Source organism: Leptospira biflexa serovar Patoc strain 'Patoc 1 (Paris)' (assembly GCF_000017685.1).
GTDB lineage: Bacteria > Spirochaetota > Leptospiria > Leptospirales > Leptospiraceae > Leptospira_A > Leptospira_A biflexa.
In genome coordinates, this window is the sequence record NC_010602.1 from 575,004 (window position 1) to 632,674 (window position 57,671).

The 57,671-nt window shown below is 37.4% G+C and carries 55 protein-coding genes (2 of these 55 cut by a window edge); 25 read left to right on the forward strand and 30 right to left on the reverse strand.

From position 1 onward, the window contains the following. The 7 genes from LEPBI_RS02815 to ppk1 all read right to left on the reverse strand — a co-directional run. Window positions 1-535, reverse strand: the 5' portion of a protein-coding gene (locus LEPBI_RS02815; RefSeq protein ID WP_012387598.1) for a hypothetical protein. The gene continues 215 nt to the left of window position 1, outside the view; 535 of the gene's 750 nt are visible here — the first part of the coding sequence; it begins with the start codon at window positions 533-535; its stop codon lies beyond the left edge, outside the window. Window position 536: 1 nt separating this feature from the next. Next, window positions 537-1,544: an efflux RND transporter periplasmic adaptor subunit gene (locus LEPBI_RS02820; protein WP_012387599.1), complete on the reverse strand. Its 1,008-nt coding sequence runs from the start codon at window positions 1,542-1,544 to the stop codon at window positions 537-539. Between the two features lies 1 nt (window position 1,545). Next, window positions 1,546-2,964: a TolC family protein gene (locus LEPBI_RS02825; RefSeq protein ID WP_012387600.1), complete on the reverse strand. Its 1,419-nt coding sequence runs from the start codon at window positions 2,962-2,964 to the stop codon at window positions 1,546-1,548. Window positions 2,965-3,066: 102 nt separating this feature from the next. Further along, window positions 3,067-3,453 carry a hypothetical protein gene (locus tag LEPBI_RS02830; RefSeq protein ID WP_012387601.1) on the reverse strand — a complete coding sequence of 129 codons (387 nt, stop codon included), beginning with the start codon at window positions 3,451-3,453 and terminating at the stop codon, window positions 3,067-3,069. Between the two features lie 259 nt (window positions 3,454-3,712). Beyond that, complete coding sequence (locus tag LEPBI_RS02835; protein ID WP_226992866.1) at window positions 3,713-4,039, reverse strand: hypothetical protein; 327 nt, start codon at window positions 4,037-4,039, stop codon at window positions 3,713-3,715. A 124-nt stretch (window positions 4,040-4,163) separates the two neighbouring features. Next, window positions 4,164-5,576: an FAD-binding oxidoreductase gene (locus LEPBI_RS02840; protein ID WP_012387603.1), complete on the reverse strand. Its 1,413-nt coding sequence runs from the start codon at window positions 5,574-5,576 to the stop codon at window positions 4,164-4,166. Between the two features lie 10 nt (window positions 5,577-5,586). Continuing rightward, entirely contained in the window at window positions 5,587-7,731 is a 2,145-nt protein-coding gene (gene ppk1 / locus LEPBI_RS02845) for a polyphosphate kinase 1 (RefSeq protein ID WP_012387604.1), read from the reverse strand. A gap of 25 nt (window positions 7,732-7,756) precedes the next feature. Between ppk1 and fliD the strand changes: the two genes are divergently transcribed. Continuing rightward, window positions 7,757-9,679, forward strand: a complete 1,923-nt coding sequence (gene fliD, locus LEPBI_RS02850; protein WP_012387605.1) for a flagellar filament capping protein FliD — start codon at window positions 7,757-7,759, stop codon at window positions 9,677-9,679. Continuing rightward, the gene (locus LEPBI_RS02855; RefSeq protein ID WP_012387606.1) at window positions 9,676-10,638 is read left to right on the forward strand and encodes a hypothetical protein; all 963 of its coding nucleotides are present in this window, start codon (window positions 9,676-9,678) and stop codon (window positions 10,636-10,638) included. The genes fliD and LEPBI_RS02855 overlap by 4 nt, the downstream gene beginning before the upstream one ends. Here the strand turns inward: LEPBI_RS02855 and LEPBI_RS02860 are convergent. Then, on the reverse strand, window positions 10,635-10,850 hold the full coding sequence (locus LEPBI_RS02860; protein ID WP_012387607.1) for a hypothetical protein: 216 nt from the start codon (window positions 10,848-10,850) through the stop codon (window positions 10,635-10,637). The genes LEPBI_RS02855 and LEPBI_RS02860 overlap by 4 nt on opposite strands. A 94-nt stretch (window positions 10,851-10,944) precedes the next feature. On the opposite strand from LEPBI_RS02860, the gene LEPBI_RS02865 reads away from it, so the two are divergent. Beyond that, a complete protein-coding gene (locus tag LEPBI_RS02865) occupies window positions 10,945-11,802 on the forward strand; it encodes an HAD family hydrolase (protein WP_012387608.1) in 858 nt (285 codons plus the stop codon). On the opposite strand, the gene LEPBI_RS02870 is transcribed toward LEPBI_RS02865, so the two are convergent. After that, window positions 11,776-12,627: a class I SAM-dependent methyltransferase gene (locus LEPBI_RS02870; protein ID WP_012387609.1), complete on the reverse strand. Its 852-nt coding sequence runs from the start codon at window positions 12,625-12,627 to the stop codon at window positions 11,776-11,778. The genes LEPBI_RS02865 and LEPBI_RS02870 overlap by 27 nt on opposite strands. Before the next feature lie 110 nt (window positions 12,628-12,737). Between LEPBI_RS02870 and dapF the strand changes: the two genes are divergently transcribed. Further along, window positions 12,738-13,580: a diaminopimelate epimerase gene (gene dapF, locus LEPBI_RS02875; protein ID WP_012476131.1), complete on the forward strand. Its 843-nt coding sequence runs from the start codon at window positions 12,738-12,740 to the stop codon at window positions 13,578-13,580. Window positions 13,581-13,611: 31 nt separating this feature from the next. On the opposite strand, the gene LEPBI_RS02880 is transcribed toward dapF, so the two are convergent. Further along, window positions 13,612-14,334, reverse strand: coding sequence for a lysophospholipid acyltransferase family protein (locus tag LEPBI_RS02880; RefSeq protein ID WP_012387611.1), 723 nt, complete (start codon window positions 14,332-14,334; stop codon window positions 13,612-13,614). Between the two features lies 1 nt (window position 14,335). Continuing rightward, the gene (locus LEPBI_RS02885) at window positions 14,336-14,626 is read right to left on the reverse strand and encodes a hypothetical protein (protein WP_012476132.1); all 291 of its coding nucleotides are present in this window, start codon (window positions 14,624-14,626) and stop codon (window positions 14,336-14,338) included. 261 nt (window positions 14,627-14,887) lie between these two features. Here LEPBI_RS02885 and LEPBI_RS02895 point away from each other — a divergent pair, with 261 nt between their 5' ends. Continuing rightward, on the forward strand, window positions 14,888-15,373 hold the full coding sequence (locus LEPBI_RS02895) for a DUF4468 domain-containing protein (protein WP_012476133.1): 486 nt from the start codon (window positions 14,888-14,890) through the stop codon (window positions 15,371-15,373). Between the two features lie 10 nt (window positions 15,374-15,383). Here LEPBI_RS02895 and LEPBI_RS02900 read toward each other — a convergent pair whose 3' ends face one another. The 5 genes from LEPBI_RS02900 to LEPBI_RS02920 form a co-directional block, all read right to left on the reverse strand. Continuing rightward, window positions 15,384-15,686, reverse strand: a complete 303-nt coding sequence (locus tag LEPBI_RS02900) for a hypothetical protein (RefSeq protein WP_226992868.1) — start codon at window positions 15,684-15,686, stop codon at window positions 15,384-15,386. A gap of 34 nt (window positions 15,687-15,720) precedes the next feature. Then, window positions 15,721-17,292 carry an adenylate/guanylate cyclase domain-containing protein gene (locus LEPBI_RS02905; RefSeq protein WP_041769613.1) on the reverse strand — a complete coding sequence of 524 codons (1,572 nt, stop codon included), beginning with the start codon at window positions 17,290-17,292 and terminating at the stop codon, window positions 15,721-15,723. A 16-nt stretch (window positions 17,293-17,308) separates the two neighbouring features. Next, window positions 17,309-18,694 (reverse strand): MFS transporter, encoded by a 1,386-nt coding sequence (locus tag LEPBI_RS02910; protein WP_012387616.1) that lies wholly within the window; start codon window positions 18,692-18,694, stop codon window positions 17,309-17,311. Between the two features lie 101 nt (window positions 18,695-18,795). Continuing rightward, the gene (locus tag LEPBI_RS02915; RefSeq protein ID WP_041769615.1) at window positions 18,796-20,589 is read right to left on the reverse strand and encodes a SpoIIE family protein phosphatase; all 1,794 of its coding nucleotides are present in this window, start codon (window positions 20,587-20,589) and stop codon (window positions 18,796-18,798) included. A gap of 49 nt (window positions 20,590-20,638) precedes the next feature. Further along, window positions 20,639-22,930, reverse strand: a complete 2,292-nt coding sequence (locus tag LEPBI_RS02920) for a SpoIIE family protein phosphatase (RefSeq protein WP_012387618.1) — start codon at window positions 22,928-22,930, stop codon at window positions 20,639-20,641. Between the two features lie 155 nt (window positions 22,931-23,085). Here LEPBI_RS02920 and LEPBI_RS02925 point away from each other — a divergent pair, with 155 nt between their 5' ends. Together LEPBI_RS02925 and LEPBI_RS02930 are read left to right on the forward strand one after the other, a co-directional pair. Continuing rightward, on the forward strand, window positions 23,086-24,777 hold the full coding sequence (locus tag LEPBI_RS02925) for a methyl-accepting chemotaxis protein (RefSeq protein WP_012387619.1): 1,692 nt from the start codon (window positions 23,086-23,088) through the stop codon (window positions 24,775-24,777). Window positions 24,778-24,809: 32 nt separating this feature from the next. Beyond that, window positions 24,810-25,241 carry an OsmC family protein gene (locus LEPBI_RS02930; protein ID WP_012476134.1) on the forward strand — a complete coding sequence of 144 codons (432 nt, stop codon included), beginning with the start codon at window positions 24,810-24,812 and terminating at the stop codon, window positions 25,239-25,241. Window positions 25,242-25,376: 135 nt separating this feature from the next. Here the strand turns inward: LEPBI_RS02930 and LEPBI_RS02935 are convergent, their stop codons facing one another. Genes LEPBI_RS02935 through LEPBI_RS02945 form a run of 3 tightly spaced genes read right to left on the reverse strand, consistent with a single transcriptional unit; the run spans window position 25,377 to window position 28,411 of the window. Beyond that, entirely contained in the window at window positions 25,377-25,817 is a 441-nt protein-coding gene (locus LEPBI_RS02935) for a hypothetical protein (RefSeq protein ID WP_012387621.1), read from the reverse strand. A 4-nt stretch (window positions 25,818-25,821) separates the two neighbouring features. Further along, window positions 25,822-27,087: an acetyl-CoA acetyltransferase gene (locus tag LEPBI_RS02940; RefSeq protein ID WP_012387622.1), complete on the reverse strand. Its 1,266-nt coding sequence runs from the start codon at window positions 27,085-27,087 to the stop codon at window positions 25,822-25,824. A gap of 13 nt (window positions 27,088-27,100) precedes the next feature. Next, the gene (locus tag LEPBI_RS02945; RefSeq protein WP_012387623.1) at window positions 27,101-28,411 is read right to left on the reverse strand and encodes a 3-hydroxyacyl-CoA dehydrogenase NAD-binding domain-containing protein; all 1,311 of its coding nucleotides are present in this window, start codon (window positions 28,409-28,411) and stop codon (window positions 27,101-27,103) included. 609 nt (window positions 28,412-29,020) lie between these two features. On the opposite strand from LEPBI_RS02945, the gene LEPBI_RS02955 reads away from it, so the two are divergent. Both LEPBI_RS02955 and LEPBI_RS02960 read left to right on the forward strand, forming a co-directional pair. Next, window positions 29,021-29,632, forward strand: a complete 612-nt coding sequence (locus LEPBI_RS02955) for a hypothetical protein (RefSeq protein WP_012387624.1) — start codon at window positions 29,021-29,023, stop codon at window positions 29,630-29,632. Beyond that, window positions 29,629-30,129: a hypothetical protein gene (locus tag LEPBI_RS02960; RefSeq protein ID WP_012387625.1), complete on the forward strand. Its 501-nt coding sequence runs from the start codon at window positions 29,629-29,631 to the stop codon at window positions 30,127-30,129. The genes LEPBI_RS02955 and LEPBI_RS02960 overlap by 4 nt, the downstream gene beginning before the upstream one ends. A gap of 196 nt (window positions 30,130-30,325) precedes the next feature. Here the strand turns inward: LEPBI_RS02960 and LEPBI_RS02965 are convergent, their stop codons facing one another. The 4 genes from LEPBI_RS02965 to LEPBI_RS02980 are packed head-to-tail and all read right to left on the reverse strand — an operon-like array spanning window position 30,326 to window position 35,209. After that, window positions 30,326-30,814, reverse strand: coding sequence for a DUF2721 domain-containing protein (locus tag LEPBI_RS02965; RefSeq protein WP_012387626.1), 489 nt, complete (start codon window positions 30,812-30,814; stop codon window positions 30,326-30,328). A gap of 30 nt (window positions 30,815-30,844) precedes the next feature. Further along, window positions 30,845-31,795, reverse strand: a complete 951-nt coding sequence (locus LEPBI_RS02970) for a tRNA dihydrouridine synthase (protein WP_012387627.1) — start codon at window positions 31,793-31,795, stop codon at window positions 30,845-30,847. 7 nt (window positions 31,796-31,802) lie between these two features. Next, on the reverse strand, window positions 31,803-33,566 hold the full coding sequence (locus tag LEPBI_RS02975; RefSeq protein ID WP_012387628.1) for a thiamine pyrophosphate-binding protein: 1,764 nt from the start codon (window positions 33,564-33,566) through the stop codon (window positions 31,803-31,805). Between the two features lie 29 nt (window positions 33,567-33,595). After that, window positions 33,596-35,209 (reverse strand): FAD-binding dehydrogenase, encoded by a 1,614-nt coding sequence (locus tag LEPBI_RS02980; protein WP_012387629.1) that lies wholly within the window; start codon window positions 35,207-35,209, stop codon window positions 33,596-33,598. Between the two features lie 406 nt (window positions 35,210-35,615). Between LEPBI_RS02980 and LEPBI_RS02985 the strand changes: the two genes are divergently transcribed. Genes LEPBI_RS02985 through LEPBI_RS02995 form a run of 3 tightly spaced genes read left to right on the forward strand, consistent with a single transcriptional unit; the run spans window position 35,616 to window position 39,474 of the window. Beyond that, window positions 35,616-36,473, forward strand: a complete 858-nt coding sequence (locus tag LEPBI_RS02985; RefSeq protein ID WP_012387630.1) for a hypothetical protein — start codon at window positions 35,616-35,618, stop codon at window positions 36,471-36,473. 1 nt (window position 36,474) lies between these two features. Further along, complete coding sequence (locus tag LEPBI_RS02990; RefSeq protein ID WP_012387631.1) at window positions 36,475-38,919, forward strand: LA_1737 family protein; 2,445 nt, start codon at window positions 36,475-36,477, stop codon at window positions 38,917-38,919. A gap of 6 nt (window positions 38,920-38,925) precedes the next feature. Further along, window positions 38,926-39,474: an NADPH-dependent FMN reductase gene (locus LEPBI_RS02995; protein ID WP_012387632.1), complete on the forward strand. Its 549-nt coding sequence runs from the start codon at window positions 38,926-38,928 to the stop codon at window positions 39,472-39,474. 133 nt (window positions 39,475-39,607) lie between these two features. Here LEPBI_RS02995 and LEPBI_RS19430 read toward each other — a convergent pair whose 3' ends face one another. Continuing rightward, complete coding sequence (locus LEPBI_RS19430) at window positions 39,608-39,844, reverse strand: DUF4215 domain-containing protein (RefSeq protein ID WP_081431652.1); 237 nt, start codon at window positions 39,842-39,844, stop codon at window positions 39,608-39,610. Window positions 39,845-40,067: 223 nt separating this feature from the next. On the opposite strand from LEPBI_RS19430, the gene LEPBI_RS03005 reads away from it, so the two are divergent. From LEPBI_RS03005 to LEPBI_RS03060, 12 genes are all read left to right on the forward strand, one after another. Further along, window positions 40,068-41,105: a DUF1554 domain-containing protein gene (locus tag LEPBI_RS03005; protein ID WP_012387633.1), complete on the forward strand. Its 1,038-nt coding sequence runs from the start codon at window positions 40,068-40,070 to the stop codon at window positions 41,103-41,105. A 54-nt stretch (window positions 41,106-41,159) separates the two neighbouring features. Continuing rightward, window positions 41,160-42,806, forward strand: coding sequence for a hypothetical protein (locus LEPBI_RS03010; protein ID WP_012476135.1), 1,647 nt, complete (start codon window positions 41,160-41,162; stop codon window positions 42,804-42,806). A 3-nt stretch (window positions 42,807-42,809) separates the two neighbouring features. Beyond that, window positions 42,810-43,871 (forward strand): multiheme c-type cytochrome, encoded by a 1,062-nt coding sequence (locus LEPBI_RS03015; RefSeq protein ID WP_012387635.1) that lies wholly within the window; start codon window positions 42,810-42,812, stop codon window positions 43,869-43,871. A gap of 66 nt (window positions 43,872-43,937) precedes the next feature. Further along, window positions 43,938-44,525: an NAD(P)H-dependent oxidoreductase gene (locus LEPBI_RS03020; protein ID WP_012387636.1), complete on the forward strand. Its 588-nt coding sequence runs from the start codon at window positions 43,938-43,940 to the stop codon at window positions 44,523-44,525. A gap of 1 nt (window position 44,526) precedes the next feature. Beyond that, on the forward strand, window positions 44,527-45,423 hold the full coding sequence (locus LEPBI_RS03025) for an alpha/beta fold hydrolase (RefSeq protein WP_012387637.1): 897 nt from the start codon (window positions 44,527-44,529) through the stop codon (window positions 45,421-45,423). 1 nt (window position 45,424) lies between these two features. Then, window positions 45,425-45,973: a PadR family transcriptional regulator gene (locus tag LEPBI_RS03030; protein ID WP_012387638.1), complete on the forward strand. Its 549-nt coding sequence runs from the start codon at window positions 45,425-45,427 to the stop codon at window positions 45,971-45,973. 65 nt (window positions 45,974-46,038) lie between these two features. After that, entirely contained in the window at window positions 46,039-48,189 is a 2,151-nt protein-coding gene (locus tag LEPBI_RS03035) for an ABC transporter substrate-binding protein (RefSeq protein ID WP_012387639.1), read from the forward strand. A 52-nt stretch (window positions 48,190-48,241) separates the two neighbouring features. Next, window positions 48,242-49,348, forward strand: a complete 1,107-nt coding sequence (locus LEPBI_RS03040; protein ID WP_012476136.1) for a DNA alkylation repair protein — start codon at window positions 48,242-48,244, stop codon at window positions 49,346-49,348. An 8-nt stretch (window positions 49,349-49,356) separates the two neighbouring features. Next, the gene (locus LEPBI_RS03045) at window positions 49,357-49,968 is read left to right on the forward strand and encodes a hypothetical protein (RefSeq protein ID WP_012387641.1); all 612 of its coding nucleotides are present in this window, start codon (window positions 49,357-49,359) and stop codon (window positions 49,966-49,968) included. Then, window positions 49,958-50,485, forward strand: a complete 528-nt coding sequence (locus LEPBI_RS03050) for a hypothetical protein (protein ID WP_012387642.1) — start codon at window positions 49,958-49,960, stop codon at window positions 50,483-50,485. The genes LEPBI_RS03045 and LEPBI_RS03050 overlap by 11 nt, the downstream gene beginning before the upstream one ends. Beyond that, the gene (locus tag LEPBI_RS03055) at window positions 50,482-51,405 is read left to right on the forward strand and encodes a CE1 family esterase (protein ID WP_012387643.1); all 924 of its coding nucleotides are present in this window, start codon (window positions 50,482-50,484) and stop codon (window positions 51,403-51,405) included. Before LEPBI_RS03050 ends, LEPBI_RS03055 begins: the two co-directional genes overlap by 4 nt. After that, complete coding sequence (locus LEPBI_RS03060) at window positions 51,402-52,109, forward strand: SDR family oxidoreductase (protein ID WP_012387644.1); 708 nt, start codon at window positions 51,402-51,404, stop codon at window positions 52,107-52,109. The genes LEPBI_RS03055 and LEPBI_RS03060 overlap by 4 nt, the downstream gene beginning before the upstream one ends. Before the next feature lies 1 nt (window position 52,110). On the opposite strand, the gene LEPBI_RS03065 is transcribed toward LEPBI_RS03060, so the two are convergent. The 5 genes from LEPBI_RS03065 to LEPBI_RS03085 are packed head-to-tail and all read right to left on the reverse strand — an operon-like array spanning window position 52,111 to window position 57,116. Further along, window positions 52,111-52,632, reverse strand: coding sequence for a Crp/Fnr family transcriptional regulator (locus LEPBI_RS03065; RefSeq protein WP_012387645.1), 522 nt, complete (start codon window positions 52,630-52,632; stop codon window positions 52,111-52,113). Beyond that, entirely contained in the window at window positions 52,622-53,056 is a 435-nt protein-coding gene (locus LEPBI_RS03070) for a Crp/Fnr family transcriptional regulator (protein ID WP_012387646.1), read from the reverse strand. Before LEPBI_RS03070 ends, LEPBI_RS03065 begins: the two co-directional genes overlap by 11 nt. Then, entirely contained in the window at window positions 53,056-54,996 is a 1,941-nt protein-coding gene (locus tag LEPBI_RS03075) for an ankyrin repeat domain-containing protein (RefSeq protein WP_012387647.1), read from the reverse strand. Before LEPBI_RS03075 ends, LEPBI_RS03070 begins: the two co-directional genes overlap by 1 nt. Continuing rightward, a complete protein-coding gene (locus LEPBI_RS03080; RefSeq protein WP_012387648.1) occupies window positions 54,993-56,546 on the reverse strand; it encodes a peptidoglycan DD-metalloendopeptidase family protein in 1,554 nt (517 codons plus the stop codon). The genes LEPBI_RS03075 and LEPBI_RS03080 overlap by 4 nt, the downstream gene beginning before the upstream one ends. A 51-nt stretch (window positions 56,547-56,597) precedes the next feature. Next, entirely contained in the window at window positions 56,598-57,116 is a 519-nt protein-coding gene (locus tag LEPBI_RS03085; RefSeq protein ID WP_012387649.1) for a helix-turn-helix transcriptional regulator, read from the reverse strand. 65 nt (window positions 57,117-57,181) lie between these two features. Here LEPBI_RS03085 and LEPBI_RS03090 point away from each other — a divergent pair, with 65 nt between their 5' ends. Next, window positions 57,182-57,574 (forward strand): hypothetical protein, encoded by a 393-nt coding sequence (locus LEPBI_RS03090; RefSeq protein WP_012387650.1) that lies wholly within the window; start codon window positions 57,182-57,184, stop codon window positions 57,572-57,574. 12 nt (window positions 57,575-57,586) lie between these two features. On the opposite strand, the gene LEPBI_RS03095 is transcribed toward LEPBI_RS03090, so the two are convergent. After that, a protein-coding gene (locus tag LEPBI_RS03095; protein ID WP_012387651.1) for an adenylate/guanylate cyclase domain-containing protein crosses the window boundary here: on the reverse strand, window positions 57,587-57,671 show its 3' portion. Its footprint extends 2,003 nt past the window's final position; the window shows 85 of its 2,088 coding nt (coding positions 2,004-2,088); its start codon lies off the right edge, out of view — the gene reads right to left on this strand; it ends in the stop codon at window positions 57,587-57,589.

Here is a 57,671-nt window from a genome sequence, read left to right on the forward strand (position 1 = left end):
AATTGATATAAGAACGAATCAAAAGATCTTCCTGGCTTGGATCCCTTCGATTGTATCCTGGAATGTTTAAACCTGTTGGGTAGGATGACTGTCCACCTCGTCCAACTTCGGGCGCAAAGGGACTCACTTCAAAATATCCACCTACAAGCGAGATACTGTGAGCGATGACAGGTGTTTTCCAGAATGTATATCCTAAATCAATTTGGCCACCTTTCCAGTGCGGCCCCCAAACTCCACCTGACCCACGTAATACGATATCTTTCCAGTAATAACCTAAATTAAAATTGATACTTGCAGGAGAACCAATCGTTGCACCATAGATCCAAAAATTGGTAGATTTTGGTAATTTTTTTTCATCTAAACTGTTTTGGTTTAATGTTTCATCAGCACCAAAAGCAGATTCCGTTGGCTTAGATGGCGTCCAATCCGGTTTGATTTCATTCCCGTTTTTATCTTTAGGAAAAGGAGAAGTTTGAGAGTATAAACTTGATCCCGTAATGAAAAGAATTAAAATGCTTAAGATCAAATTTTTCATTTTAGAAACCAAAACTTAATCCTTTTAACAAAATGGAACCTTGGATTGCTACTTTTTCGCCAGGTGCTAGACCTTCAATGATGTTCACACGTTCTTTTGTTGAAATACCAAGAACCACTTCTCGCCTTTTGAATGTTAATGGCTTTTCTTCGACAAATACATAGTTTTTCCCTTCGACTGTGACAATTGCCGTATAAGGTAAAACAACACTATCACCACCTGTTTGTTCTGGAAATTTTACAACTCCAAACATCCCTGGTTTCAAACGATACTTATCATTCACAACGATAATACGCATCTTTGCTGTTCTTGTGAGTGGATCTACGTTATCACCAATTGCTTCAGCAGTTCCTGTAAATTCTTCATCTGGAAAAGAAGCAAAAACTACTTTTACTTTTTTACCTTTTTTTAATGTAGAAATTTGAGATTCGGGAACATCCGTGATGATCCAAGCTTTCAAACTTCCTGCTGTGCTCAGTTCGCTTGGGTTTAATCCTTGTGCTCGAAGTTTACCCTCAAATTCTGCAAGTTCTGCTGCATCATTACCTGAATCAGTTTCTGATTCTACTAAATCTTTTTCTGTTGCAACACGATGAACAAACATATCTTTGATACGACTTAAGTTTTTATTGGAACGATGGAGTTTGTTTTTAGCGTGAATGTAACCCACATATAAGTCGTTTAACTCTGCTGATTCAAAGAGTATGATCCTTGATCCGTTGCTTACAGATGGTGAAGTAGATGCAATTAGCCTTGCAGGAGCTTCTAAACTGACAAACTCTCCTCCGCCGCCAATCACAGTGGACCTAACGATCTCAAGCCCTGGACTATTGGGTTTAAAAACGATTCGTAAACCTTCGTCAAATACTTCCGCTTTTTCTGGATGTTTGTGAATAGGTTTTGTAGATTTTGAAAACACCAAAAACAAAATCGCGGCTACGATTAATACAACTCCAGAGAGTAGTAGGATTCTTGCTTTTTGGTTTAATGATTTTAAGGTAATGAACATTTTATTCCTCGGATTTTGGAGTAGTTTGGTTTTCGGATTTAGGGATAAAGATTCCCTTACCAACGGCATAATTTACATTTTCAATGGCTTCCATTCGATCCGTTTGGAGTTTTAACATTTCCACTACACTGGAGCGATAGGTTTCAAAGAAGTCGGCAAACTCTAAGATGGTGATGTATTTCTTTTCATAACTCATAATCATATCTAAAGATAAACTACTATAATCTTTAATATATGCATCTATGAATCGTTTGTATAAAGCATCTTTGATACGTGCGGATTGGTAAGCAACTGCTACCTCATTTTCTACTTCCAAGATATTATTCTTTAATTCTTGTTTTCGAACCAAAATTGCTTTTTCAGCTGCTTGGATATTCCCTTGGTTACGATCAAATAAAGGGACCGTTAATTGAGCAGTGACACCCCAATAATTTTGAAACGCAGTTCCACCCCTGTTGTATACAGGACCAAATGATAAATCAGGAATCGCATTAGCATATTGTAGTTCTAGATTCGCTTCTTCATAACGTAATGTTTGTAAGGCTTTTTTTAAGTCAGGTCTGTTTTCACGTGCTATTTCGACGAGTTCTTCCAGTTTCACATTATTTGGAACAATCGAGTCCAATTGTTTTTCATTGATTTTGGGAGCAAATTCAACACGTGCATCTCGATAGGCATCATCGTTTAACAAAATTTTAAGTTCGGCTTCTTTTTCATATACCTTGATAGCCAAATCTTCTCTTTCTTTTTTTAGGAAGAAGAGAAGGGCTTTTAAGCGAAGGTGTTCTGCCTGTAGTAATGCCCTTCTTTTATAAGCAAGTTCAGACGATTCTACAGTTTTTTCAATAGATGCAATACTTTGGTCATAAAATACAACAGCCTTTTTATAAAAGTAGATTGTATAAAATGTTCTTCGGAGTTTTGTGATGAGAGCTCTCGTTAAATCATAAAATTCTTGTTCGGAGATTTTTGCATTTAGTTCGGCTACTTTGACTCGTTTATCGATTTTTCCGCCTAACAAAAAGACTTGTTGTACTTGGATTACAGATTGACCGGACCTTGTCGTATCAAAATACCTCTGCGTCGGTTCCGCAAAAATACTCTGGTCGATGGCGATGTTTGGGTTTGCGTATAACCCTGCTTGTAAGATACCAGCTTTTTTAACATCAATTTGGAATCGTGAAGCGATGAGAAGTAAGTTGTTCTTCCATAATAATGTTTCGGCGGTTTCCAAATCGATGTCTTTAGAAAACTTTTGGTCATCTGGATACAAACTGGATCCGAGAGATGTCCTTGGATTTTCATCCGTTAATTGTCTCCTCAGTGCCTCACTTGCTTGGGCCATTTTTGTTTCTTCCGATAGAATCGAAGTCACAAAGAGAAGTGATAGGTAGATACCCATTTTATAATAAACGTTCATAAGTTACCAAATTTTAAAAAACATAAGGGTGCATCGAATATGGGTATACCTCTACCTTGTTAGGTGAGCTTATACTTCCGGATTCTAGATGCCGAAAAAGGTTTAAACGAGAGAAATTGGAGGTGGAATGTTGAGTAAAAGGGAGGAGAGAAGGTTGGGACGATTGATCCCGATAGAAAGTAAATCGATATACGTAACGATTAATTCTTCTGAAATCTCATGACTTTTATAGTCAGTGAAGAAATCTAAAAAATCAGCTCGAGAACGACCTAAGGTAGCATTGTCGTCAATGGATGTGATCTGTGGGAGATCAATGGCCGCGTCATCTGTCGTCTCAAGGGCTTCAAGAGATTTAGAAAACGATTTTTTGATTTGGTGGAGGTTTGCTTCGAAATATTCTGAAACTGCTTCCGATGTGTTGTCAAAAGGGAATCCTATGGTTGCTACCAGTAGTAGTGCAATCAGTTTGTTTGACCAGGTCCCCGTCATATTATCCACAAATTTCCATTTCCTTCTGTACTCAATCTTTAAATCACGATTTATTATTCGTATATACTAACAAAATATACAATTTGTACAAATTCTAGGATGTAAGACGAGGGGAAGTGCAAAAAAAAGACTGCCCAGAGAGAGAAAACACTCTGGTACAGTCTGGAAAGTTTTGGCAAATGAGAAACAATTCTATTGGAAATAAATATAAAAACATCCTGTGCCCCTAACGGGACACAGGTAAAGCGGTAGAGAGGAGTTATACGGGTGGAGGTAGATTTAAATATTGGTGGGAAAGCAGGTGAGAATTCCACTGAGTGGCATCCTTCAAACTAGAAGTGAGGGAAGAAACCCAAACCTCTGTGACTCCTTTTCCATTCCAAGTGACGATGTCTTCTAAATCTTTTGTGCCAGTCCCTTCTTCTGAAGTGGATTTTTGAGAAGAAAGCAAATGAGAACCAGAAAGTTGCGATTTGCCCGACACTCGATTGGATTTGGCCCCTCGAGTGCGGATGAGAACATTTTCTTCCGAAAGGAAAGCACTGCCCAGAGAGAATGTGAGGAGTGTGACTCCCGCGATTTTCATGATCTTTCTGAACATAGTTACAGTTTAGACGGTCTCTGATTAAAATCTAGCATTTTTTTGGCCATTGCCTATATTTTAAGCAGATCGACCAAAAAATTTAGAAGGACCAACGGATTGTCTTGAATCAAAGCACTTTGCCGGGATTGAGAATCCCCTTGGGGTCAAAGGCCAGTTTGATGGCTCGCATCGTGTCCAATTCCGAGGCGGAACGAGAGAATCCAAGATAATCCTTTTTCAAAAGACCAATTCCATGTTCTGCGGAGATGGAACCTTTGAATTTTTGGATGAGTTGGAACATATCTGGGTCCACTTGTTTGCATTGTTGGAAAAAGTCGGCATCCGAGAGTTCTTTCGGTTTTACGATATTGAGGTGGAGGTTCCCGTCCCCAATATGCCCAAAGAGGGCAATGGAAAATCCTTGGTATTTGTTTGTGAGAAGGGTAGTCATCTCATCTAAAAATGCCTCCATATTGCGAAGGGGGAGGGAGATATCATTTTTATGAACGGTATAGGCGAGAGAGAGTGATTCCGAAATCCCTTCGCGGTACTTCCAAAAGGTTTCATTTTGCCTTGAGTTTTGTGCGATAGAACCATCTGTGATGAGTTCCTTTTCTGTAATGGATTCCAAAATCGAATAGAGTTTTTCCTCGTCAGATTCTCCACTCACTTCAAATTCCATGAGCACATAATACTTGCTCGGTGCTTGGAATGGATCCGGGACTCCTAAGTGTTCTTTTACTTTATCCAAACAATAATCAGTCAAAAATTCAAATGCAAGCAGAGGTAAATCAAAGTTATGTGTTTCACGAAAGATTTCTAAAATGTTTTTGTATTCAGGTACTGCTAAAAATATCACACGGATGTCTTTTGGTGGTTTTGTGAGTTTGACAACCGCTTCTGTGATGATCCCAAGTGTTCCTTCCGATCCAATAAACAAATGTTTTAAATCATAACCTGTATTGTTTTTCAGGATTTCACCGTTGAAGCGAAACACTTCTCCTTTTCCTGTCACAACGGTGAGACCTAAGACCCAATCTCGGATGAGGCCATACCGTACCACACGAACTCCACCTGCATTGGTGGCTATGTTTCCTCCAATATGGCTCGATCCAGTGGCAGCAAAATCAACGGGAAAATAAAATCCTCTCTCTTCTGCTTCTTTGTGTAAGTTTTTTGTGATCATACCAGCTTGGATGTGTAAGGTGCCAAGGAAGGGATCAAAATCTAAAACTTGGTTCATTTTGTTCAAAGAAATGACAATTTCATCATTTTTGGCAACGGCGCCACCAGCATACCCTGTTCTACCACCAGAAGGAACGATGGAAATTCCATTTTTATAAGCATAAGAAACGATGGAGGCCACATCGTCTGTGGTTTCAGGGAATACTAGAATTTGATAATTGGGTGGGTATACTTTGGTCCTGTCTGTTCCATAAGAATCAAACAAAGCATCATCCATCGTTCCATCTTTTTTTTGGATGACTTTTTTTTCTCCAATGAGTAACCCTAGTTCTGTTTTTGTTTTTGTAAAATCCATTTTGGTTCCTTTAGATATCAACCATGTCAATTTGTGCATTCACAGCAGGATCATCATCACCTGGTGCGAGCCTTGTATAAGATCCATCCGATTCCAACACACGTGCCTGCGTATTGTCTCGAAGGAGTAGTTCCAATATTTTTGCGATTCGTTTTTTATGTTTATCTTGTAAGATTGGGAACATAACTTCAATTCGGCGAAGAAAGTTTCTTGGCATACAATCTGCCGATGCTAGATACACCTCTGGTTTTCCACCATTTTCGAAACTATAAATCCTTGAGTGTTCTAAATACCTTCCCACAATCGAACGAACATTGATACGATCAGAAACGCCTGGAATTCCTGGGCGCAAACAACAAATTCCTCTAATGATTAGGTCAATTTTCACACCTGCCTGAGATGCTTCGTAGAGTTTGAGGATCACGTCTGGATCCACAAGTGAGTTCATTTTAAAGATCACACGTGCTTGTTTCCCAGATTTGGCGTTCTCTGTTTCCCTTTGGATGAGTCCTAAAAACTCTTCTTTTAAAAACGTAGGAGCCGCGTAAATTTTGGACAACCTTGGCATTTTGCCAGAACTCGTAATCGTATTAAAGAGAATGGCAACATCTTCTGTGATTTCCGGATTTGCTGTAAACAAGCTGATGTCCGTGTAATACCTTGCAGTGGTGGAATTGTAGTTTCCCGTGCCAAGGTGGACGTACCGATTCAGTTTGTCCTCTTCTCGTCTCACAATGAGTAACATCTTGCAGTGAATTTTGAGACCAACCACACCATAAACGACATGCACACCACTATCTTCTAGTTTTTTAGCCCAACGGATATTCCGCTCTTCATCGAACCTTGCTTTGAGCTCGACAAGAACTGTTACTTGTTTGCCATTTTCTGCAGCTTCACCTAAGTATTGTATGATGGGTGAATCTCCGGAAGTTCTATACAATGTCATTTTGATCGCAAGGACTTTTGGATCTTGGCTTGCAATCTTTAACATATCCTCAATGGATTTAAAACTTTCATATGGATGGTGTAGGAGATGATCGTTCTTTCGAATCTCTGAGAAGATAGACTCACTTTTTTTGGCTGCAAATCCAGATTTAGGTACTGGATACGAATACTTTAAGTGGCTTGTTTTTTCCAGTCCTTGGAAAAACATCATATCATTTAAACTAAGTAATGTGGGGATTTCCATCACTTGGTATTCTTCGAGTTCTAACAAATCACGAAGTAGTTCTTTGATGTGGCCTGCCCCAGAGTGTACATCGAGTCTTACTGCATCTCCCCACATTCTGTTTTTTAATTCATTCTTCATTGTAGTGAGAAGGTCACCAATGTTTTGTTCTTCGTTGATGGAGATATCCGCATCGCGCACAATTTTGAATGTATGGATTTGTTTCACATTCATTCCGTAGAACAAATCACCTAAATGCAGTTTGATGATTTCTTCTAGTGGGAAATATCGTCTTTTGTCACTTTCTTTGTTTGGAGGTAATTGTAAAAATCTTGGTAACACACTAGGTACCTGAACGATGGCAAAGAGTTCTTTGATTTTGTTTTTATCATCATCAGAATACAAAGTGATGCCAAGGTTCAGAGTTCGATTGAGAATATGTGGGAAAGGGTGAGATGGATCAATCGCAAGGGGAGTGAGTATGGACGAAACTTCACGTTTATAATAATTTTTTACGAACTGGATATCATCACCGGCAAGTTCACTTGGGTCTTGCACGACTACAATTTTGTTTTCTTTGAGTTCGATTAAGATCTCATCCAATGACTCGTATTGTTTTTGGACAAATTGACTGACTTTGGAGTAAAGTTCTGCAATGGTTTCAGAAGTTCGTTTTCCATTGAGACTCTTTTCTTCGATTCCAGCATTCTTTAAATTGAGAAGTCCCGCCACTCGCACCATAAAAAACTCATCCAAATTGGATTCTGTGATGCATAAAAATTTAAGGCGTTCTAAAAGAGGGTTTTCCTTATCAAAGGATTCTTCGAGTACTCGGTAGTTGAAGTCGACCCAGGAAAGTTCTCGGTCGAAGAAGATATTTTGGTTCCCCAGTTCTATTTTTTCTGTAGGGCTAGCAGTCATAATTCTAGGATTTGGGAAGGAAAAAATTCTGTAAATTCCTAATCCTTTTGTAGAATTCGACGACATTAGATTCAGAGGGATTTGGGACGATATGCCAGCATACACCATGCCGGGTCTGATGACTGGGCAAAACACAAACGATATCGTAAAAAAACTGGTCGATTTGGAACGCCGGCCCATCAAACGTTGGGAAACCGAAAATGAGTATGCCAAAATGCAGATTCAGATTTGGGGTGAGGTGAAAAATCTCACAACCAATTTACAAACCAAAACAAGGGCCCTTGTTTCCTTTACCGCTCCTTTTGCCACAAAATCCGTATCCTCATCCGTTGAGGGTGTCATTACCGGAGAAGCATCCCGTGCTGCCAAATCAGGTAATAAATCACTCGAAATCATACAAATGGCAAGTAAACACCAGTTATCTGGTGTAGAAATTGATACAGACATCCGACTCCCTGAAGGCAGTTTTACCGTATATTCTGGTAAATCCAAAGAAACAGTCACTTTCCCTGGTGGTGGGCTTTCGGATCTCTCCAGTGCGATCAAAAATATGGCTGGGACGATTGTAGAAGCATCGATCATTAAAATTGACAAAGATTCCTCCATCATCACCTTAACTTCTGTTAAAACTGGTAAAAAAAATGAACTCCAATTTTCAGACCCCAATGGGATTTTGAAATTGGCTGGCCTTGTGGGTGAGAACAAAGCGACAGAGGAAGATACCGAACAAAACCTTTCGTTGGATGGAACCAAAGCAAAAGCCTGGGACCCAACCAAATTTAAAAAATCGGAAGTGGAAACGGATAAACTCATCCAAACCGAAGAAGGGATTGTTTTAAAACCAGACACTGCGTATTCGATTCCAATTGCTGTGACTGAGATCAAAGAACGTGCTTACTTTGAAGTTGTAGTCGAGGGGGAAGCTCCTGCGGTGATGGAACTCGGGATGAGTTTTGAAAAAGAAGGAAGTGCCCGGAACAAATTCCTTCCTATTAATAAAACGGATTCAAAGTATAGTTTCCAAGCTGGCGATTTTGCGAGTGATAAAAATCTTACCGCTATCATCGTCTCCAATGCGGCCACAACTCCCATCCAAATCAAATCAGTGACACTCATCACACCACAGGCTCCCGGTACTGCGGAACCAGTAAAAGTTTTGCAAGAAGCAAAAGATCTAAAAATCAAAATTGATGGTGTTGAGATCACTCGTGAAACAAACGATGGGATCGCCGATGTATTGGAAGGAATTTCATTTAATGTCCATAAGGTGACAGAAGAACCTGTTACCTTAAAAATCCATGTGGACCATGCCAAAGGTTCTGCCCTCATCAAAGAATGGGTGGATGCTTATAATGAACTCATGAAGTTTTCAAAAGAAGTGACTTCTGTTGAAAAAAATGGAAAAATTTCTGATAAAAAAGAAAGTGATGATTCCAAGGCCGCAGATATCTCAAGAGACTTCTGGGATAACAAATCCAAATCAGGACTTCTTGCAGGTGAAAACTCAATTTTACGACTCATTGCTTCATTAAAAACAACTGCTAATTCTTATTACCCAGCAACCAAAGAAAATGGATTCCGAGTCCTAACAGACATTGGGATTTCCACAGGAGCCGTCGGATCCAATTGGGAAAAAATCCAAGATGGCCTCTTACAAATTGACCAAGAAAAACTCATCGCTGTTTTGTCTGAGAATCCAGATGGAGTGAGAGATTTATTTGCATCCGATCCGAATAACGATGCTAAGATGGAAGAAGGTGTTGGGATTCGGCTTCTGGAAATATTAAAACCTTATAACCAATATGCATCTGGGATTGTTACAAGTAAGGTAAAACTTTTAGAAGAAAGTGTCGCAGGGAATAATAAAAAAATCAAAGAACATGAGTCACATCTCATTAGTTTTGAAGCAAAATTAAAACAACGATTTCTCTACATGGAACAAGGTGTAGGGAAAAACAAATCAGTTGGAAATTACTTACAAAATAATATGTTTAGAGGGAACGGTGGGGAATGATGAATATTTTTATCAACAAACAACAATTAGATACTAAATTGGATGGTGAAACCAACCTCGGCCAAGTGTTGGATGAAATTCAAAAATGGATTGAGTCCAACGGAAAATACTTACGTCATTTTACCGTCAATGGAATGGAACGAAGCCGCTCTGAACTTGACCATGTTGGCATTGATGAAACAGAACGATTGGATTTATTTGTGGGTGAAGAACTGGATGTCATCGAAGATAGTTTAGTCGAAGTTGACAATTACGTAGACAAAGTAGGTTCCACTCTTGTTGGTCGCGATTCCTTAACTGAAAAAGAAGCAGAAGATCTGAAAGAAGGAATCCCATGGATCATCTCGATGATTCGTACCACAACCAAACTTTTGAACTTAAACCTAAATCTCATCCAACCAATGGGGAAAGGGAAAAACGTCGAAGAGATTCTTGAATCTTTACAAAACGGATCAATCATTCTCGATTCCACAAAAACAATTGAAGTATTTTTAGAAGACCTTCGCGATGTGAAATTGTTTTTAATGGACCTAAGCACAAGGCTTGCCGTGATGCGACTTGATGAATCTGAACTCGTTGAAATCATCTCTCGATTTGTAAAAGAAAAAGATAAAGTGATCAAAGACTTTATGTTGGTAAACGAAAATTTCCAATCAGGAAAGGATCATTTGGCATCTGAGATATTGAATGAAGCTGTGGGTCGCCTCACAGGGCTTATGTCAGCGCTTGCCTCCATCCAAACTCGTCACACAGAACTAAACTGGCAAGAACTGTCGTTTGAGGACAAAAAACTTTCTGATTTGATTGGGGAACTGAATACGACTCTTTCGAACATTGCTTCGGCGATGGAAAAAAATGACATTGTGTATGCGGGTGATATTTTGGAATACGAACTTCCAGATTTATTGGAATCTCTAATTCCCTTTTTATCGCTTGTTTTAGAAAAAGTAACCGTTTAACGTTTTTCCTTTTTGGGGATTTGGTTGGAAAGCCAATTCCCCAATCCAAACAATCCTCCCACACAAAACACAACACTCCCCCAAATTACATTGAGATTCATTCCTAACGATTTGGAATACATGGGATCGCCGTCTGTTAGAATTCCATATCCCAAAAGGATAGAACCCAAAATGAGAAACAAAGCAGATAATATGGAAGCAAGGGAAATCATGATCTTAAATCGTATATACCTTTGTCTTTAAGACAAGCCATAAATCCTTACCAAACCGTTGACAGATGGAATTGATTCGGTTTCCCTTTCCGTTATGGCATTATTTTTAGACTTAGACAACACCATTTTACCTTCCAAAGGCGCTTATGATTATGCCCTCAAACAATGTGCCATAGACTGGAAGGAACGTAAGTTAGGTGATGATTTTCTTGAGTTATACGAATCAGCTAGAAAACAAGTTAAATCCCAATTGAAACACCATAGTTCCAATCGTTTGCGGTTGTTATGTTTTAAGTTGATGTTTGAGATGTTACGATCAAATTTCAAAAAAAACTCTTCTTTAAACGTAGCAAGTTTAGAAGATCCAAAACTTGAAGCAAACATGGAAAATGGCTTCCAAACCCAAGACATCACAGAGATCTTTTGGATGGAGGAACGATATTTTTTTCACTTTCTCAGTTTCTATAAAGAGGAAAAAAATAAGGATGAATACCAAACCTCATTATTTCCGAAGTTAGTCTCTCTCTCCCAAGAATTTCCGATTTATCTAACAACAAATGAAACCCTTCGCACACAATTATTGAAGGTGCAAGGTTTTTTGCCTGCTGATTTTCGGTTCACCCTCATCACATCTGAAGAAGTAGGTTTTGAAAAACCTTCAAAAGAATTTTTCCAGTATGTGATGGAGAAAACAAAGGAAGATCCATCCGATTGTATTTTACTAGGTGATAATTGGGAAGATGATATCATCGGTGCAAGCTCTCATGGGATTTCATGCATTCATGTTCCCGAGATGTGGGGAAAGGGAGATGAAGTGAAAGAATGTAGCAATCCTCTGAATTCACCCACTGACAAAACCGCAAGTCCACATCCAGTGAGTATCTGGAAAGCTCCCAATATCCTTTCAGGTCTAAACTTTGCTAGGTTATGGCTTTTTCAGCGTCAAAAATAAAGTATTGTTCCAATTGATGGTTTTGAAACTGAGAGTAAACACAAGTTTGGTGAAGAAATAATAAGCTAACTTCACGTAAACGGCAAATTTACTTTTGCTTCCAGAGACAGATAAAATGGGCATGAGCACCTTGTATTCTGGCTTTATGAATCCACATTGTTTGCCAAGTTCTGCCAGGGTGGACATTTTGTAATTGTTCACATGGTCTTTGGCTTCCAAATAATGGACCCCTTCCTTCATTCCTCTCAGTTTGACTTTGAGGTTTGCTTTTGCCAATTGGATGGGGAAGTTTGGTGTTTGTAAAAATAATACCCCACCTGGTTTGAGAAGTCCATGTAAGTAGGTGAGTAACGAATGTGGTTTTGGAATGTGTTCAATCACATCCCAAAGCGTGATGATATCGAAACTTTCTTTGGGTAGTTTGGAATCTTGCACAAGACCTGCGTAGACAGTTTTCATCCCGTTTTGTTCGTTGGCAAACTTGACAGCTTGTTTGGAAATCTCATACCCCACAGCCGTCCAACCTGGTTTGTTTGTAAGCACTGCTTTCACAAAAAAACCAAGCCCACATCCCACATCCAAAAGATTCCCTTTTGGTTCGTTCAGATAGGTTCCTATAAAATCGGAATACACAGCTCTGTGGGCGTTGTCCCACCATTCCAAATCATACGTTTGTTCTGCGCCGTCCCAATACCCTTCGTAGTGTTCTTCTTGTTCGTAAGAAGAATACACATGACCACAATTTTGGCATTCCAAAATGGGAATGCCATTTTCATCAAAAACGGTTTTGGACTGGGGAGATTGGCAAAGGATACAAGATTTCATGTTCGATTCTGTCAGTCTAATCGTATAGAACAAGGGTCAAACTAAAAATCCTTGATACGGCTTGCCAAGAGCATGGGCAAAAAAAACATAGAGTGAAAAGAGAGGGACCGATGAAAATCAATTTCACCAAAATGGAAGGGATCGGCAATGACTACGTGTACATTGATGCCACGAAAAACGATATCCGACTCAGTCCAGAACAAATCCAAAAACTTTCCGATCGTAATTTTGGAATCGGCGGTGATGGTGTGATTTTCATTCGAAATTCCAACTCTGGTGAATTCCAAATGGATATGTACAACTCCGATGGAAGTTCCTCTGAGATGTGTGGGAATGGCGTACGCTGCGTGGGAAAATTTGTCTATGACCATGGTCTTACGAAAAACCAAAAGCCAACCATCGAAACGGGAAAAGGTGTCCTCACCTTAGATCTGAAAACTGGCACAAATGGAAAAGTGGAAATGGTGACTGTGGATATGGGAGAACCCATCCTAAAACCATCCCTTGTTCCAATAGTATGGAAAGGGGACGAACCAGTCATCAACCAAGTGATTGAAGTCCAAGGAAAACAATACCATTTTACGGCCGTTAGTATGGGGAATCCACATTGTGTGATTTATGTAGACGATGCCGATGATTTTCCAGTGCGCGAAATTGGACCCATCATTGAAAATCATCCATTCTTCCCGAGACGCGTGAATGTTGAATTTGTATCCATCAAAGGAAAAGACCATCTTTACCAAAGGACTTGGGAAAGAGGAACAGGCGAAACCTTGGCTTGCGGAACGGGAGCTTGTGCTGTGACCGTTGCCTCCATCCTCAATGGCAAAACCGGACGTTCTGTACGAATTGATCTACGTGGTGGAACCCTTCACATCGAATGGCAGGAAAATGGATCTGTTTTTATGACAGGCCCCGCCAAAGAAGTGTTCTCTGGAGAAGTAGAGATTTAAATATCTTTAAGCAATCTTTAACAACAGTTGGTTACTTTTTTAAGTAATCAACTTTTTGTAATTCGCCCATTCGCCGTTTGGTTTCCTCGGAAACGGCCACCATACCCTTGTCAAGCGGTAGGTGAGCAAAGGTTTCATACTTGATCACTTCTCCAAACACTACATTGATTTTTTTGTAAACAACGCGCCGTTTGATATCACAAACTTCTTTTGGCATTCCCATAAAGGCACGAACCAGTGGGGGAATCGGGTAGTCTGTGATGGTTTCTTCTTCGGGGATGATGACGGTTGGGAGAATGTCAACTTTGTTACGTAAACTAAAGGCAGCAAATCCCGAATGGAAATTGGCAAGAGGAGCAGAAAAATCATTTTGCACCATGTAGTCATGCCCTTCAGGAAAAATCCCAAGCACATCTCCATTCTTAAAAACCTGTTGTACCTTTTTGATGCTGGCCATGGAGATGTTTCCATCAATGGCCATGGGAATGGTTCCTGTTTTTTCCACTAAGTCTTTGAAGAGAGGGATCCGTGTTGTGTATTCGGCCGCAATCCAAGAGATGAACCTAGGGAATACAGATCCAATCACAAAGGGATCCATATCACTTCTATGATTGCAAGTGAGGATGAGTTTGCCTGTCGGTACGATGTTATGGTAACCGTAGACAGTTGTGCTGACAGCCAAATTAAAAAACGGAGTCACAAACTTTTTGATGTTCTCAACGTTTTTTTTGACTTGGTCTACGGTATTTTCCATTTCAATCTCCTAAGATTTTTTGCCACCAAGATTTGTCGGGCGACCCACTGCTTGGTTTTCTTGGTTCCGCATTTGGGTTCTCCCCACTCATGTCTCTCGGGTCACTGGAAGGAGCATTTGGCATGCGTCTTTTCCCTACGTGGGGGCTTGGAACGGTGCGTTTGATTTCCTCCAATTCTTTTTGGGCAGAAGCATTGGATTTGATAAAGGCGCGGATTTCATCCCATTGGGGATCAAAATCATTTCCATACATGGCATAATTCATAAGATCAATACGATCAAAATCGGGCATGTTCAAGATTGAAAGTGATGCCCGAACAAATTCAATCCAATTTTTATTTGGGCACTCTAGAATGAGGGAGGCCAAATCCGAAAATAATAAAGTGAGAGATAGAATCGAGTCCAAGAGACATAAGATCAAAAAAACAAACCAGAACACAAATCCATTGCCAAAAAACGTAATTCCATTTCCGGTCCAACCGAATAAGGAGAAAATTTTCCATTTATGTGAAGATTTGTTTTGCGAACCGAACGAGGGGAAAGAAGCATAGAGATGATGCAGAAACGAGTATTGTTATTATTCTTTTTTTTCCTGTTCTTTCAGAACTCAATGTGTTTGAAGATGTGGATTGTTTCTTCCAAAATGAGGACCACTGAGGATGCAAGGGACCATAAAACCTACCAAAAAACGAGGAGTTTCCTCAAGGCAAAACAATGGTTGGAATACAAACTGGACCCTGAACTTTCCAAAATTGAATTTGAAAACCAAGAGGCAGGGGAACTCCGAGGGATTGGTCTCATCAAATGTTACGTTCCCTATGGGATTGGGGAAGTGGATGCCAATGAACATGAATTTGAATACATTGTGAAGGTGCGAGATGGGCATGCTGAGATGCAGATCAACAAAATCTTTTCCTTTATCCGGGATCCCAATGATATCATTCTGAATTATGGGCCCAAAAATGAAAAGGTGGCTAAGGTCACGATCCGATCTTGTTTTCGCCCACTCCTAGACGATTTTTTTGAATTTATAAAATGAGGGATTCGGTTCAGTAACCGAGTGGGTTTCCGACCGTACTCCCAGTGGAGCCAAAGGTATTGGTTCCTGTGGGAGAGTCAGTCAGCCCATAGTCGTTTAGGTTTTGCGAATTTCCATTTTGGATGGATGAGTTGGGGGAGTTGGATTGTGAAGATCCTTGGTTTGAATTTGCATTTGAATACCCATCATCTTTGAGTAGATCCAAAATGTCTTGCGCGTTGACCAACTTGATCTCGTTACAGGAACTGAAGTACATACAGAATCCTAGTAAACTTAAAACAAATCTCATAATCACCATTTTGACTCGTTTCAAAAATGGATTCAACCCTTTATTCGGTTTTTTTGACCTAACCCAAGGCCACAGGATAGGAATAAATTTTCTCTTTCGATTCTCTGCCTTTCAGTTCAAATTCACCTTCTGACTGCAATCGAGATCGGATCACATCAGGTAATAGATTGGCCGTGTTTTCAGTGATCAGTAGATTTTTTTGTAATCCCTTACAAAGTCCTTCGACCCTTGAGGCAGTGTTCACGGTATCACCAATGACTGTGAATTCCATACGATTGGCGGAACCAATGTTTCCCACAAGCAAACTACCAGTATGGATCCCAATTCCCATTTTGAGTTCGGTTAAACCTTCCCCTAAGAATTGTTTGTTGAGAAGGTCTAAATTCTTTTGCATTTGAAGAGCAGTTTGAAAGGCACGATCCACATGGTCGGTCATGGGCATTGGTGTTCCAAAAACAGCCAAAATTGCATCTCCGATGAATTTGTTAATAAATCCACCATGGATTTCGATGGCATTACTCATTTCTTGGAAGTACCGATTGAGGATATACAAAACTTCTTCAGGGGTTCTTTTTTCTGATAGTTTTGTAAAATCCCTTAAGTCCGAAAAGAGGATCGTGGCATCAACCACTTTTCCACCTAAACTATGTTCATTGGAGAGAAGGTAATCCCTTACTCTTGGATCTACAATTCTCCCAAAAGTATCCTTAATCCTTTCTCTTTCCGCAAGGCCTTCTGCCATTTCATTGACAGCATCTCCGAGAAGTCCCAGTTCGTCGGAACTAAAGATAGTGACTCTTGTATCAAACTTTTGTTCTTTGATGAGTTCTGTTGCTTCTTCAATTTTGTTGAGTGGATGTTGTAAACTAATGGCAAAGGTAACTGAAAATATAAAAGAAAAGAAAAGCATAATTGCGATCACTTCGAATAATACATCGTTATGAACCAATTGGTGTAAATCGAATAGATTTTGATTTGTCCTAAGCAATAATCCAAAAATCAAAAGTACGATAGGAAATAATGTGGATGCTGTCCAAAAAATAATTTGTTTTGTAACAATGGAAAATTGTTTTCCTTTTGCGTATTTTCCAAGTCCACCATCAGGGAACACACATGGAATGATCAATTTTTTATTGAGAAAATTGGTTGCAGAATAAGAAAAGGCAAACAAAAAAAGTCCCCAAAATGCAAACAAAATCGTGACAGTCAAGATACTTTGTGGTGGTGCTTCCGGATAAAGAGTATCAATGCGTAAAACTGATAAAATGGTGGAAAGTTCCCAACCAAAAAAACCAAACAAACTGATGATGATGGGAGAGTGCACAATTCGATGGCGAGCTTTCTCTTCCGATAGATAATTACATTTGTCTTTTTTGAAGAGATAATTGGCAACAGGCAAACTATAAAAAAATAAAATGAATGTAATGATTGGAAATGGTGCCCAGGTTAACGCAAATAAGGTGAAGTCTTGAGTCACTCTTGTTGCTTCGAAAAGAATTAAAAATTTTTCAGGTAAGAAGGCTGTGGAAGTATAGTTGGCAAAGATTAAAGTGAAGAAACAGGCAGAGAATGGGACAATAAAATAAATGAGTAAGAAGGCTAGGAATTGAAGTCTTTGTTTTGGCACCATGGGATTCAAATCTTACTTACCTAGTTTCCTTTTTCAATGTTCTTTTTGTCAAGATTCGTTGGACTTGGATGTGTTTTGCATCCGTTAATGGAAAAAACAAAAAGATGATGGAACCAAAAATAAAGAAAAAACCCACACCAGGTCCAAAGATGAGAGCCAGTCTGAATCCAACTTCTGGTGTTTGTGTTGTCATTCCATTTTGAAATCCAATGATATCGAGTAAAAAACCTGTGATGGCAATTCCGAAGGCTTGAGAGAATTTCACACCCATTTTCCAAATACCAAAGTATAACCCCTCTCGCTTTTCGCCTGTTTGGAATTCATCGTAGTCAACCACATCAGTGAGAATGGAATCCATGATCAATATGGAACCAGCAAAGATTCCTCCAAAAAAAGCAGCGATGAGAGGAGGCCTGAGTTCACCATAAGGAAACAAAGGATACACTATGACGGTAAGGAGTCCTAATCCAAAAACTCCAAAGAATGCAGGGATTTTTTTCCCAATTTTTTTTGAGATCCAAACCCAGAATCCAATGGATAACATCAGCACGAGAAAAAATGGCAAAAGGATATTGATGACCACTTGGGATTCTTTTAAACCCAATCGGTATTCATAATAATAGAGTGCAATTGCGGAATTAAAGGTTCTGCCGATGGTTGCGATGACAAAAGCAAATAACAAAACTAAAAACATTTTGTTTTTTAATACAGAGCCAAATGAGATAAAGAACGGAAGTTGTTTTGATCGATCAGTTTGGATTTTGTCTTTTCCTTTTGTCACCCAAAAAGTGATAATGGAAGAGACTAAAATCACAAGTGATACAATTTCACCGGCAACAGTGCGAGATGTGATGATGTTTTCTTTTGCCGTTTCATCACCTAGTGATTGTAAGATAGCTGCGGGAACAATCATCCCGATTAACATTCCGATATTACTAAAAAACAATCTCCAACCAAATACCGATGTTCGTTCATCTCGTTCAAAGCTCAGTTCACCACCGAGTGCGATATGAGGAACTGAGATAATGGTCATTGCTGTATTGACTAAAAGATAAACACTGAGTAGGTAAATGAACTTACCTAATTGTGAGGCAATTTCTGGTGGGGAAAAGAGTAGGAGAACTGCAATGGATAATAAGATGCCACCAATGAAAATATAAGGACGTCTTCTACCAAACCTTGTCCTCGTATGATCGGAAATCCTACCCATCAGTGGATCGCTGATTGCATCCCAAATCACGGAAATGGACAATGCAATACCAGCCAAACTTGCGTTTAAACCAACAATTTCAGTGTAGAATTTGAGGAGATAAATCTGAGTGAAAAGTTGAACGGCTGTTATGCCAGTTTCGGCAAATCCATAACCCATTTTGACGGGAGTTTTGAGTTTAGAATGGTTCATTCATGTTTCCAAGTATTGGACGGTTCGAACCTTACCAATTGGGAAATAAATTGAAGTTTAGTGGGAAACGGTCGAAGGATTTGAATCATTTTTTAAGATGTTCAATTCGATTCAAAAGAAATACGTATGATCGATACATCGTCGATGAATTGGCCAAGAGAATCCACTTCTTTGACAATGGATTCCAAATTTCCTTTTGTATTTTCCACAATTTCCAAAAAGTTCTCATCTTCCGATAACACTTCCCATTCCCCTTCCTGGTTTTTACTTAGGAGATCATCCTTACCGTCAGAACCGATGAAAAGTATGTCCTTTGATTGGAGTTGAAACTCATTGACTTCGCTTATGGGAAAAGCACCGAGTGTTCCCAGTTTTCGATAGGAAATAATGGGAAACAAATAATTTGCTTTGTCATTTCGATACAAAACAATCATCGGATGTTCTGCATTTAGAAAATATAGTTTTCCTGTCACTTCTTCGATGAGACCCATAGTGAGTGAAACTAACATGGTTCCATCAAATGTTTCAAAAACCAGCTGGAGTTCTTGTAGATTCGATCGTAACCAATCTTCAGGAGTTACATTTTTAAATCCTGGATCGGTTTTGGTCCTTTGGACAATGGATTGGAATACGGATCCAAAAACCAAAGCGCCCCCGGCACCTTGCATTGATTTGCCCATGGCATCTGCATTCACAAACAATAAAAATTTTCTATCTTGCAAGTAAATGGTATGAGATATATTGATATCTCCACCGATTTCGTATCTCTGGTTTTTAAATTCAAAGACTTTTTTTTGACGGAGGAAATGTTCGACAAAAAAACTATTACTATTGATATCTTTGATGGCAAAGGGATTCAGAAGTTGGTAAATTAAAAAATAATCTCCATCTTGTTGGACTTTCAATTTACTGATGTCCATGAGTGTTTTGTTTAGCTCATCAGTTCTTAAGGTTACTTTTTCCTCTAATCCTTCATTTAAGTTTCGGATTTCAGCATACAAGTTTTTCAGAGTGCCGATCACAGAATTGAGATAAAATGCTTGTTTGGCGAAGTCATCACTTGATTTGGGAGTAACGATGACATCAAAATTTCCTTTTGCGAGTTCCCCTAGAGAACGACTGGTTTCATTCAAACCTTCATTGACTGACTTGGCAACAACATAGGAACAAACAATGAGTGGGATGACAAAGATAAAAGAGACCGTGACAATGGGGATCATCGGATCCTCAACAGCAATCTCACCAGTCGTCAACGAATACAATATATAAGAGAAGATAACAAAGGGGAGAGTTGCCAAACTAAAAAATGCAACCAAGATTCTTGTGAAATAATTGAATTTTGGAATGTCTTTTTCTTGCAGTTCCACATTCTTAAATTGTGGTAAGTCAAATAAATTACGTATCGAACTTTCACTGATAAAGTAATAGGTAACAAACGAAATAGGAGCAATCATCACAAATGTAAAGATCGCAGATCGTGCTACTGAAGGCGTGTATTCTACAAGATAAAAAAACAATAAACTGATAGGGATTACACCAGATAACCAGCGTATTACGATGATGATTGCTTCGATTAATGGATAACGAAATAATAGAATTTTTACTGATTTTGCGTATTCTTTTTCTTCGGAAGTAAATGACGAATTTAAGTCCGAAGGAAGTTTCATCTTCTCAATTTTGGCAAATAAGTATTTGAGTAATAAGTGGCGGATGAAAGTTCCGAGTAAACCAATCCCGGTTGCAAATACGAGACATAAGGCGATAAAAATTTTCCAATGATTTGGTTCCATCTTTTGGGTGATGATGGCATAATATACTGCAAAGGGTACGGGTACAGTATGCGTGAAAGCTTCTAGTTTTAAGGTTAGATCCCAAAATAAAGTTTTTCTGTTCATAGCAGTCACGCGGGTCATGATACCATGGAACGATACTATAAGAGTATCTTTAAATCAAGAGATTCGGAAATTTTAATCTTAGAATTTGTTTCCATTTTTTTGTGCGTTCGATTTCGCCAGGGAAGAATGATTCCCATTCACTGAGAATTTCCTTTGCTCTCTCCTCATTCCCTTTGTGAAGGTACAAACGAATCAAATGGAATGTATTTTTGAATGCCTTGGGCTCTCTTAATCGTATGCGTTCTGAGATTTCGATGGCTTGGTCAATGTTTCCTGCCTTTCGCAGTAAGATGGAACTAAGTTCCATAAAACTAAGATCATAAGGATGGCTTTCCAAATACACTTCTGCATGTTCTGTTGCCTCAACGTATTCTTTTCGTTTGAAATGTAGTTTTGCTAGCAATTTGTGAAATCGTTTGTTTGTGATGGGTTGTGCCAAAATTTGTTTTTGCAGGGAATCGATCGCTGCGTCAATATTTCCAACTTCCACCATTTTTTTGGCAGTTTGGTAAGATTTGGAAAATCCAGGATTTTTAACGATCTCTCCATTGCCTTTGTAATAAACTCTGATGAGAGATAAATCATCAGTGATTTCTCCGTTTCTCGTGAGTACTTTAAATATTGGATCTAACTCACCTTTCCCTTGTTCGACGTAAGAAAGGATTAAATTTTCATTTTGGTTGATTTGCCTTTGGTTCGTTTCACTCTGTTCGTTGAAGAGCAATAAATCATCACGTCCATCTGAACCACTGATAATGGTATCACCAGGCAACAAACGAAAGGTTTTGATGAAAATTCCTGAATTTAATCCTTTGGTTCCAAGTTTTCGATAACTGAGTTCATTCTCTAAAAAACTTGCCTTCTCATCTCTGTACAAAATGAGCCATGGGTGTTCTGCATTGATAAAATATAAAAAGCCAGTTTCTTCTTCGATAAGACCAATCACAAGTGAAACGAGCATACTCCCATCAAATCCTTCAAAAATTTTATGCATTTCAATGAAGGCATTTTTCAGCCATCGTTCTGGAGATTGGTTGAAAGTACTTGAGGATAAATTTGTCCGTTCGATGATTGATTGGAAAACGGCACCTAACACAAGTGCACCCCCGGCACCTTGCATGGATTTTCCCATGGCGTCTGAGTTCACAAAAACAGAAAATTTTTTCCCTTGTAAAATCACATTATGGGCAATGTTCAAATCACCTCCGATTTCATATTCCTTTCCCTTAAATTCAAATTTTTTCTTTTGTTTTAAGAGGAATTCAATGGATATAACATCACTGCTGACTTGATTTTTTCCCAAAGGTTTGAGGAGTAGGTGAGTTAAAAAATAATCACCATCTTGTTGGAATTTTAATTTTTTCACTTCATCGAGTGAGTTTTCTAATTCGATGGTTCGTTCTTTGACTTTACTTTCTAATCCAACATTTAATGTGAAAATTTCTGTATACATAGTATTGAGTTGTTGGATGACTCGATTGAGATGAAACGATTGTTGTCCAAAATCATCACCTGAGGATGGCATGGATACGACCGAAAAATTTCCTTTGGATAATTCGTCCAAGATATGACTTGTTTCGCTTAATCCTTGTCTCACTGCCTTTGCTACTAAATAGGCAACAAATACCAGAGGAAAAATAAAGATGATTCCAATGATGAGAACTTGTAAGGAAGGATTCGATACATGTAAGTTCCCATTGGCACTGGAAATGAGCATATATCCTAAAACAGTTACGGGTAGGGCTGCGAGAGCAAAAAAGGATATCAATATCCTTTTGAAATAATCAAATTTTGGGATTTCATTTGGTTCGATGGTTATGGGACGAATCAAGGGAAGTTTGAATAAATTACGGAATGCATTTTCGGTAATGAAGTAATAAGCCACAAAGGAAATGGGGGGGATCATCACCATATAAAGGAGAAATGTTGTCCATAATGTAGGTCTGTAGAGATCAAAGAAAGGAGAGATTACAAAAATAAGTCCAACACCAACGAACCAACGTAATATGATGATAAATCCTTCATAAAAAGGATACCGGTATAAAAATAGTTTTAATTCTTTTGCCTTTGCTTTGCTTCCAATCGTGTAACTATCCTTGGTTTTTTCATTCTGAAGATTTTCAAATTGATTGGATATTTTTTTTAGGACCAAATACCTCCAGAGGCATCCTCCTAGCACCATCAGGGTGCCACTTGTGACACATAAAACCAAAAATAACAACCATTCGCTTATGCTATATTCTTGTGTGATGGAAGCCATATAAATGGCAAAAGGAACGGGAACTAAATGAGTGAAGGCTTCTAATCGAATTGTGAGTGGTAAAAATATAGTTTTAAACATGAAGGCGGATGAATATTGTAGGTGATTTTAAGAAAAATAATCAATTGTCAAGTCATTGCAAAAGAATCATTCTTAGTTTGATTCTATTTTACTTGCTCCGTAAGGGCTTTACCTAAATACTTTCTATAGCTACTGTATACTGGAACCAATCATCCATGCGCCAGAATCTTCCTATTACCAATCATGAAGTGGAATTCCAAGAAGGAACAAAGATCACTTCCAAAACGGATTTGAAAGGGATCATCACTTATGTCAATGAAGACTTCTTAAAAATTAGTGGATATACGAATGAAGAGTTGATTGGACAACCTCACAACCTCATCCGTCATCCAGAGATGCCACAAGAAGCATTCCGTGACCTTTGGGAGACAGTGAAGGCCCAAAACTCATGGGTTGGCCTTGTCAAAAATCGATGCAAAAATGGGGATTTTTATTGGGTCGATGCCAATGTATCTCCCATTTACGAAGATGGAAAACACATCGGTTATATGTCGGTTCGCACAAAGGCAACCAGGGAGCAAATCCAAAACGCAGAAATATTATATGCAAAAATGAATCTCGGGAACTGGCAAAAAAGTTCTAAACTAAAATTTTTATCTGCTCTTTCTTCTCGCACCGTTTATTTGATACAAACGATCGTTAGTTTACTTTTGTTAGTTGGATTTTTTTCTCTCCAAGTTTTTGAATTACCCGATTCTCAAAAACCCATCTTATTTGGAATTGGATTTGTTCTTTTTACTATCACTTCTTTATTTGGGTATTGGAAAATTGCAAAAAATAGACATTCTTTTTTAAAGGTCATCCAATACCTACAAAACTTATACAAAGGTCATTTGAAATTCGATGTAGAGTTAGAAAATGGTGGTGATTACGAGGAAGTTTTACATCTCCTTAAAAAAACTCAATTTGAATTTCGTGGGATGATTTCGCAACTCATTGGTAACGCTGAGATCGTCAAATCGCAAATTAAGGGTCTCACAAAAGCCGTCGAACACATCCATGTTGCGTTCCAAGAATTATCACTGGCGATGCATTCCCTCGCTGATTCTAGTAATGTCACTCGCGAAAGTTCTGAAAGTATCTTCCACCAAATGGATGCACTCAACCACCTCATCCAAAGCATACGATCCGAGTCCATTGCTGTTAAGTTAGAATCAACAACTGCCCACCAGATTGCTATGGAAGGAAAAAATCGTTCGGACAAAGCAATGGCTCAATTCTTTAAAGCCAAAAATCAAATTTTCAAAACTTCTGAATCCATCAAAGATTTGGGAGAAAAAACGAAAGCCATCCGTAAAATTACAGAAACCATTGCCGCCATCTCTGAAAAAACCAACTTACTTTCGTTAAATGCATCAATTGAATCTGCTAGAGCTGGAGATGCAGGGAAGGGTTTTGCGGTTGTTGCGGGTGAGGTTGGACTTCTTGCGGAACAATCGAAAAAATCTGCCAAAGAAATTTCAGTTTTTATCAATGAACTAACATCAAAGATATTACAAACCGTAACAGACATTGAAGAAGGATTGAGCGAAGTGGAACTTGGTTCTAGTGAATTTGAAACAGTGCAAACAGAGATGGAAAAGATTCTAACAAATTCTGTTGTTACGAAAGAAAGTTCCGAAAAAATTAGCAGTTCGACGGAAGGAACGCAAGAAAAATCAACAAGTGTTCTTTCCAATATGGAAAAAATCCAAAACCAATTGACTCATACTTCTTCGATTGTAGAAGAATTATCTGCCGCCGCAAGCGAACAACAACATACGGTTGCGGCCATCGAAGAATCCATTTCCAATTTGGACAAGGTGGCGGACAGGCTTGATTCCGTTGCCTTTCGGTTTCAGTTTTAGTAAGGATCTAATTCAATCTAAAGGATTATTTGATGGCAACACAGAACCCAGAAACCAAGTCGAAGATGAGTTTCCATGTGGAGACAACAAGACTCGATTCCCATGCAAGTGCATCAGTCTGTAAGTCAGCAGAAATTCGTTTGGATACTGATATGGCAGGGAATCCAAATGCGTTCAACCCGGCAGAACTATTACTGGCAGCTCTCTCCGCTTGCATCATCAAAGGTGTGGAACGGGTCACGCCAATCCTCCATTTCCAGCTAAAAGGAATCCAAGTCATAGTGGATGGAATCAGACAAGATGTTCCTCCCAAAATGGAATCCATTCGTTATCAGATCATCGTCGATACGGAAGAAACAGATGACCGTCTGCGACTGTTACATGAAAATATAAAAAAATATGGGACTGTGTTTAATACGATAGCGCCTGGTACAGATTTAGTAGGGGAAATTCGAAGGAAATAAAAAAACCTGAAGATGAATTCCAGGTTTTATGGAAGGGATTTCGTTTGTTGCGATTGTCTTTTTTTAAGCGTTTCCTTTGAAATCTTTTCTACGAATTTCTATTTTCCATTCGATCAGAAAAATAAAATCAATTCCTTATTCCTCATCCTCTTTCCAACCCACAGAATAGATCACAGCAGTGGAGATGGTAAAAAGAGAATAATAAGCAACCCATACCCATACGAGTTGTGTAGGAGCAAAGTTTGTTAAGGACAAGGTCCATAACATGGGAGAAACAAATCCAATGATGGATACCAAGATTCCCACGAGAAATCCTCCCACAAGGCCTTGGGGTAGAAACTCTTTCATCAATGCATAGAGAAACCCAAAAGCAAGTGTGAACGTTAAATCGCTGAACACAGGTCCAAGCCAAAAAACATCTGTTATGGGAACAAACATCGACTTCAATGTTGGGTCAAAGTAAAACTTTGCAAAAAACAACATTCGAACCGGGATGGATACGGCTTCCCAAAACGAAAAGGCGAGAAGGAACCGGACGAGTATCCGATTCCATTTTTCTGTATTCAGCGAATTCACTGGATTACTTTCCTAAGATGAACACGAAGTTCGTAGTAGCAGATCCACCAATGTTGAGCATAAGACCGTTCTTTGCTCCTTTCACTTGGTAGTCGCCTGCGGTATTCGTGACTTGTTTGTAAAGGTCAAGCATCATACGAACACCGGATGCACCTACTGGGTGACCCACACCGATGAGTCCGCCGGATGGATTGATTGGTTTTTTACCACCGAAGTCAATCGTTCCTTCTTCGATCGCGACGTGTTCTTTTCCTGGTTCTGAGATTCCGAAAGCAGAAATCGCAGCATACTCAGAAGAAGTAAAACAGTCATGTGTTTCAAACACATCAATGTTTTTTACATCGAGGTCAGCACGTTTGTAAGCATCTTTTACTGTTTGGCGAGTCCATGGAAGGATGTATTTGTCCCCAACGGATTCTTGTTTTTTTGCTTCAAAGGTAATCGGCGCCACTCGGTGACCCCATCCTTTCACACGAGGGATGTCATCAATTTTACGGCCTGTTTTTTTAGCGTATTCTTTGGTGTAGTCTTTAGAAGCAAGGATGGTAACAGCAGCACCGTCTGTGACTTGGGAACAGTCAGTGATACAAAGCCTTCCACCAACTGCCATATTGTTTGCACCACCACGAGCCATTGCATGTTCTTTGTTCATGAACCAAGTGCGAGTTTGAGCTTTTGGGTTCCGTTTTGCGTTTGCGTAATTGATACGAGAAATTTCAGCAAGTGCATCCATAAATCGTTCTTCTTTCAGTTCGTATCTTTCTAAGATCACATCTGCTAGTTTTCCGAAAAGTTTAGGGAAAGGAAATTGAACCCCTTTCGCTTCTTTATCATAATACGCAGCAGTTCCAAGAAAGTCACCACCCACAGAAGAAGAAACGGTTTTCATCACTTCCACACCTAGAACGATCGCTAGATCATAATCTTCGGCACGGATGTGTGTGATGGCAGCATCAAGGGCAACAGATCCAGAAGCACAAGCTGCTTCGTAACGTGCACCAGGCACACCAAAAAGAGCAGGGTTTACTTCTGTTAAAAAAGCACCCAAGTGACCTTGGTTCGCATACTGTTCTGCATCAAAGTTACCAACGAAAACAGCTACTTTGTTTTCTTTGTTCAATCGTTTGATTTCATCATAACTGATGCCAACTTTTTCAAGAGCATCATCTAACACTTCACGCATCATGGACATGAAGGTTTTTCCTTCTTTGGTCCAGTTTCTTTGGAAGTCGGTTTGTTCCCCGCCTAGTACGAATACTTTTTCACTCATATGATACTCCTAATTAACCTTTGAAGAGAGACCGTGCATCAAGTTTGTCGCCAAGTTCGTAGAACTTTTTGCCTTCTTTAGCATCTTTTAAAAGTTTTGGAACTGGTATTTTAGACGCTTCCATTAACTTAATTGTTTCTTTTGGTCCACCAAGGAAATCAACGAAGGCAGAAGCAGGTACCCAGTTAAAACCGAAACCCATTGCTCCGTCAGTGTTTTCTTTTGTATCCACAACTTCTCCTACGAGAGAGAGCGAATAACTGATGTAACGTGAAATGAAGTAACGAGCGATCTCTGCTTCAAATCCAGATGCATTTTTCACAACGTCCATAGCACCTTTGTAGTTTGATTCTTTGATTTTTTGGCGAGCTTCTTTGATAAAAGGAATATCAAATTTTGGGTACGGATCGTACTCGCCAGTTTTGATATTATAAACAAACTTCTCACGTTTTCCGTCAGCGTGTTTCACCACTTTTGTGAGACCACCACCCGATTTCATACCAAGTTTACCAGCATCGATTAACTTTTGGAAGTAACCTGGAAGTTTGAAAGTTTCGTGTGCTTCGTCTTTTGTATTGTCATAGATATTGTCTACGATGGCTTTGTGAACATCAAGTCCTACGAAGTCAGCAGTTGCCAAAGGCCCCATAGCACGGCCCGTGTAACCAGACATGATTTCGTCCATAAGGGCGATTCCACCTTTGTCAGCATACTTTTCTGCAAAGTGAGCCACTTCGTTCATCAACTGGAATCCAATGCGGTTTCCAGCGAAAGCAGGAGTGTCATTTGTATACACAACAGCACGGCCGAGTACTTTGTCTAAGTATTCACCTAACGCTTGTGTGACTTTTTTATCGTTTCCAGAGTGAGTGACGAGTTCACAAAGGATCATTTTGTAAGGAGGGTTAAAAAAATGGGTTCCGTAATAATGTTTTTGGCCATCTTCGTCGTATGCTTTTGCCAAACGACCAATGGATAAACCAGAAGACACAGTGGACACAATGGTTCCTGGACGGCGAGCCTTTGCAATACGAGTATTGATCGGTTCTTTGACTTCGTAACTTTCCGCCACGAGTTCGAATACCCAATCTGACTCTGCGACAGCTTTTTCCAGATCCGCATCGTAGGAACCAGGGATCATTCTAGCGCGAATTGTATCCGTTTTGACGGATGCGACAGCGGCTTCGATACCCTGTTTTGCTTTTTCTACATCTCTAGCGAGCATATGGACTTTAGCACCACCGAAGGCAGCAATGACGCCTGCACTTCCAGAACCCATGGCTCCGTTGGCACCTAAAATCGTGACAGTTTTGATTTCTCTCATGAAGGAATTTCCGAATCTAATTTTTACTTACCGTTCTAGAAAGCCGAGGTGACAGGAAAATCGTTTTTTTTTGTCAGATTTGTTACAAAAGAGGGGCGGTGGGGGTGGTGCGAGGGTATGGTACTCCCCGCCCGATTTGAGGGTGGGGAACTAGACCCGCCGCCCAATGGTTTCCCTTTACCACAACCCCCAAATTTTGGCACGCGACTTCCCAAAATCCCCGATTTTCTTTTTAAAAAGTTCATACTTGCTCATTGGGGCGCCCGGGCGGGCCTCATCCGGGGTGCGCTTCCGCTCCCGTCCAAAGCCATGGGAAGCCATGGCTTTGGACCAAGCCCTCCTGGTCCCTGGCGCTGGGAATTTTTGGGATCAAGTGAAATTTCGGTTTTTATTGGAATCATTTCCCTTTCGGCATCATTGGTGACTTGATTTCATTTTTTAGGATCGAACCAATGGTTTTGGTAAAATTTGTAAACCAGAGAAATTACAAACGAAAGTTAAATGTATCTGTATTTTATGAAAAATGAATTTGATTTTGGTTTTACAATAATATCTGTTATTTGTAGAAAACCATTTGACCTAACATAGGTTTATGTTGCACTTTGACAGATGAATTTGAAAGAAAAACCCTCTAGTAAATGGATTATCATTATTTCAGTTTCTTGCTTAGGAATATTATTAAATTGTATTTCCTTTGTGAAGTATGAAAATCCAAATTTAAAAAATACACCAACACCTGAGTTACAAGAAAAGAAAACGGTTCTTTTGAAGTATTATGGTGACTACCTGCGGTATGGAAAACATAGCACTTATTTTCAAGATTTAATTGTTCTCAAAGAATCCATGATTGAAACAATTAAAGATACAAATTTATTTCTGAATGTAATTACAAACGAGAACGAAGCACATGATTATGTTATGTATATTGAGTCAGATTTAGACGATAAAAGTTCTTTAGGTTGGGCCTTTTTTTCTGGATTAACTTTTATGGTTTTCCCACTCATAGTGGATGTGGATGTGGATGTAAAAATTTCTCTCTATGATTTGAAAAACAAACAATTATCGGCAAACCAAGAGAAAATTCATTTGGATCTTTATGGGGGCTGGTTACTCATTCCTGCTACACCTTTTTTCTTTTCACCTTCCGTAGAAAGAAAAGCTTATAAAAATATTATTTTTTCCTCCATAAATCAATGGAAAACAAAAGGAATCATCAAATGAAATTTATTATTTTTTCTATTTTTGTTTTATTGAATTTTGTATCTTGTGCTGACCTACAGCCACTCCAATATAAAAAATCCAATGTAGGGAAGTTTAATTTGACTTTAGAAGTCATTGAACCTGGGATCACTAAAGAATTTCATAATAAAATCAAATCTCATATTTCTATGCGGGCCGTCCTTCGCAAAGGATTGATCGAGGCTGAATTATTCAAATCAATTGTGAATTTTAATGGGGATCTTCAGCTACGCGTCCTCAATAATGAAAAAGAGGAAATTCAGGAATCCAATTTCTTGGACTTTCGGCATAAGTTAAAGCTAACATTTATCGTATTGAAGGACAAAAAAGAGATTTATAAAAAGGATTTTATTGCTGATGAAATCGCAACTGCTTCCGAAAAATTCATGGCTGTGGAAAGGATTCGTTTTGCAACAGAAAAAGCGACCTATCGTTGTTTAGAACAATTTTTAGAGGACATATCCAAACAAAAACTTTGAACTAAAAAAAATCCATGCGCCACTTGCACTGAATTGATTGAAGTGTCGGTAGGAGCGGAAATCCTTTCGCCATGCGAAAGATTGGAGCGGATGACGCGGTCGTTCATCGATAGTTTTTACGTGATCGATTGGATTCGAGGCGCCCAAAAAGGAAAATCAATCACTCCTTTTTGGGACTGAAAGGTGGCTCCCCGTTTTATTTTTTTTGCACCCCTCGTTCCAGAAATTCTGTAAACTCGATTTGCCTGTTAATGAATGTTAGGTTGTATCTACTTTCATACAAAAGTAAGGCACTGGCGATAAATAAACAAATGCCTCCGATGATGGCAATGATTGTAGGCAACCAAGATAGGTCTTTTGCAAATGCAAGTGTGAATGCGAGTGTCAAACTCGAGATGATGAATAAAGAAGTCGCCAAATACAAAAATGCCATAGAACGTTGGATGAGGACAGCTCGTTTTTTTTGAACGGATAGTTGATGGCGTAGATAAACCATTCTTTCTTCTTGGAAATTTTTTTTACCGTCGAGGATCATCTCTACTTCTGATTTCAAAAGATTCACCCGATCAAAAATCCTACCTAGTCTGTTGGCAGTAGAAAAGATCAAACTAGCGCAGGCAGAAACCAAAACTGCTGGTGTGATCATTCCAGATAAAATTTCAGAATTTGTAAATGATTCAAACATAAAGTTTCCTCATAAGGAGAATTGATTCTTTCACTTTATCTGAGAAAATAATTCTGAAAAGTAAATTAATTCGAAATCTTTTGGATTTGAAATTCTTTTTATCTTTTGAAAGTCAATTTGAGCTTCTTCATATTCTCTGGAAAGATAATGTAACCATTGTTTTATTCTTCCAACTCTACTAACAGCTTCCACATCAGGTTCCATTGATAACCAATAAGACGAGAGAACTTCTTTGGTTTTCTGCCAACTCATTCGTTCCTCTAGTTTTTTTTTAATGAGAAGGGCAATGGATGGATTTGTCACAGCACCCCGCCCAATCATAATGTCATCGCAACCAGAAATCTTTTGGCATTGGATTGCATCTTGCACTGTCCAGATTTCTCCATTCGCAATGACATTGATTTTTAAAATGGATTTGATTTTGGCAATCCACTCCCAATAGGCAGGAGGTTTGTAGCCATCTGTTTTTGTCCTTGCATGGACCACAATTTCTTTGGCACCACCTTCTTCTAATGCCTTAGCACAGTCTAGCGCCAGTTCGGTGGATTCGTAACCAAGTCGCATTTTTGCCGTCACTGGAATATTCTCTGGCACAACATTTCGAACGGCTTTTACGATTGAATACATAAGGTTCGGTTCTTTCAAAAGGGCTGCACCGCCACGATTCCGATTGACCGTAGGGGCAGGGCACCCAAAGTTTATGTCGATTCCATATGCTCCAAGGGATGCCACCAAATGTGCGTTATCTGCCATTCGATTTGGATCGGAACCAAGGATCTGAATTTTAACAGGAGTATCGGATTTTGTTCGGGATGAGTTTTTGAGCTCAGGTGCCGTTCGAAAAAATCGATGTGGAGGGAGGAGTGTATCATTCACACGAATGAATTCGCTAACACATTCATCGTATCCACCAATCTGTGTTAAAATTTCTCGCAATCGAAAGTCCAAAAGTCCTTCCATTGGAGCCAGTATGATTCTCAAATGTTTTTTATCCTGTCAATTTCCTGATGATCGCACGTCCAATCATTCTCACTTTTGTAGCAAATGGTAATCGTTGTAGATTGGTTCCAACAATGCCCTTCGTAAATCTGGTTTTTTTGCTATAATCGATACTCACATCCAAAATAACAGGTTTCCCTTCTTTTGCCAAGCTGAATGCGATTTGAAGAGACTCTTTTATCTTATCATTGGTCTCTAAACGAATGTATGCTGCACCTGTTGCCAAAGCAATGTGTTCAAATTCTGTTGTCCCAAGGATGGTGCAGGTTTTTCGATTGTAAGGAATTTCTTGTGCTTGGGCAATTTGTGCTAACTCTCCATCATTGAAGACAACAAACACAACACCAATTTTATTTTTTGATGCTGTCACTATTTCCATACAAGTCATTAAAAAAGCTCCATCACCAATGATTCCTATGACATCTTTATCTGGGTTTGCAAGTTTGGTTGCAATGGTAGCGGGTACTGCATAACCCATACAGTTAAAATCAGTTGGTGAGATAAAGTGACGAGGTTTATGGATGGGCATCAGTTCGGCGGTTAAAAATGTATGGTTTCCATCATCGACAACAACAAATCCATCATCAGGCAATCGGTTTCTCAGGTTTAAAAAAAACTGACAAGGGTTTACCTTGTTTTTACTATCATGTAACAGCCATTCATCAATGTATTGCTGTTTGTTTATTTTGATTGTCTCTGTTAATGATACCATTCTGGAGTTTGTATCTCCTGTTCTGAATACCAATCTTTCTTTTAGTTTTTGTAGTAGGATTGGTAGAATGATTTTTGAATCACCTTCAATCGAAATTTTACTTGGATAGTTTTGATTGAATACATCCGGATTGATATCAATGTGAATTAAATTTTTTGGAACCTTGGTACCAAAACTTGCCGTTGCAATTTCAGAAAACCTTGTGCCGATGGCGAGCAAACAATCACAGTGAAGAAACGCATTTGTGGCAGCAGGAACAGCTGCTTCGCCAAAACTCATCCCACAAAATAATGGATGGTTGCCCGGAAAGGAACTTAATCCCTGTAAGGTTGTAGCAACCGGAGCAACTAACAATTCTGCCAATTCGATACTCTCTTTTGTTGTATCAACGGCTCCCCAACCTAAAAAAATACCGGGAGCCTTCGCTTCCAAAAGAAGTTCCACGGCTTCGGCAATGGATTGTACCTGCGGTGGACTTGGATCAATTGTTTGTTTGTTGCAATACGTATGATAGGATTGGATTGACGGCACATTTTCGGCATACAATTGAATATTGACTGGGATTTCCACAAAAACGGGTCCTGGTTCTCCTGAAGTTGCAATTTGATATGCTTGGTAAATCGTTTCGATGATTTCCGAATGTGATTTGATCTTGAAGGTTTGTTTCGTGATCGGTTTTAATAACGAGTGTTGGTCCATGTCATGTAATTGGTATTTAAATTTGGAATCACTTCGCACACCTCCTGATATCACTAACATAGGAATGCCATCCAAATAGGCTTCCCCAATTCCACTTGCAGCATGAGTGACTCCCGCTGCAGGCACAATGACCAGTGTTCCTATCGAATGACTCGTTCTGCTGATCGCATCTGCCATAAAGGCACCACATCCTTCATGTGTAACAAGTATTGGTTGGATTGAATTGGAATTGTTGAGTTCATCATAAATTTCTGTATTGTGAACTCCAGGGATTCCGAATGTATAACGCACTCCAATTTCTTCGAGTGCAAAACGTAATAACCATGCGCCAGTTTTTTTCATAACAGTATCTCCTTAAATATCACGAACATCTATTTTAAACTACAGATTGATTTTGCTGCACTTCGTGCCGTAAGGATACACCCTGATAAAAATGTTCCTTCCAACGACTTGAAGCCACTCGCTCCCCCACCACCAAACCCTGCAGCTTCACCGATCGCATACAAACCTGGTATTGGGTTTCCCAAAGGATCTAAAACACGGCTCTCTAAATCCGTTTGGATTCCACCTAAACTTTTCCTTGTGATGAGTCGTAACTTAATGGCAATGAGTGGCCCTGAGTTTGCATTGAGAATCGGTTTTGGAGAGCAGGTGCGAAATTTTTCAGATCGCCAAGCTCGCGCTTGTTGGATCTTTCTGATTTGCTCATCATTCCAAAAAGATTTCCCTCGTTTGATCATTTCATCATAAGAACGAATTACGTCATGGATCACATCATAATCAATGGAACTGTCTTGGTTTAAATGATTCATTTCTTTTACCAATGTTTGTAAATCATCTGCAACGATGAAGTGATCACTTTCTTTTTTAAGTTGGTGAATCAATCGATGGTTTCCAAAGAGGATCTCTTTCAGAAAGGAAAATAGTTTTCGATCCCTGATCATTGGATTGTGTTCCGATCCGGAGACTGCTAATTCCTTTGATGCAATCTTCCAGTTTAACACTTGCCAAGTGTATGGTTTTTCCAAACTTGAAATGCGACGGCAAAGTTCATTTGTGTCATACCCTGTCACTAGTGGCTCTGGTCCAATTCGATTGCCAGTATGATCCAACCATAATGCTGATTTACAAGGGATCAAACTCAATCCATGGTGATCAAATTCAGGTTTTGGATGTGGAATTCCAGCAGCATAATTCCACATTTTATCTAAGTGAGTGACATTCCCACCAAGCCGACTCACAGCTGTATGTACTAACCCATCTGCAAACGGATGTGATCCATTTAACATTTCGTTAGGTGCTTTCCCCCAAGGTTTGTACCAATTGTTTCTTACGGCTTCTAAGTTTCCTGTTATTCCACCAGTTGCCACAATGGTAAAATCAGAATGAAACCTGAATTTTTGATTTTTGATTCCTTCTTTTTCAGCAGTGCAACCTATGATTTTTTCGTTTTCTTTGATGAGATCAGTAACTTTGCATTCAAAAATGATTTCTAATTTGCGAACGTTTTGGTGTTGGAGTAATAGTTCTTGGAACCGTTCTACTAATCTATGCCCTGTACCCCAAAGAACATGGTATCTGGGAACGGAATTTCCGCTTTGGTACATTCCTCTTTCCACCCAATTCACAGCTGGAAAAAATTTTAATCCAAATCCATAAAGCCAGTGGTATACCTGTCCTAAACTTTCATTCACATACATCTCGGCCCAAAGTTTCGGGAATCGATCTTCTTTTTTGAAATTGGCAAAGGAATGCCAGTCTTTTAAAGCGATTGATGGTGAATCTTTAATCCCTAATCTTCTTTGTAGTGGGGTATTTACCAATGCCATTCCACCAAAGGAAAGTTTTGCGAGTCCACCAAAATGTTCTTTTGTGTTCCGATCTATGAGTAAAACCTTCAAACCTTTATTTAAACATTCGTATGCGGCAACCATCCCTGCAATTCCAGCGCCGATGATCGTCACATCGTATTTTTTGATCTCCATTTACGATTCTCCTTTTTTAAATTCTTCATAATCCATTTAGGTACGACTGTAAGGAATGATTACTTCCGATACGGTATATCGAATTTTTGTAACAAAGTGTAACATGATTTAGGAATAGATTACGATTTGTTTTTTTATATAGATAAAAAAATGTAAAATGAGATGAATCAATCTTCTTCATGTATGTGTTTCCATTAAAACAAGAATCATTCTAGCGAGAGAATTGATTTAGATCAAGAATATGTTATGTGTTAGGTGTAGTTTCTCGTTCCTTTTCCGATTTTGATTCTGATTTTTTTGAATTAGAAACGTTTCATTGTATTCGGCCTTGAGAAGAAAAATCAAAATGATTCATTTTATAATTAGAATCAATAAAAAATTGATTGTTCTTTGTTAGGGAATCTGGATGATTTTCAAATTAACTATGAAAATTCAGAATTTTGTTTTTCTTTCGATTCTATCATTGAATGGATGTTCGACGAAGGAAGTCGCAATTCCAAAGGAAAATTTAAACAACGCATTGTCTTTTCCGGTTTATGCAGAGACACTTGATTCGAACGAATTCCTTTTGCCCATCATAAAGGAAACAAGCCGTCCTTCAAAAGAAGGACAAATATACTATGCGATCTTAAAAGAAAATGAGAAGGGCAAAATCCTTCGAAGCATCGCCATTCTCGTTGAAGACAAATCAATGAATTTAAAACCTGAGGAATATTTACACTATCCTATTTATTATGCAAATCATATCTCCAGACGATTTCGATTTTGGCATCACTATGACTCTTCCTATGATATACGCAGAGCCGCAGACAACTCTCCAGTGTATATGCCCGTATATGCATCGGCAAGTGTTGTCACTCTCGCTGCCTTTGGGATTGCTTATGTTGCCTCCACAGGCACTGCCTTTATAGTGGGATTAGGAAAAGGAACTTATGAATTTACAGAAGATATCTTAGAAGGAGTGATCATCTCGAATGAAGAGATTGTATTGGCTTACAGTGATTATGTATACGATGAAAATGAAAGATTAAAAACTATTTTCACTTATTTGCCTTATCGTTCTATTTCAAAATCTGTCATTCCCTTGTATGACAGAGAAGGCAAAAAACAAATTGGAAAAATGTTTCCCTCTTCCAAACCCATTTTACTCTCACAAATGGATTTTTCTTATACAAAATCAAATCGGAATCCAAAGTCAGTCACCTTCATTGAATTTTTACCGAAAACAAACAAAAAGGTAATTTCTCTTCCCATTCGAGACTGAAATGAAAAAGAAATTTTATATGCGACCTAGTTTTTATCTTCACTCCCTATATCTTTGTTTCGTTTTGGGACATCTATTCCTTGTCATGAGTCTCTCATCAAAAACTTGGTCTGATTTGGAAAATGAACAAGAAGTCAAAATTTATGGTAGCGAACGAAGTGCAAAGTTCAAAGCGAGTAATATTTTTTATGATATAGAGGATTGGAATGATCACTATTCGGTTCGTGCATTGGGAATTTATCGTTATTATGACTATCCGCTCTCAAAATCCAAAACATTGTTTCCTTTTTATTACCACATCCAAAGTAAAAAAGACAATCGTGAATACAAACGTATCATCAATGTGAACGTCACAAAAGAAAATGATTCGGTACATAAATCTTTTTTCCCATTTGTGTTTTGGGGGAATCTATCCAATAGTTCTTACTTAATTACCATTCCATTTTTCTTTCAAAACAATTCCGAGAACGGAAACAGTTTTGGTTTTCCAATTTTGCCACTGATTTATTACAAACATAGAGAAAAATTAAGTGATACCAATGATCATTACACAAGGTTCCTAACTTTGTTACACTATGAAACAAATGAAAAACGTGGTTTAACGGATGTATCATTCACTCCGATCTTTTATTATTCAAAAGAAAATTATTTGTTTTTGCCTTTATTGTTGTATTATCAAGATTTTCGATCAGCAACCCAAAAATATTGGATGGGACCGCTTTACTACTCAAAAGACCAAACAAAAGAAGAAAGGTTGTTTGTGTTTTTTCCATTTGTTGGGAGTTATGTTTCTCCGAAAAAAGAAATCGATTTTATATTCCCAGTGTATTTAAACATAAAAGATACAGAAGAAGATTATCATATCAATTTGTTTTGGTATACCAAAGTTCAAAGCGCAAACGTCAATCTTGCGACCAATGATGGAAATGTTTACCTCGACTACGACTTTGGTTTGTTTTATAATTTGGTAGGAATTTCAAAACGTAGCAAAATTTTGATAGGAAGTTCACAAAAACGGAATGATTTAAATAATTCCACAAAACCAGAGTTAAAGAAAAAAAGAGAATTCAATCGGGAAAACAGTGATCAATATTCCGGTTACCAATTATTGTTTGGCATTTTTTCTTATGAAAAGGCAGATACTAAAAAACATATCCGATTATTGCCTTTTGCTTGGTTCACTTGGGATGAGTCATCAGAAGATAAAGTAGTTTTGATTCCTCCTTTTTTCCCAATCTGGCTTAGTTATGTTTCAGACGATTTGGAATATAAAATTATTTTTCCCTTTTATGGAAAACAAAAAGATAAAACATCTGAGATACAATCTTACTTGATAAACGGTTATATCAAAGAGGAATACGAGCTGGACAATCGTGTGGAAAGGTCTTATTTTTGGCCTTTTGTCAATGTTTACGAGTCGGATATAAACTCAGGTCATCGAGTATTACCGTTCTATGTTTACAATTACACAAAAAATGAAAAAGGTTTTAAAAGTAATGCCTATACATTAATTTCAAATTATAAAAAAGTATCGAATCCGAATTACGAAGGGAAAGAGTTTTTGATTTGGCCAGTTTGGATTTCGTATCATTCCTATTCGTTTAAGAATGAAGATACAAAAACTACGTTTTGGTTGACTCCATTTTTTTATAGGAGGGTAAGTGACTCAAGTTCTAGAACAAATATCTTCTGGTTCATTGATTGGGAATTTGAATCTTACAAACCCATCCTATCAAAAAATCAAAATCAAACAAGTCCAACCATCAAAAAAGAAACTTTGTCTCATCTTCTCATATTTCCTTTTTATTATTCGGAATCAAGTTTTTCCATTTTGCCAGTTTCTTTCAACTTTTGGAATCAAGAAGAATTTACGACCTTCACTTTGCTAAATTATTACCATTCAAAAAAAGAAGGACACTATTATAATTTTTTGTATTTATTAGAGTCGGAAAATTCCACAACCAATTACCAATTACGAAGTTTTTGGGATTATTTATTTAGTTTCCAGAAAAAACCAAAAGAAATTCAACGACTGACTTTGCTTTGGTTGGGATACGACAATACAAGTGATAAAAAAACGATTAATTTTTTTCCTTTGGTTCGCACGACTGAGTCTTTGGAGGAAACTTCAAAACTATATGGTCCCTTTCTCTATTACCAATCGATTTCAGAAGAAGAAATCACTAAATTGGCTTTAGCAGGTATTGGTTATTACCATAATCAAACCAAATCAGACAATCAATATTCTACTTATGTGTTGTTAGGTGTTCTTTACCAAGAAAAAACAGAATTGGAAAGAGGGTTCGTTAAACGAGGAAGTCTTTGGGGATGGCTTTGGGAATACCAAACAGAAGACAACGGGTATGAAAAGTTTTCCATTCTAAAATTGTTTTCTTATTCGAAAGAAACAGATGGGACAAAAAAAATTCTAGGGATCAGTATTTAATTTAACATGTTACAATCTAAGCCAAAACTTCTGGCGATATCCGGTGGAATCAGCCCCACTTCTTATAATCAAAAGATACTACAGTATATAAAACATCAATTCTCTTCCCATTGTGAACTGATTCTATTTCATGAAATTGATCAGTTCCCTTTTTTTGTTTCTGGTTTATCGGATGAAAAAATTCCAGAAGTCGTAAAACATTTTTTGCGAGAGGTAAAAAATGCAGATGGAGTTATCATTTGTTCGCCTGAATACGTTTTTAGTATTCCAGGAGTTTTAAAAAATGCATTGGAATGGGTCGTATCCTCGGTTGTATTTACCGATAAACCAGTTGCATTGATCACTGCAGCTTCCGTTGGTGAGAAGGCACATGAATCGTTGTTATTGGTTTTAAAAACAATTGGTGCACAATTGTCTGAGAACACAAATTTACTTGTCTCTGGCGTAAAAGGAAAGGTCTCTTTGGATGGTCAAATCACGGATAGACCAACTGAACTTGCCATCAACCAACTAATGGAAGCCTTTTTGCAATCTCTAGCGATTAAGGCTGAATAAAAAGTAAAATTCTATTTTCAATATTCTAATAGATTCAATCTGATTTTTTATCTTCACATAAAGATTGGATCCATTGTTTTACTCTAATCGTATATTATCAACCAAAGGAAACAGATATATTTAGTTCTTTGATTTAGATACTGACGCAAACGGAAGGTGATGAATTGTTACAAGAAAATCCAGATTCTATTCTACAAGTATTATTACATCCATCTCCATTCACCAAATTACCATCATCGCAAGCTTCGTAAGATAACTTCACTCCATTTCCACAAATATTGCAATCTGCGGTGACGTCAGTGATATTACTTGTTCCAATTGTACCTGTTGCCTTATTTGTGATTGCCCTGGAGCATGGCTCGGAAGTAATTCAGGTTATGCGATTGGAAGGAACACATGTAAGGATTGGACTGGTAGTCTTGGTAACTACAATGGTTCTAAATTTCGTACTCAATATTCTGACAATTCCCTCATGGGAGGAAATCATTTTGAAGCAACCAAGTGAAATGATATTGTGTTGAGTGTTGAAGTTCAAAATTTGAATTACATCCAACCCTAAGTCAAAAAACTGGATTAGAAATCGATCGCTACTTATGGTTGAATCAAAATTCAAAACGTTCTTTTTTTTATTTAGACAACTCGTTTTCCTTCCTTTTTTCCTATCTTTGATTTCGTGTTCTGATGGATCTTTCAACAATGCGTGCGATACCAAAACGAAGGCATATTTTGAAACTTCCTTAATTGCGGTTGCAGCTGGACAAAAAACACATCCTTGTTATCCAGGAAGTCAAATTGTAAGCGAACCTGGTATCAATCTAAGTGACAACTTCGTGACGTTAACAGAAGCACGTGGGACCTCGAGCAATGGCTCATCCTATACGGTTCAAGTTTTTTTGGGAACGGAACCAAAGGATGATGTAAATGTGCAAGTGATTGTTGGTAATCCTTCCTATGTTCTTGTTTCTCAATCGAATTTACTATTTTCAAAATCCAATTGGAATCAGAACCAAAGTACAGTCATCACCGCAGTGAATGATACTGTGATCAACGGGAATCATTCCACATTGATTCGATTTTTACCAAATACAAATGATACATCCATTCCATTGAATGAAAAGTTGATTCAGGTTGAAATTGTAGATAATGATAAGATTTTATTTCCGACAAGTGTAGGACAAACAGGCACATTAGGCGGGGTATCTGGCGCGGATGGCGTTTGTCAGTCCAATGCAAATTGCCCCAGTGGTAAACTCTGTAAGGCAATGTTGGGAGACAGTATCAATCTATTTCGTAGAGCATCTGTAACAGCAAACGTTGGAGATGGGCAAATTGATTGGGTTTTAAAGCCAAATACTAGTTATTATAGGCCAAATCGGACTGATCTAATTGCAACAACTAACAATGTTTCTTTGTTTACTTTCAACCTTTCGTTAGCTGTTTCTGGTACTAGTTCCACCACTTGGACGGGGATCAATCCAAATTGGACAAATAATGGAAACGATTGTACGGGTTGGACCGTAACAGGGACGTCTGGTTATGGTGGGGATACTGGTAGCAATACAACTTCAGCATTAGGATTTAATACTTTCGGATGTACTAGCTCCCTCATGTTATATTGTGTAGAACAGTAATTAGATTCCCTTTTTTAGTTGAATTCCATTCCATCTGGAAACAATTACGGTGATATGAAACGGAAATCACTCATTTTACTCACTTTAATTTTGCTCATTGTGGTTCATTGCCGCAAAAAAACAGAAGAGATCCTTCTACCCGAAAAACTATACATAATTCCATTTGCGAATAACACCGTTTCCATTTACCATTCCTTAGATACCTTGGAAAGAGTGAGCGCCTTTGAAAAAGACAAATATTGGGTTGTCAGTGGGATTTTGAAATTAGTTCCTAAAAATCAAGGTGATAAGGTAATCTCATTTTTATTTGGTGATTGTGATTCAAGATTTAAATGTACGGATGGAAAATTTTATATCAAATTAAATACAATCCAATATAACGCTGATGCAGGGTTGGATTTACAAACAAATTTGGTCGCGCCTTTTTCTCCAGTCTACATTGCCAAAAAAGACCAAGTAGATTCCATTATAGAAGGTATCCAATTTTATAACCAACCTTCATCAGAATATCCATCGAAAGGATTAAGCGATTCATTTGTTGATCATATGGTTCAAGTCAACAAATCCCTTGCTTATCATGATAAAAATGAATTTCTAATTCCATTTTATGTTTTACAAAGAATGATCGTTACCAAAGGAAATGTAAACTTTCCAGAATTGGATTTAACAACATATAAAATTTCCTCCACCTTACAGTCACTAATGGATGCTAAAAAAAATGGAGATTTATCATCATTTGTTTTCCCAACTCCCGTGTCCGACAAACAGATGAAAGTATTAGAGGAGTTAGTTGAGGAAACTCGTAAAGAACGTATCTTTAATTTAATGAATGTAGAAAAATCATGGCAAACCATTCAAAGAGAATATAAAGAATTAGGAATTGTTCCTGATGCAAAACAAAAAGTTTTGGAATCGATTTTAAAAACAGCAGAATACAAAGTGGTCGGTCGTGAGGGAATCACACAAATTAATGGTATTGATTCCAAACAAGAAAATGGAGTAAAACTCCAAAAAAATAAAACAACTGGAAATTTAGAAATTGTCTCCAGTAACACAGCTTTAAATACATTTGAAATTGCCCAATCGGAAATCCTTCCCAATACAGAAGATTCGGTGAAACTTCGTTTAACAAGTCCAACTGGCGAAGAGTTAAATCTTGAATCCATGGGAATTCCAAAAGCATTTAAAGGCGCGGAAACATTAAAGGAATATGTAAAAAACATTCCCAAGACAATTGATGAAATTCAATCTAATGCAAACAATGTCCAACAGGCAGCAATGAATGCTGCACTTCGATTTGGAGTTGGAAAGTTTGACCGAGAAGCAGGGAAATATATCTACGAAATCCAAAATGTGAATGTGGTATTGGCATTATTTAAAAACAATTCTGTGTTCAACGCGAGTGATAGTGAATATTCACAAGAGGTTTCGAGTCGATTTGGAGAAACGATTATTACGAAGTTTTATCAGAAATATGATAAGGCAACAAAAGTACAAACCTTGTTTTTAAATTATGAAAATGAAGGATGTGCGAGAGAATGTAGTACCTATCCTGTTCCAGATAACTTATGTTTTACTACTGGGGATAGCCTGATTGTCAAGTTTACACCAAGTGATTTAGAAGCTTTATCTGAAGTTGATGTTAAGTTTAGTGCAGCAAAGTCGGAATATTGTAACTATCCATTCGGAAATCCAGAATAGTTTTTGTTTCGCTTTAAAGCGTTTGTATTTTTACTGATCTGCAATTCATTTAGTTGCAGTGAATCTAAAATACTAAATCCAATGTCCAATGGAAAATTTCCGTTGGACATTTCATCCAATCATTGGAATTCCACGAAGGATTGTGAACGTTGCCACAAATCCATCAGCCAATCCCATCAAAAATCAGCACATGCCAACGCTTGGAAAGATCCAATTTTCCAAATAGCGTTTCAAAAAGAACCTAGACAATGGTGTATGAATTGCCATGCCCCACTTCATACTTTTGGACCCAAATTTGAATTCTCAAAGCTAATACAGTCACAACCAAACAAGGAAACCTGGGCCGAAGGTGTTAACTGTGCCGTTTGCCATGTGAGGGACAATGAAATTTATGGGAAACACAATCGAGATGATATCAAAGACCACCGTGTGATTCGAGATGAAGTATTTTCGAATAACTCATTGTGTAACAATTGCCATCTCTTCCATTTCCCACAAAAACATTTTCCTGAAGTAGAATATACGAATGTAATCATGCAAGGAACGGGATCTGAATCGGATAGGTTGATCTCAAAAGTAACAAAAACCGAGCTTTGTGTCAATTGTCACCTTAAAAACAATCATAAACTCAATGGTACCGTTTTTGATTTGGATTGGATGGATAATTGGAAAGTAGATGTTGCTACAACCGCAAAGGACAAAGAACATTTAGTCCAGTTAACCTTGAAATTCCCTAAAATGGGACACAAATTTCCCACAGGTGATTTATTTCGCTCTCTGGTGTTTCGAATTTTTGATAAAAATCAGAATGTGATCTCTGAATATCGTTTTGAAAGAAAAATGCGTTTGGTCGATTTGTATGAAATCCGTGATACACGGTTATCCCCAAATTCGGATACAAAGTTTACGAAGTCCTTCTTAGTGAAAGAGATACCTGATCAATGTGAATTGGTTTACCATCTCCAATTACCTATCGAGCATGAGCTCATTGGACATTTAAGTGAGTTTGGCCTCAAACGTAAGATTTTTCGCGACAATTGTTTTAAAAAAACGAATAAAATGTAGATTGACAAAATATATCTAATAGATATAGCTGATAAATATATCTATTAGATATATAGGTGGCTTAAGTTGAATCAAAACATTTTAGTAGTTCTTGGACATCCCAATCCTAATTCTTATTGTGCCCAATTAGCAGAAACATATTCTGAAGCAGCGAAAAAATCTGGTGATAGTGTTACCTTATTAAAGATAGGTGAACTAAATTTTGATTATAATTTAAACCATGGATATTCAAAAGATAAAAAACAAGAGTTAGAACCAGACATCATAAAAAGTCAGATGTTAATCCAAAATGCAGATCATTTAGTTTTTGTTTATCCTAGTTGGTGGGCAAGTATGCCTGCTATGTTAAAGGCATGGATAGACAGGGTCTTTTTACCTGGATTTGCTTTTTCGTATCAAAAACATTCCCCATTTCCAAAACAACTACTCAAAGGGAAAACGGCACGTATACTCATCACAATGGATGCTCCTACCTGGTATTACAAATGGTTCAATCGAAGTCCAGGGGTTCAGTTATTAAAACATGGAACCTTAGAGTTCTGCGGAATCAAACCTGTGAAGGTAACTTATTTTGACCAAATTCGATTTCGTAAACAAAATACCTTAGATAAGTGGATCAAAAAATCAGAACGAATGGGCTCTCGAGGTGAATGATATGTTGGGGAAATTCAAAAATGCAAATTCATTTAAAGAATCGGGAAGTTATTTTGATTACAAAGGTCGTTCCATCTTCTACGGAACAATAGGGAAAGGTGAGACTTTACTTTTGTTACATGGTTATCCTTTTAATAGTTATGACTGGAATTGGGTTTTGGAAGATTTTTCGAATCATTTCAATTTGGTATATCTCGATTTTTTAGGGATGGGATTTTCAGAAAAACCAAAAAATCATAAGTATTCATTTGAGGAATATGTTGATATCATCAATTCTCTAATGAAAGAGTTAAACATAAAAGAAGTTCAAATTTTAGCCCATGATTTGGCGGTGAGTGTCGTACAAGAAATGTTGGCTACGGATCAAAATTTAAACTTTAAAATTAAGTCCGTAGCGTTTATGAATGGAGGATTGTTTACAGACGTTTACAAACCAAGGTTGATCCAAAGGTTACTATCACAAACACCAAATATTGTTGGGAAATTTATTAGTAAAAAAATGAGTCGTAGATCGGTAGAGAGTTCTCTCCAAAAAGTATTCGGTCCCAATACACAACCGAATGAAATATTATTAGAGGAATATTGGAATATTCTAAATTATAATGATGGTAAAAATATTGCCTATTTGATTGGTCGTTTGGTATTTGAGAAAGTGCATTACCAAACTAGATGGATCCAAGCGCAAAAAAATACGAATATTCCTTTTTGTTATATTTGTGGGCCATTTGATCCAAATTCTGGAACTCATATGGCAATTCGTTTTAAAAAAGAATATCCATTTGCCCCCGTGTTTTATTTATCTAGTTTCATAGGGCACTGGCCTCAAATTGAGGCGCCTGCGGAAGTGGTTTCCGCCTATCTACAATTCCAGAAGGAGATAATTTCGAATCCCAGTTAAGATGAAACGAGAAAGCAAAACACAATATGCACTTTTAGGAATTTTATCACAATGTGAGATGAATGGATATGAAATTCGTAAATACATCGAATCAACAATCAGCTTTTTTTGGAGCGAAAGTTTTGGTCAGATTTATCCAACCTTAAGTAAGTTGGAGGAAGATGGTTTCATAAAAGAATGGGAAAAGACAGATACCAATGGTAAGAAAAAAAAAGTATTCAAAGTCACTCGCTCTGGATTAGAGGAATTTAGACGATGGATGGACCAATCTCCGATACAATCGAACAAAAGGAATGAACTTCTATTTAAAGTTTTTTTTGGAAGGCACATGAATCCAAAGTTACTTGTAGAACAACTTGATTCAGAAATCAAAAAACAGAAAGACGACTTAAAAACATTGAAAGTATTCCAAAAAGAACTAAAAACTGACTGGGACAATCATCCAGACAATGAATATTGGAACCTTACCTTAGAATATGCCGAAAAACAAACTCATTTGAATCTGGAATGGATTCAAAAAGTGAAAGGAAAAATCCAAGAAAAACAATAAAAATCAGAAACGTAAATCGTTATTTCATTGATTTACGCTAATGAATCTTTATAAAAAAATATAGAATGAAAACGAATTTGATTCGTCAGGCAATAAACTATGTCTTATCATTTTTGTTATTTTCATTTTCTTTTCAAAGTTTATTTGCCGAAGAAAAAGTTACCTTACACCTCAAATGGTTCCATCAATTTCAATTTGCTGGCTACTATGCAGCATATGAAAAAGGGTTCTACAAGGATGTAGGATTGGATGTTGAAATCATTGAAAGCACAGTCGGAATAAAGGGGATACATGAGAAGGTAGTAAAGACAACAGGTCAATATGGTGTAGGTAGTAATGAGATATTACTTCATAGACATATGGGAAAACCAGTTGTTGTGTTGGGTGTAATCTTTCAACATTCTCCCTCCGTTTTATTTTTTAAAAAATCTTCTAATGTTCAAAGTATTCATGATTTAGTTGGCAAACGAGTGATGTTAACTCCTTGGATGGAAGAAATCGTCGTCTACCTCAAAAAAGAAGGAATTAATACATCGGATCTTCAGATATTAGAACACAGATTCAATCCACGAGATTTAATTGAGGGGAGAGTAGATGCTTTTTCCGGATATGCGACGACTCAGGCATATGATTTTAAGAAAGCCGGATTTCAATTCATAGCGTATTCTCCAAGGTTAGCTGGAATTGATTTTTATGGAGATAATTTTTTTACAAGTGAAGATGAACTAAAAAAACACCCTAATCGTGTAAAAGTTTTTAGAGAAGCTACGTTACGGGGTTGGCAATATGCGATGAGCCACCAAGAAGAAATCGCAGATCTCATATATAATAAATATTCTAAAAAAAATCCAAAGGAACGATTGTTATTTGAAGCAGAACAAATGACACCTCTCATCCAACCTGTATTGGTAGAGATGGGATATATGAATCCTGGCCGTTGGAAACACATCAATGATATTTATCATGAACTTGGTATGTTGCCAAAAAACATGAATCTGAAAGGATTTTTGTACGACCCGAATCCTCCTACTAATTATGAATGGTTATACTATTCTTTTTTTATAATTTTATCTGCTGTTGGGATTATTTGGCTAATACAGTGGAAAAGGCTTAATAAACAATATTCCGAAAATTTAAAAAACCAGGTAAAACAAAGAACAGAAGAATTAAGGCAATCAAATGAAAGTTTACAAATTTTAAATCAAAGTTTGGTGAACACGTTAAAAGAACTTACTGAAGCACAAGATCGATTGTTGGCTTCGGAAAAATTGGCAGTGCTCGGTCAATTGGCTGCAGGAATGGCTCACGAATTGAATACTCCATTGGGTGCTATCGTTTCATCAAATTTGTCTCTTTTGGATTTTCTTAAGAATAAGTTACATTCTGTGATCTCAACCATCATTCATTTTAATGAGGAAGATTCAAAACGTTATCATTTGGTTTTAGCTGAAAGTCTGGAAAATCAAACTTACATTGAAGGCAAATTGGAACGTAATCTGAAAAAAGAAATACATCTGAAATTCTCTCATTTAGAAAAAATGGATTTGTATGGAAGCCACTTACAAATGGTAATTGAAACTGGACTATTTCGGAAACCAAATCAAATTGAATATATATTAGAAAGCGAAAGATCTTTGGAAATTTTACAAGTTGTATCAAGTATCAATTCAGCATATCGATGTAATCAAATTATTTCAGTTGCGTCAGAAAAGGCGACACATGTAATTCGTGCCCTTAAAAATTATTTGGTTTCGGAAAAAGAAACAACTAGCGATGAATCGATAATCGATTTGGAGTCCGAAATAGAGACTATTTTGTCTTTGTATCATTATAATTTAAGCAAAGTAACAGTTGTTAAAAACTATGGTACTGATACAAAATGTATAGGCAATCGCGACAAACTAAATCAAGTTTGGATCAATTTGATCAATAACGGTTTGCATGCAATGTCCTATACTGGAACGTTAGAAATTAAAATTCAATCAATCCAAAAATGGATCAAAGTTTCCGTAATTGACTCAGGAGTCGGAGTTCCCGATGGTATAAAGGAGAAGATATTTGAGCCTTTTTTTACGACTAAACCAAACGGGGAAGGGATGGGTTTAGGTTTGGATATTTGTAGAAAAATGATCATTCAGATGGGTGGAAAAATTGAACTTGAACCAGTCAGTCAAGGAGCTTGTTTTTCTGTTTGGTTGCCAAAAGCAAAATTTTAATTAAACTTGAATGAAATCATTATCAAAATTCCTAATATTATCTTAATCACCGATGGAACCATTAAAAGAAATATATTCTGTAGATTGGGTGAAAAACCTAAGTCAAATAGTAACGCAAGTTGATTCAAAGATCCAACCAGAGGAATTCCAGAAAAAAATATTCGATTCACACTGGAAAAAGTATGAATTGAAAGAAAGAATCAATCGAATTGCAGATGTGTTTTTGATTTTTTGGAATCTTCCATTATCTAAAATCGAACCAAAACTATTGAGATTAATTGAGCTATTAAAGAAAAATGGCGTGAGTGACTTTAACTTTCCTTATATCTTCGTTAATGATATCGTCACAAAATCTGGACTGAATGATTTCGAAACATCGATGAGAGTTTTTGAAAAAACAACAGTTTTTTCAAGTGCTGAATTTGCAATTCGCTTCTATTACCAAAATTACTTTGAAAAAACTTTGAAACAAATGGAAAAATGGTCAAAACACAATGATGCATTTGTTAGGCGACTTGCGAGTGAAGGTAGCCGTCCTTTATTACCTTGGGGAATCGGTATCCCTGCAATAAAAAATAAACCGGAAATTCATATTAAAATTTTAGAGAACTTGTGGAATGATGAAAATGAGATAGTGCGTCGGAGTGTGTCAAATCATTTGAATGATATTTCCAAAATCCAACCAGAACTTGTTATCAAATTTTGTGAATCTAGATTTGGTGTTTCAAGTGATTTGGATAAAAGTTTAAAACATGCATTGAGAGGATTATTAAAAAAAGGAAATGAAGTCGCTTTGTCTTTTTTTGATTATGACACTAACTGGAAACCGAAAAATTTGAAGTTAGATTTAAAAAAGAAAAAAGTAAAAATAGGTGAGTCATTGCCGTTTCAAATTCGCTTTGGTAATCCTACGAATAAAAAAACAAAAATAAGAATAGAATATAAAATCGGTTTTTTATTAGCAAATGGAAAATATGGAACCAAAGTGTTTCAGTTAGGTGAAAGAATGGTGGATGCGAAAGAAGAGATCACCATCAATAAAACCCACCCTTTTCGGCCAATCACAACCCGAGTGTTTTATCCAGGAACACAAAACATCTCCATCGTAATGAATGGAAACGAATTAATACAATCAGAATTTGAATTGGTTAAAGGATAATAGAATCGATGAAGCTGATACAAATCATTGTCTTAATAATGCTAATGGCTGTGCAAATTTCCTGTTCTGTATTCTATTCTACGGAGCGTCGAAATATCGATTTAGGAAAGGAAAATTACAATCGATCATTGAGTTATGAACTCATTGGGTGGGATGAAGAATTGGATCGTAGGCGAGTTACTTATATTCTATCTGCATTAGAAAAATCAGGTAAATTTGCATCGGTTAGGCACTATGATCAAACAAGAGCAGATTTACATCTTCAAATCATCTTGGAATCTAGTCCTAAATTCAAATTCTTTTTAGGTGAATCGACAGAACCTGTTTCTTATCTTGCCGAAAGAAATCAAAATCGATTTTTAATCTATTTAACAAACAGATTCTTAGCAATTAGCACATTCTTTGTGATTCCTGATATTGATCGAGATGATGATCATTTGTTATTTCGACTAAGAAAAAATGGTAATATTCAGAAGGAATATCGATATCCAATTGAATCCTATCAAGTGTTTGGTTGGGTTTCACTTTTATTCATGTGGGTAGATGATCGAAATGAATGGAATTCGATTCTTTCAGAGAAAGTATCGGAATTTTTAGGAGATGCGAAAAATGACCTATAAAATGATGCGTTTACTCTGTTGTTTGAGTCCTTTGTTTTTATTACTTCAATGTGCTGCTTTTCCGGATCCAGTGACTTCAAAGAATCGAAATTTGAAATTAAATAGTGAAAAAAAGGTAAATTTAATTTTTACAGGTTTTTATCGTTACGAAAAGGAGAAGGAGGAAATTATTGAAAACATTAAAAAACAAGGATTTTTTTATGATCAAACATCTCCTATCACCTTAGAAGTAATATTACAAAAAAAAGATATAAAATACCGATACCCTCTCATTCACAAACTTCATTTTTTACTTACTTTTTTATCAGGAGGAATCATTCCATCACATATTAGAACAGAACATACTCTAACATTCCGATATTCAAAATCTGAGATCATTTTGATGGAAAATGAATATTCGATAGGTATGGATCAATGGCGTGGAATTCCTGTTATACTCCTCATGATTACACATTGGCCGAATCGTATTTACAAAGAACAATTAGTGGAAACAACACGATTGGAGTTTATTGAATGAACAAGTTTTATATATTTTTATTTTATTTTGTACTAAGTTTTTTTTCATGTATGGGTTTTTTTTATAAGTTAACACCAAATCAAAAAAATGACTTTTTTCTTTTGAATGATGTGAAACGGACTTATTTGGTTCATTATCCGAAAAATTGGAATGGTTTGCCTATACCAATGTTAGTTGCTTTGCATGGACGATTTGGAACTGGAATTTCCATGATGAAACAAACTAAATTAAATGAACTAGCAGATGCAAAAGGATTTATTGTAATATTTCCTGATGGATATAAAAGAAGTTGGGCAGATGGAAGGGGGAGTTCACCCGCAGATGAGAATTCTATCAATGATGTTGTATTTATCGAATCGATTGTCAAAAGGATGGTGGCAGAAGGATCTGTAAATCCAAGTTCTGTTTTTTTAGTGGGTCATTCTAACGGTGGTTTTATGGCACAGAGACTTGCGGTTGAAAAACCAGAATTATGGAAAGGTGTTATGAGTGTCGCAGCGCAGTTATCTGTATTTTTATTGAAATCAAAACATAAGTATAAAACAATTCCTGTTTCGATGGGAATTATGGCTGGGACGGCGGATCCACTTGTCCCATATAGCGGTGGATATGTGAGGGATGGAAAAGAAATTTTGTCAGTCACGGATAGTATCCTCCGATGGAAAGAATGGAGTGGATGTAATGATTCGGTTCAAAAGAATACTAAAGAGTTTCAAGAAGAAAACGATGTAATAAAGATTGATTTTGAACGATTTGATTCATGTGAAGAGAATAAAGTTGTGGAACTCATACGGTTGAACGGATTAGGTCATAGTTGGCCTGGAGAAACACCAATGATTCCTTTTATCAATCAAGGAAAAACTACGAAAGTAATTGATGGGTCAATGTTGGTTTGGGAATTTATGGAAAGTATAAAATGACCCAAGTAGCCGTTGTGACTGGTGCTTCTCGTGGAATTGGCCTCTCAATATCCAAGGTATTACTCGAGTTAGGTTATACAGTTTATGGAATCTGTAGAAACCCAGAAACATGTAATTTTTACGAAGAAAATTTCCATTTGATCAAAGGTGACTTAAAAGATCCTAAAACGATTCCCATATTTTTGGAACAAATTCCCAATAGAGACAAAATTCGTATCCTTGTGAATAATGCAGGACTCTCGTACTTCGCACCCATTGAGGAATTATCATCGGATAAAATTTCAGAAATGACTCAGGTTCTTTTGAATGCACCCATGATACTTTCAAGTTCACTGACAAGGATTTTGAAACAAAACGAAGGAAGAATCTTCTTTATTGGTTCTGTATCTGGATTTCAAATTTCTCCTTGGGGGAATGTGTATGGCTCACTGAAAGCAGGATTACACCAATTTGCTAGATTATTGTATGATGAACTTCGTAAATATTCAGTGAAGGTTCATTTGGTGATTCCAGATATTACCAAAACTGATTTTTATCATGATTTGAACATTGAGCCAGACTCAGATCCAAGATCATATTTAATACCAGATCAGATTGCTAATGTAGTGAAGCAGATACTATTGGATCAGAGTGGATTGGTTGTACCGGAAATTGTAGTGAGACCTGAAGTTTTTAAACTGAAACGTAAGAAGTTTCAAAAATAAATCATTCCCCAATTGATTGGGCATCGTCAGTGAAAGTGTTTAATGGCACTTGTCCTAAACTCTCTTCATTCGAAGCTGATGCACCATCATTTGATAAAGAAGGTAATGACTTTGAAATCATTGAATCTTCGTCTTGTTTGCGTTTGATGGCACGGATTTTTCCATCCGTTTCATACAATCTTTCGATTACTTTTTTTAGTAATAAAAATAAGAACTCGGGACTTTCTTGGCTCATCTGAACAAAAGTAGTTCTGTTGATGATACCAAGTTTTGCTGATTCTGAGACAACTACGATGGAAGCAGCTCTCGGGCTATTATTGATGATAGCCATTTCTCCAAAAAATTCACCAGGAAGAATACTTCTAAGTTTTGTATGTTTTCCATCAATTTGTTTGTATATGTCCAATTGACCTTCAAACAAAAAAAACATGGCGCCATTAGAAGGAACACCTTCTTTAAAAAGGACTTCCCCTCGTTTGATGTTGATCATACTAAGTTTAGCGAGCGATTCTTTAAGTCCCATCACTTACCTCAGTTAGATCTTTTAGCTTTTGTTCTGCTTCAATTAGTCTTTCTACATAGGTTTGTAACAATGCATAAACAAACATCGGATTTGAATTGGCGATGCGTATTAAGTTTTGTTTGTCTAAGATACCTAACTGTGCACGATCTGATTCGATGAAGACTGTCATCGCTCTCGCGTGGGAAGAAATGAGTGCGATCTCACCAAAAAACTCTCCTGTCGAAAGTTTCCTTACTTCATGAAAATTGCCTTGATCAGGTGCTCCCATCCCAACAGACAATGTTCCACTTAAGATAAAATACATTTTTTCGTTAGATGGATCACCTTCACGAACTATAATTTCACCTCGTTTGAATGTCTTTGTTGGGACAGTATTAACAAAGTCGAATATATTGATACGATTATCTTTTTTGGGAATGGACATTAAAGACCGCGATAAATTTCTATGAGTTCAGGAATTTTTTTATCATCTGCATAATCTAGAGCAGACTTACCAGTTTTATCTTTTAGCTTAGGATCTCCACCATTCAAAACAAAAACCTTTGCTAATTCCAGGATGGCATCACTTTTACCAGGATCAAACTGAATTGCTAGTTCGGAAAGTATAGTTTTCCCTAATTTATCCTGTTGGTTTAAGTTCGCTCGTCTTTCTACTAGGAAAAGTACTAACTTTTTATACGATTCCGTTTGTTTGGTTTCCTTGGACGCTAAAAACTTTTGCATGGCCTTGTGTAATACCGTGAAACCATTGTTATCTGTTAGGTTGGGATCGGCACCAATCGTCAATAAAGTTGACATCGTTTCCATTCGGTTGCGATTGAGTGCGATATGCAGTGCACTTAATCCTCGTTTGTTTTTTGAATTCGGATTTACACCTTTACTTATTAGTAATTTGATCGTTTCATCGATAAACTTCTGATCTTTTTTTTCTACTTCCAATTTACAGACTGTGGTAATTAGATTTTCATCTTCATCATTTAAAGTTAGTAGATTTGCACCACTTGAAACCAAAAGTTTAAAAGCTTCTGCATCTTTTCTTTCAATAGTTGAAAAAATAAGACTGTCTCCATTCTTTAGTTTATGGTTTGGATTTGCTTTTTTAGATAAGAGAAGTTTGGCGATTCCAATTTGTTTATTATCGAGCGCAAGAGAAAGTGACGTTTCGTTTGTTTTACTATTTTCAATGTCAACAGGAAGACCTTTTTTTAATAATAGGTCTACGATCTTAATTCCAGGTTTTCTCGCTGCTAAATGAATTGGCAAATAACCCGAAAGATTGGGAGTCTGAACGTCGGCATTTTTTTGTATCAAAAGTTCTGCGATGGCCCACTTCGAGGCTTCAATCGATTCTTCCAGAGGATTTTTATTGGTTGTTAATGTTTGGTTTGGATTTGCACCAGAATCCAAAACTAATTTTAGCAAATTTATATCATTTTTACTTAGGGCAAGTTCAAACAATGTTTTCCCACTCAAGTTTTTGGAATCTACATTCAAACCTTTTTTGATTAGTAAGTTTGTGACTGTTAGGTTTCTCTTTTCTACAGAATAAAATAGTAAAGATTCACCTTCGGGAGTTTTTGCATTCACATCTGCTCCGCGATTTAATAAAGTTTCGACACCTGCCGTGAATCCTTTTTCGATTGCAAACACGATTGGTAGAATGGATTTAGTATCTTCCGTATTTGGATTGGCATTTGCATCGAGAGCTAAAGTTAATAATTTGATGTTCTTTTGTTCGATTGAAACAAATAGAGGTGTCCTTCCTGTTAAATCAGGTAAATTAATATCAGCACCATTTTGTAATAAGTAATTGATTGAGTCAATTTTGCCTTTTTCAAATGCCAGATAAATTGGAGATTTCCTTGGATTGTTTCTTAAGTTAACATCTGCTTTACTTTCAACGAGTAACTTTTGCACAGCTAAATTTGATTTTAAAATTGCGACATGTAATGCTGTATTCCCATCTGCATCATATGCATTTAAATCAGCACCTTTTTCGACCAATGATTTGATTTGGTTAGTGAATCGTGAAGTCACTACATAATGTAATAATGTTTTTCCAGATAAATCACGTTTGTTTAAATCGGCACCTTGGTTGAGTAAAAATTCAAATTGTTTGGGTCGGTTTTTTTCTACTGCGAGAATGAGTAATGATTTACCAGACTCGTCTGTGGAATTGATATCTCCACCATTTGTGATTCCCGTTTCAAATTCCTTTGGATTTCCTTTGAGAAGGATTTTCACCATATCGATGGTTGGTGTTACATCCGAAGCCGGTGGAATCGTTTCCTCCGCGAGCAGGGTTAGATTCGTGAAAAAGAAAAGAGAAAGAAGAAGATTGATGTAGCTGATTTTAATTTTCATTTGGGTAAATAAGCTCCTGGATCCAACGCTTGTTGGTCAGGGCCTTTCCTAACTTCAAAATGTAAATGAGGACCGGTAGACTTACCTGTGTTTCCTACCTGACCAATGATATCACCGGAGCGGACTGTGTCACCTTCTTTTACTTGTCGCTCACTTTGATGCGCATAATAGGTAAAAATATTATTTTTATGGCTTATGATTGTTAATACCCCATAACCACCGCTAGTTGTAATGGTTCGCCATACTTTCCCATCGCTAACAGCTTTGATGGGAGTGCCAATCGGTGCAGGTAAATCAATTCCTGAATGGAATGCCCCTATTTTTCCTGTGACTGGATCAACTCTTGTTCCAAAACTTGAAGACACATAGCGTTCGTTATCGACTGGGATTTGGAAATATTTTGAAATATCATCACTATCGACAAGTGGACCACGTTCTTTGGATACAAATCCACCAAAGACCCATCCTTCCCATTCATCATTCCAATTCACATAGATCCATTTTGATCGAACACCCGCGATGGTTTCGATTTCTTTTTTTATATCTAATATTTTTAATTTTTCATCGCCTGGGATTGAAGTAATGACAGAACCATAATCATTTGGTTCGTCTCTCATTCTTAAATTTGTTGATCTAACAAATCGTTTTTCACCTGTTTTTAATTCATCTGGATTCTCTTGTGGAAACGATGTTTCTCCAGGTTGTATTTCATAAGAAACTACTTCGGATGTGCTCAAATACCCACCAAACACCCAACCATTCCCATATGCGGATGAGACTTGATACCAATTGGAAGAAATGCCATCGATTGTTTCTTCGTTAGTTGTGGAACTTTCAATGGAAACTTTTTGGCCTTTGGGTAACCTTGCGATCACATACCCATTTACATCAGGTTCCCCTCGCATATTTAGGGAACTTGCATTCACCCACATTTCTTTGCCTTTTTTGACATCTGTTACATTAGCGTTTGTGGTTCGGGAAGGTAAAGCAGACAGGTCTAAGGAATTTCCTTCTGTGTTTCTAGATTTTACAGTAGGTTTCGTAGGTTGTAATAAATCTTGTGTGATGTATCCTTCTTTTTTTGATTTTGTTCGAACCAAAACCCAATGAGAACCTTCTTTTTTGTCAGTCACATCTTGCTTTAATACTAAAACAACTTCCAAAGGATCACCTTTTTTGATTTTTACCTGCGAACGTGCATTAGGTTGGATTGAGGGTTCGAGTTGTAGGTAAAAATGATCGGATGCAATTGCTGTAATGGATTTTGGTTTTTTATCTAGAGCTCCAGGAGCATTGTTGTGATCGGATATACCCTCTGCCATTTTTAAGTCGATAGGGGAGGAAGATATTTTTAATCCAGGAAAACGGCTTTGTACTTTTGAGACAAAGTCGTTGTATTTTTGTAAGATTTCTTCTTGTTTTTTTTGATTGGTTTTGATGAGTCCAGATTGTCTTTCTTTGTCTCGGTCTTCCAAATTCGATTGTGACCAAATAGAAATGTTACATAATGTTAGAATCAATGTGAGAAAGACAGTTTGTAGAGTTTTCATAAAACAAACTTAAAATAACCAAATCATTTGGCTTTGGTCAAGGTTTTTTGTTCAGTCCTCTTCAGGCAGGAGTGGCGTGAGAAAAAAAGAGATAAACTCTAGTTTTCCTCGCATGGAAGACTTTTCATAGATCGATGCTGTTTGGTTTTCAATGGTTCGAAGGCTTTTTTTCCTGACAGCCGCGATTTGTTTTTGTGAAAAACCTCTTAACAAAAGAATAGCAATTTCTGTTTCGACATCGGTTAGATTCCAATCTGTCATTTGCGCTTTTGCTTCCGCCCAAAATCCTTTTTCTGGATTGATTAGGATTCGATTGGTTCGTTTTAAATCATGGATTTGTGTTTTTGCCTGTCTGTTTTCGACCGCTTCTTTTTTCAATTCTTTGTACAAGATAAAAACAACCAGAAAAGAAGATAGGGCTATGAATGATTCAATCGTTGCAATGAGAACTCGGAACCTGTCAAAGTATTCGGGAGGTTTTGAGAGAGTATAAATTTCCTCAATGATCCAAACAAGTAGAGATAAAACATAAAATACTAAAAATAGGATACGGACTTTACGAGTTTCCATCTTCTATTTCATTTTCAAACTTCTTATTTGGAGAAGCAAGTATGTTTCATAGGTAATTCCCACATTTGCGGTATTCCTCTATTGGAAATTGGACCAGTGTATGCGATCCTGATACCATGAAACGAGGGATCTTTGCCATTTTGTTACTTTGCCTTGGTCTTATTTTTGGCCATTGTACCAATTCTAAAAATTCAGAATCACGGATACAGTGTATGGATCGGTGTATGAAGGAACAATTTATTTGTGCGATTGCACTTGCACCTCAATTGGACAATCCAGTCGCAACTACCACTGCCTGTGTTTCCTTGTATGTGATTTGTTATGAAAAATGTCCAGTTGCTTCTACCAGCTCCACAACAACGACAAGAAGTAGGAGTAGTTCCTCAAGTTCTAGTTCGGGCAATCGTGGGGGGAGTTCTTCTAGTTCGAGTGCAAGTTCGGCTACTGGAAGTAATTAAAATCTATGACGACTATGATCCAGTTTGTCGGTAGATGATTTTGGCACCTATTCGTAAATTTTTATATAAGTCTAAAAAGATTTGGTTCGGAACCATT

Bases quoted from the DNA above. Each gene is read 5' to 3' on its own strand.
- LEPBI_RS02820 (WP_012387599.1), bottom strand. From the start codon at position 1,544: ATGTTCATTACCTTAAAATCATTAAACCAAAAAGCAAGAATCCTACTA.
- LEPBI_RS02825 (WP_012387600.1), bottom strand. From the start codon at position 2,964: ATGAACGTTTATTATAAAATGGGTATCTACCTATCACTTCTCTTTGTG.
- LEPBI_RS02830 (WP_012387601.1), bottom strand. From the start codon at position 3,453: ATGACGGGGACCTGGTCAAACAAACTGATTGCACTACTACTGGTAGCA.
- LEPBI_RS02835 (WP_226992866.1), bottom strand. From the start codon at position 4,039: ATGAAAATCGCGGGAGTCACACTCCTCACATTCTCTCTGGGCAGTGCT.
- LEPBI_RS02840 (WP_012387603.1), bottom strand. From the start codon at position 5,576: ATGGATTTTACAAAAACAAAAACAGAACTAGGGTTACTCATTGGAGAA.
- ppk1 (WP_012387604.1), bottom strand. From the start codon at position 7,731: ATGTCGTCGAATTCTACAAAAGGATTAGGAATTTACAGAATTTTTTCC.
- fliD (WP_012387605.1), top strand. From the start codon at position 7,757: ATGCCAGCATACACCATGCCGGGTCTGATGACTGGGCAAAACACAAAC.
- LEPBI_RS02855 (WP_012387606.1), top strand. From the start codon at position 9,676: ATGATGAATATTTTTATCAACAAACAACAATTAGATACTAAATTGGAT.
- LEPBI_RS02860 (WP_012387607.1), bottom strand. From the start codon at position 10,850: ATGATTTCCCTTGCTTCCATATTATCTGCTTTGTTTCTCATTTTGGGT.
- LEPBI_RS02865 (WP_012387608.1), top strand. From the start codon at position 10,945: ATGGCATTATTTTTAGACTTAGACAACACCATTTTACCTTCCAAAGGC.
- LEPBI_RS02870 (WP_012387609.1), bottom strand. From the start codon at position 12,627: ATGAAATCTTGTATCCTTTGCCAATCTCCCCAGTCCAAAACCGTTTTT.
- dapF (WP_012476131.1), top strand. From the start codon at position 12,738: ATGAAAATCAATTTCACCAAAATGGAAGGGATCGGCAATGACTACGTG.
- LEPBI_RS02880 (WP_012387611.1), bottom strand. From the start codon at position 14,334: ATGGAAAATACCGTAGACCAAGTCAAAAAAAACGTTGAGAACATCAAA.
- LEPBI_RS02885 (WP_012476132.1), bottom strand. From the start codon at position 14,626: ATGCCCGATTTTGATCGTATTGATCTTATGAATTATGCCATGTATGGA.
- LEPBI_RS02895 (WP_012476133.1), top strand. From the start codon at position 14,888: ATGATGCAGAAACGAGTATTGTTATTATTCTTTTTTTTCCTGTTCTTT.
- LEPBI_RS02905 (WP_041769613.1), bottom strand. From the start codon at position 17,292: ATGGTGCCAAAACAAAGACTTCAATTCCTAGCCTTCTTACTCATTTAT.
- LEPBI_RS02910 (WP_012387616.1), bottom strand. From the start codon at position 18,694: ATGAACCATTCTAAACTCAAAACTCCCGTCAAAATGGGTTATGGATTT.
- LEPBI_RS02915 (WP_041769615.1), bottom strand. From the start codon at position 20,589: ATGAACAGAAAAACTTTATTTTGGGATCTAACCTTAAAACTAGAAGCT.
- LEPBI_RS02920 (WP_012387618.1), bottom strand. From the start codon at position 22,930: ATGTTTAAAACTATATTTTTACCACTCACAATTCGATTAGAAGCCTTC.
- LEPBI_RS02925 (WP_012387619.1), top strand. From the start codon at position 23,086: ATGCGCCAGAATCTTCCTATTACCAATCATGAAGTGGAATTCCAAGAA.
- LEPBI_RS02930 (WP_012476134.1), top strand. From the start codon at position 24,810: ATGGCAACACAGAACCCAGAAACCAAGTCGAAGATGAGTTTCCATGTG.
- LEPBI_RS02940 (WP_012387622.1), bottom strand. From the start codon at position 27,087: ATGAGTGAAAAAGTATTCGTACTAGGCGGGGAACAAACCGACTTCCAA.
- LEPBI_RS02945 (WP_012387623.1), bottom strand. From the start codon at position 28,411: ATGAGAGAAATCAAAACTGTCACGATTTTAGGTGCCAACGGAGCCATG.
- LEPBI_RS02955 (WP_012387624.1), top strand. From the start codon at position 29,021: ATGAATTTGAAAGAAAAACCCTCTAGTAAATGGATTATCATTATTTCA.
- LEPBI_RS02960 (WP_012387625.1), top strand. From the start codon at position 29,629: ATGAAATTTATTATTTTTTCTATTTTTGTTTTATTGAATTTTGTATCT.
- LEPBI_RS02965 (WP_012387626.1), bottom strand. From the start codon at position 30,814: ATGTTTGAATCATTTACAAATTCTGAAATTTTATCTGGAATGATCACA.
- LEPBI_RS02975 (WP_012387628.1), bottom strand. From the start codon at position 33,566: ATGAAAAAAACTGGCGCATGGTTATTACGTTTTGCACTCGAAGAAATT.
- LEPBI_RS02980 (WP_012387629.1), bottom strand. From the start codon at position 35,209: ATGGAGATCAAAAAATACGATGTGACGATCATCGGCGCTGGAATTGCA.
- LEPBI_RS02985 (WP_012387630.1), top strand. From the start codon at position 35,616: ATGATTTTCAAATTAACTATGAAAATTCAGAATTTTGTTTTTCTTTCG.
- LEPBI_RS02990 (WP_012387631.1), top strand. From the start codon at position 36,475: ATGAAAAAGAAATTTTATATGCGACCTAGTTTTTATCTTCACTCCCTA.
- LEPBI_RS02995 (WP_012387632.1), top strand. From the start codon at position 38,926: ATGTTACAATCTAAGCCAAAACTTCTGGCGATATCCGGTGGAATCAGC.
- LEPBI_RS03005 (WP_012387633.1), top strand. From the start codon at position 40,068: ATGGTTGAATCAAAATTCAAAACGTTCTTTTTTTTATTTAGACAACTC.
- LEPBI_RS03010 (WP_012476135.1), top strand. From the start codon at position 41,160: ATGAAACGGAAATCACTCATTTTACTCACTTTAATTTTGCTCATTGTG.
- LEPBI_RS03025 (WP_012387637.1), top strand. From the start codon at position 44,527: ATGTTGGGGAAATTCAAAAATGCAAATTCATTTAAAGAATCGGGAAGT.
- LEPBI_RS03030 (WP_012387638.1), top strand. From the start codon at position 45,425: ATGAAACGAGAAAGCAAAACACAATATGCACTTTTAGGAATTTTATCA.
- LEPBI_RS03035 (WP_012387639.1), top strand. From the start codon at position 46,039: ATGAAAACGAATTTGATTCGTCAGGCAATAAACTATGTCTTATCATTT.
- LEPBI_RS03040 (WP_012476136.1), top strand. From the start codon at position 48,242: ATGGAACCATTAAAAGAAATATATTCTGTAGATTGGGTGAAAAACCTA.
- LEPBI_RS03045 (WP_012387641.1), top strand. From the start codon at position 49,357: ATGAAGCTGATACAAATCATTGTCTTAATAATGCTAATGGCTGTGCAA.
- LEPBI_RS03050 (WP_012387642.1), top strand. From the start codon at position 49,958: ATGACCTATAAAATGATGCGTTTACTCTGTTGTTTGAGTCCTTTGTTT.
- LEPBI_RS03055 (WP_012387643.1), top strand. From the start codon at position 50,482: ATGAACAAGTTTTATATATTTTTATTTTATTTTGTACTAAGTTTTTTT.
- LEPBI_RS03060 (WP_012387644.1), top strand. From the start codon at position 51,402: ATGACCCAAGTAGCCGTTGTGACTGGTGCTTCTCGTGGAATTGGCCTC.
- LEPBI_RS03065 (WP_012387645.1), bottom strand. From the start codon at position 52,632: ATGGGACTTAAAGAATCGCTCGCTAAACTTAGTATGATCAACATCAAA.
- LEPBI_RS03070 (WP_012387646.1), bottom strand. From the start codon at position 53,056: ATGTCCATTCCCAAAAAAGATAATCGTATCAATATATTCGACTTTGTT.
- LEPBI_RS03075 (WP_012387647.1), bottom strand. From the start codon at position 54,996: ATGAAAATTAAAATCAGCTACATCAATCTTCTTCTTTCTCTTTTCTTT.
- LEPBI_RS03080 (WP_012387648.1), bottom strand. From the start codon at position 56,546: ATGAAAACTCTACAAACTGTCTTTCTCACATTGATTCTAACATTATGT.
- LEPBI_RS03085 (WP_012387649.1), bottom strand. From the start codon at position 57,116: ATGGAAACTCGTAAAGTCCGTATCCTATTTTTAGTATTTTATGTTTTA.